A 55,441-nucleotide genomic window follows, 5' to 3' on the forward strand; every position below is an offset into this window, starting at 1 on the left:
GGCAGAAGACGAAGGTCCAGGTGAGGACCATCGAGCGGATCATCCACATCTGGTGCGAGCGCCAGCGCTTCTGGCTGCCGCGCCGCCAGCCCATCGAGGTCGTGACCAGCCAGGCCACCGACAGCGTGGCCGTAGCCCAGCCGCTCGCCGGATTGCGGTGCGGATCGCTGGTCGCGAGGAACAGCGCGACGAATGCCATGGTCATGCCTGCGCCGACATAGGTGCAGCCGGTGTGGCGGTGATATTCGAACGCGGCGCGGGTCCAGCCCATGTACAGCGCGAGAAAGCCAGAGACGAGGGTCAGGAAACCGGTCAGCGCATGCAGCACGATCCACAGGCTGTGATCGGCATGGCCCCGCTGCGCACCGCCGCCGAGCGCGGGCAGCACATTGAGCCACAGCACCGGCAGCGTCGAGAGGATCGCCGCCCAGAACAGCAATGCGGGCAGGGTCAGACCCGGTCTGTGATCGATCGGCGGCCAGGCCTGGCTGGTCACGATGGCTCCCCCCTGTTGGTTTCGCACCATCGTGCCTCACGCCGGGAAGTGTCGCAACCCGGCTCGCTACTGCGCCATTCCCGTCACCCCCGCGAAAGCGGGCGTCCCGCTTTCATGGCAACGGGAAACGCACAAGCGGGATTCCCGCGTTCGCGGGAATGACGGGGCGGGATAGGGGACCGGAAATAGCAAGACCCCGGATCGGCCTCCACCGATCCGGGGTCTTGCTGAACCGTCTAGAACGAAATCGCTTATTCGGCGGCTTCGTAGTACTGCGGCGCGGCGGCGTTCAGGATCTCGAGGATCTTCTTGAGCGCGGCGGGCTCGTCGGTCTTTTCCATCGCGGCTAGCTCACGCGCCAGACGGCTCGAGGCGGCTTCGAAGATCTGCCGTTCCGAATAGCTCTGTTCGGGCTGGTCGTCGGGACGGAACAGGTCGCGGGTCACCTCGGCGATCGAGACGAGGTCGCCCGAATTGATCTTCGCTTCATATTCCTGGGCACGGCGCGACCACATGGTGCGCTTGACCTTGGGCTTGCTCTTGAGCGTTTCCATAGCTTCGCGCAGCGTCTTGTCCGAAGACAGCTTGCGCATGCCGATGCTTTCAACCTTGTTCACAGGAACGCGCAGGGTCATCCGTTCCTTTTCGAAGCGCAGCACGTACAGCTCGAGCTGCATGCCGGCAATTTCTTCCTTCTGAAGTTCCACAACACGGCCGACACCGTGCTTGGGATAAACCACATAATCGCCTACATCAAAAGACAGCGCTTTGGCGGCCATTCAAAAACCTTTCTGTATTCAGGGGAAGCGGGAGCCTTTTCGAACTCGCATGTCAGCCGTTCGAGTGAATCTCCTCAAAATGTGCCGAATGTGGGACACCCATCAGCGCAAACCCGCTGCGCCAATAGGCCGCACTTAACAGATTCGTCACAAAATAGCCACCCCGTAATGGCCATTCCGGTCCTAGATGGGGGCTGCGCACGAAAATACAATCGCGCTGGGGGAATTACGCTACGGAAACCGCCAACGTTTGCAGCGGTGCGATGCGGAATTGCCAAAAAGGGGTCAGCGCTGACGACCCACCCCTTGCCCCTCCCTGTCCAGGGAGGGGAATTGTTTGCTTGTCGCGCTGGAACTCCCCTCCCTGCAAGGGAGGGGTTGGGGGTGGGTCAGCGCATCACGCCAAAACGGATCAGTCGCCCTCGCCGGGTTCGGGCGAGAAATAGGCTTCGTACTTGCCTTCCTTGCCCTTGTACTCATCGGCATCGGGCGGGCTGTCGCGCTTGACCGTGATATTGGGCCATTCGGCGCTGAACTTGGTGTTGAGCTCGAGCCACTTTTCCAGGCCGTCCTCGGTATCGGGCAAGATCGCCTCGGCAGGGCATTCGGGTTCGCACACGCCGCAGTCGATGCACTCGCTGGGGTTGATCACCAGCATGTTCTCGCCCTCGTAGAAGCAGTCCACCGGACAGACTTCGACGCAGTCCATATATTTGCACTTGATGCAGGCGTCGGTGACAACATAGGTCATCGGCTGTGATCGCTCCCCTGAATGCGCACCGGCGCGGGGCACCGGTCGGGCGTGATGATGGCATGGTGATGCCGTGGTGATTCTGGCCGCCTTGCTATTGTGACAAGGCCGATGCGTCAATATGGCGCTGCCTTGGGGTGCCAAAGCCCCGCTTTATCCCGTCGCACGCGCTTCGGTCGGTTCGCTGTAGCAGGCCAGCGCCTCGTCCGCCGGGCCGCGCCGCCAGGGCAGCTGGTCGATCTGCAGCACCAGCACGCGCGAGCCCTGGGGGACGGTAAGAATGTCGCCGCAGCGCACCGCGTGGTGCGCCTTGACGACGCGGTTGCCATTGCTGCGGATCACCCCCTGTTCGGCGAGCAACTTGCCCTGCGATCGGCTACGCACCAGCCGCAGATACCAGAGCAGCAGGTCCATGCGCATGTGCGCGCCCGCGCTGCCGATCGATGAGGATGCTCCGCCGCCCTTTTCAGCCAATCGCCACCTTCCATTCCTTCAGCGCGGCAAAATGTCCCCGATCCTCCGGTCCCGCCGCTGGGCCCTGAGCCTTTTTCCGCGCCAGCCCCCGCCAGCGCCATAACCTTTGCCTGTCCGTCGCTGCGTCGGCCCCGGCACCCGCCGGTGCGGCCTCGCGCCGGAAGCCCGCCGCGCGCATCAGCCGCTCGGCATTGGTGGTGCTGAGCCCCATCGAGATGGCGAGCGCAGGATCGATGGCGAAGCTCTGCGCCTCGCCCTTGCCATCATGCGCGGCGCGGATCAGCTTTTCTGCCATGTCGACACGCAGCCCCTGATCGCCGAGTGCGCGATAGGCCGGGTGCCCGTCGCCCGGCAGCGCCGATGTCGGAACGACCGCGCGCAGGCTCTCGACGGCAGGATCGAGTGCTTGCGGTAGTGCTCCGCCCGATCGTATCGCGCGCATCAACCGCAGCATCGCCTGGCAATCGGGCCGGATCATCGCAGCGCAGAAAATGTCGAGACTGCCCAGACGCACGCCCAGCCGCTGCAGCACCTGCCGCGAAGGCGTATCGAGCGCGGCGATCAGCGGCTCGGCCTCGCTCCGCGCGATGGCCCCGCCCGCCTCGACCAGTTGCACCAGCAGCGCGCGCAGCGGGCCCGAGCAGCGCTTGTCCTCCGCCGCCCGGGTCAGCGCGCGCACCGGGGCGAGCGCCTTCTTGAGATGCGCCTCGAGCCAGTTCGTGACATGCGCCAACAACGCCTCGCGATCGGGGCGCGGAATGGCGTCGAGCGCACGGTCGGGCTGGAAACGCGGATGGCCGAGCGAAGGGCCGCGCACCAGCAGGCCGATGCGCTGACCGCGCCAGAACAGCGCGGGACGCCCCTTGTCGTCCGCGCCGATCCCCAGCGCCTTCGCGCCATCGGCGATCAGATCGCGCGCGCGCCGCGCGAGCAATCCGGGCAGATGGCGGTCGGCAGCGGCGACCAGCAGCTTGCGGTCGGCCAGCCGCGCCTGCGCATCGACGACGAACGAAAAGCCGCTCAGATGCCCGATCGGTTCGCCATCAACGCAGATCGCATCGCCCTCTTCGAGCGTGACCGGCAGCAGCGAGGCATCGCCGCCCAGGCCCCGCAGCAGCACCGCGGTGCGCCGGTCGACGAAGCGCTGCGCCAGCGCGCGGTGCAGCGCGTCGGACAATCGCTCCTCGACCTCGCGCGCGCGCCCCGCCATCTCGGCGGGATCGGCGAGCCAGTCGCGGCGCTGCGCGACATAGGCCCAAGTGCGGATCGCCGCGATGCGCGCGCCCAGCTTCTCGACATCGCCCTGCACCGAATCGAGATCGGCAATCTTGCGCGCGATGAAATCGACCGGGATATGCCCCAGCCCCTGGCCAAGATGCTGCCAGAGCTGGCTGACGAAATTCGCGTGATGCTCCGCGCCGCGATGCTGGAAATCGGGCAGCGAGCACACCGACCAGAAGCGCCGCACCGCCGCCTGTCCGCGCACGCTCGCTGCGACCTGGGAATCGTCGGCCAGGCGGCGCAGCACGGCAAGGTCGATCGCCTCGGGCGCGGGCTTGAGGACCGGGCTCGAGGGCAACCGCTCGAGATCGGCGATCAGCGTGCTCAGGCTGTCGAAGCGCAGCCGGGATTCGCGCCAGAACAGCGACTTGAGCGGCGGAAAGCTGTGCTGCTCGATCCGCTCGATCTCCTCGTCTGTGAACTGCGCATCGTGATGCCCCGCGACCGATCCGAAGGTGCCGTCGCGCTGGTGCCGCCCGGCGCGCCCGGCGATCTGCGCCATTTCCGACAGGGTCAGCCGCCGGCGGCGCGCGCCGTCATATTTGTGCAGCGAGGCGAAGGCGACATGCTCGACATCCATGTTGAGCCCCATGCCGATCGCATCGGTGGCGACGAGATAATCGACCTCGCCCGCCTGGTACATTGCGACCTGCGCATTGCGCGTGGCGGGGCTCAGCGCGCCCATGACCACCGCCGCGCCGCCTCTGAAACGCCGCAGCATCTCGGCCACGGCATAGACCTCTTCGGCCGAGAAGGCGACGATCGCGCTGCGCGGCGGCAGGCGCGAGAGCTTCTTGATCCCGGCATAGCTCAGCGTCGAAAAGCGTGGGCGGCCGATGATCTCGGCATCGGGCACGAGTGCGCGGATCATCGGCGACAAGGCTTCGGAACCCAGGATCATGGTCTCATCGCGCCCGCGCGCGTTGAGCACGCGGTCGGTGAACACATGCCCGCGTTCGGGATGCGCGCCTAGTTGCGCCTCGTCGATCGCGACAAAGGCGAAATCGCGCCCCTGATCGAGCGGCATGCTTTCGGCGGTGGAAAGGAACCAGCGCGCGCCGGGCGGGACGATGCGCTCCTCGCCGGTGACCAGTGCGACCTCGTTCGGCCCCTTGATCTTCACCACACGGTCATAGACCTCGCGCGCCAGCAGACGGAGCGGAAAACCGATCAGGCCGCTGGAATGCGCGCACATCCGCTCGATCGCGAGGTGCGTCTTTCCGGTGTTGGTCGGGCCCAGCACGGCGGTGACAGGGCTCGGCGAAAATCGGGTCATGGGAGCAGCCTCCATTCCCTACATCATGGCAGCACACGGGCATTGCAAGACCCGCATGCAAAGCCCTGTGGATAGGTTGCGCCGCTGATCGGTCTTCTTGCACCGCTCGTCCCGGAGACAGGGTTTTACACCCCGGGTTAATTTGACTTTAACCGGTCATGTCCACACAGATTGCGGCGAGGAAACGCCATCGTGCCGGTCCTTTGGGAGCAGCGCGGGAGGAATGGCGGCAAGGGGTCGGTCTTGTTTCAGCAACGCGAACAGCTTTTGGGGGCCGGTGCCGCCAGTGCCAGACTATCGCTGGCCGATGTGCTCCCGACGCCGACCCGGCCCGCTCAGCCTGCCCCAGCCCTGCCCGCCCCGGCGACGGGTATCAAGGCGCTCAAGGAGCGGCTGCTGCGCACCCGCCAGTTCATCCACGACACCAACTGGACGCCCGATCTCGGCCAGAATATCGGCAGCCTCGAATGGTTTCGCGGGCTCGGCACCCTGTGCCTGCTGTGCACCGGAGCCTATGCCGTGTTCCCCGGGGTCAGCCCCATCGGTGCCGCCGCAACTGCCCCTGCCCCGGTCGCGCGCGAGGAATTGCGCAGCCAGATGATCATGCCGATGGCGTTCGGTAGCGACACCGGGCATGCCATGGGCGCGACCGATGCCGTGGTCGCGCTGCGCCAGGCCCCCGAGCGCCCGACGATCGAACTGGCTGCCACGATCGGACGCGGCGACAGCTTCCTGCGCGTGATGCAGCGCGCGGGCGTGGGCACCGGCGATGCGCAGGCGGTCGCGAACCTCGTCTCTTCGGTGGTACCGCTCGACGACATTCGTGACGGCACCCGCATCGACATCACGCTTGGCCGCCGCTTCGCGCGCAACCAGCCGCGCCCGGTCGAGCTCATTGCCTTCCGCGCGCGCTTCGACCTCAATGTCGAAATCGTCCGCGCAGGCTCGGCGCTCGATCTGGTGCAGAAGCCCATCCTCGTCGACGCGACCCCCTTGCGCATCCGCGGCACGGTCGGCTCGAGCCTCTACCGTTCGGCGCGCGCCGCCGGGGCACCGCCCTCGGCGATCCAGGCCTATCTCCGCACACTGGCGACGCAGCTGTCGATCGGCAGCGACATCCGCTCGACCGACCAGTTCGACATCATCGTCGATTACAAGCGCGCCGCCACCGGCGAGGTCGAACTCGGCGACCTGCTCTATGCAGGCCTCGAACGCGGCGGCAAGCCGCGCGCGCAGATGCTGCGCTGGAAGACCGGCAACAACGTCCAGTGGTTCGAGGCCTCGGGCGTCGGCGAGACGCGCGGCGAGTTCGCCCGCCCCGTCAACGGCGCGGTCACCTCGGGCTTCGGCTATCGCCGCCACCCGATCCTGGGCTTCCGCCGCATGCACAGCGGCATCGATTTCAAGGCCAGTTCGGGCGCGCCGATCTATGCGACGGCGGACGGCGTGGTGAACTATGCCGGGCGCAAGGGCGGATACGGCAATTTCGTCCGCATCGCGCATGGCGGCAATATCGCCACCGGCTATGGCCATATGAGCCGCATCGCGGTGAGCAACGGCATGCGCGTGCGGCGCGGCCAGGTGATCGGCTATGTCGGTTCGACCGGCCTTTCGACCGGCCCGCATTTGCATTACGAGCTCTATCGCGGTGGCCGCGCGGTCGACCCCAATTCGGTCCGCTTCACCACCCGCGCGCAGCTTTCGGGCAGCGAACTCGCCAATTTCCGTGCACGCCTCAAGCAGCTGCTCGGCGTGGCGCCGGGTGCCGCGCTGCAATCGCTGAGCCCACCGCCTGCCGCGAAGAGCGACGAACCCAAGCGCGAGATCGAGCGGATCGACGGGACGACGATTACCTGATCGCAAATACAAGGCTTGCCGCTCTTCCGTCACCCTGAACTTGTTTCAGGGTCCATTTTGCCCAATGCGGCTTCGGTTGCGGATGCAGGATGAATCCTGAAACAAGTTCAGGATGACGGGGCGTGAGCAGTCAATCCCGTAGCTCGACCCAGGTGGGCGCATGGTCGCTGGCCTTTTCGCGGCCGCGGTGATCCTTGTCGACGCCGATCGCGCTCAGCCGGTCGGCGGCGCTGGGGTTGAGCAGCAGGTGATCGATGCGGAAGCCATGGTCGCGTTGCCAGGCTCCTGCCTGATAGTCCCAATAGGTCCACACCCCGCCGCCGGGGCGCAGCGTGCCGATCGCATCGGTCCAGCCATCGGCGAGGATGCGTCGATAGGCGGCGCGGCTTTCGGGCTGCATCAGCGCGTCGCTGGCCATGGCGCGGACCGAGTAAACGTCATTGTCGCGCGGAATGACATTGTAATCGCCTGCCAGCACCGCGGGCACCTCTTCAGCCAGGATCTGTGCCGCGCGCTTGCGCAGCCGCTCCATCCAGCGCAGCTTGTAATCGAACTTGGGGCCCGGCTGCGGATTGCCGTTGGGCAGGTAGATACACGCGACGCGGAGGCCATGCACATCGGCTTCCAGATAGCGCGAATGCTCGTCCTCGGGTTCACCCTCCAGCCCGCGCTGCACCTCGACCGGCTGCGCGTCGCGCGCGAGGATGGCGACGCCGTTAAAGCCCTTCTGCCCGTGCCAGATCGCGCCATAGCCGAGCTTCTCGAACTCGGAGGCTGGAAAGCCCTCATCCTGCGTCTTGATCTCCTGCAGACAGGCGACATGCGGGCGGGTCTCTTCCAGCCATTCGAGCAGGCGCGGCAGGCGGGCCTTGATGCCGTTGATATTGTACGAGGCGATGCGCAGCATTCGGGTGTCTTAGCCGCAGCATCGGCGCTTGCCCAGCCATTTAGCCCCTGTTCATTTGCGCCCGCATAAGCCACGATCCAGCGACATATCTGGGGAGGTCATCATGCGGCGTTCGTCTCGGTTCTCGATCGGAGCGGCTGCGCTCGGCCTGTTCGCCCTCGGCCCGGCGCTGGCGCAGGATGCGAGCCTTCCCGATGGCCCGAGCACGCAGGGCAATGTCTCGGTCACCGTCTATAATGGCGGCACCTCGCTGGTGCAGGACATCCGCAGGCTGAACATCGCCAGCGGCACCAGCCGGATCGAGTTTCCCGATGTCTCCGCGCAGATCCAGCCTGAAACGGTGAGCTTTTCCGCCGAGGGCGCGACGATCGTCGAGCAGAATTTCGACTATGACCTGCTCACCCCCGGCAAGCTGATGGAAAAGGCGGTGGGCGAGACAATCACGCTCATTCGCACCAACCCGGCGACCGGCGCGGAAACGCGCGAGCGCGCCAAGGTGCTGTCGGTCAATGAGGGCGTGGTCGTCCAGATCGGCAATCGCATCGAGGTGCTGCGCGACGATGGCCTGCCGGTGCGCGCGGTGTTCGACAAGGTGCCCGACAATCTGCGCGCGCGCCCGACGCTCTCGATCATCGTGGACAGCCAGCGTGCCGGACAGCGCGACGCCGCGATCCGCTATCTCACCGGCGGGCTGGGCTGGTCAGCGGATTATGTCGCGCTGTTCGACGAGGCCAGGGGCAGCATCGACGTGCAGGGCTGGGTGACGCTGTCCAACAGCTCCGGCACGACGTACAAGAATGCCGATACGCTGCTGGTCGCAGGGAATCCGCAGGGCGCATCGGGCTTCGGCAACCGGCGCGGCAACATCCGCAGCGCCGGGACCGAGACAGCGAACCGCGAGCGGCTGGGCGATTATTATCTCTACCCCGTCGGCCGCACGACGATTGCCGATCGCCAGACCAAGCAGATCAGTTTCCTCGACGTGCAGGGCGTGCCGGCGATGCGCGCCTATGAATATCGCGTTGGCTGGCTGGCGAGCATGAACGAGCCGCAGAGCGCGGACACGGTGGTCAAGTTCAGCTCGAGCAAGTCAGGGGGCCTGGGCGATGCGCTGCCCGCAGGCAGCGTGCGCTTCTACCAGCGCGACCAGCGCGGATCGCCGCAGTTCATCGGCGAGAACGGCATCGGTCACACGCCGATGGGCAGCGCGCTGGCGCTCAAGACCGGCGAGGCGTTCGACGTCAAGGTGAAGTCCACCGTAGTCGAGCGCAAGCGGCTGTCGAGCAGCAAATGGCAGACCAGCATGCGCTATGAACTGACCAACGCGCGCGACGGCGCGGTCACGGTCGATCTGATGCAATCGGGCCTCGATTTCGGCTGGACCGACACGCGCATCGTCACCGAGAGCCAGAAGAGCGAGCGGCGCAACAGCGACGCGGTGGTCTGGGCGGTGACCGTGCCCGCGAACGGCAGCGCGGAGGTCACCGCGACCTTCGAGACGCGGTATTGAGGGCAGGCGGATAAGGCCAGCACGGTGCGCCCATCCCCCTTCCCGTTTGTCCCGAGCGAAGTCGAGGGACGTGGTCGCCACCAGTTGCGCGAGGTCCCTCGACACGCTCGGGACAAACGGAGGTGGGTGCTTGGGGCATTGGTGGCGTTCGTGCTTTCACCCTGCCTTCCCCCCGCCCAAGCCCAGACCCGCCCCGAGATCATCTCGGCCAAACCCGACTCCGTCGCGGTCACCATCTATCGCGATCCGCAGCGCGGTCAGGGCGGGGGGATGAACCTCGGCTATCTGGGCGGCTTTGCGGTGGTGACCGAGAAGCGCATGGTGAGCGTACCCGCAGGCCCCTCGACCATCCGCTTTGCGGGCGTGGCCGAGGGCATGGTCGCGGTCTCCGCCGTGGTGCGCGGGCTGCCCGGCGGGATCGTCGAGCAGAACCGCGACAAGAAGCTGCTCTCGCCCGGCGCGCTGATCGACGGCACGCTCGGCAACCGGGTGACGCTGAAACGCACCGATCCGGCGACCGGCAAGGTGACCGAGCAACCGGCGGTGATCCGCAGCGGCTCACAGGGCGCGCTGGTGGTGCAGACCGAGGCGGGGATCGAGGCGCTGCAATGTTCGGGCCTGCCCGAAAAGGTGATCTACGAAAACCTGCCCGGGGGGCTGTTCGCGACGCCGGTGCTGTCGGTCGATACCGTCTCGCCTCAGGCCGCGACTGTCGAGGTGACCCTGACCTATCTCGCCTCCGGGTTCGACTGGAACGCCGATTATGTCGTGAAACTGGGCGCGGACGGGAAGTCGCTCGACCTGTTTTCCTGGCTGACGCTCGCCAATGGCAATGCCGAGAGCTTTGCCGATGCCGAACTGCTGGTGATCGCGGGCACGCTCAACACCCGCCAGCCGATGCGCAACCTCGCCGACCGGCCGCAGGCGACGCCTCTCTACATCCAGTGCTGGCCGCGCGGCAGCACCGCAGAGGGGATTGACGACATTCCGCCGCCCCCCCCGCCGCCGCCTCCTCCACCTCCCCCAGCCATGGCCCCGATGCGCGCACGCACCGGCGCGGTGCGCGGCGAGGCGGACGCGATCATGGTCACCGCATCGCGCAATGTCGAAGCCGAGCTCGAGGAACTGGGCGATCTCAAGCTTTACCGCGTCCCCTTCCGCTCAACGGTCGCGGCCAAGGGGCAGAAGCAGGTCAAACTGCTGTCCAAAGCGAATGTGCCAGCACGACTCGTTTATCGCGGATATGCGGGACGAAACCGGGTCTTCCCCACCCCATTGCAGATCGAACTGCGCATGGACAACAAGACGGCCACAGGGCTTGGCCTGCCGCTGCCCTCAGGCCGGGTCGCAGTGTTCGATGGGTCGCGCGATAACGGCCTGCTAATCGGCCAGGGCCGGATGCGCGATTATGCGATCGGGCAGGAGGTAAAATTCACCATCGGCCAGAGCGATGCAGTGCTTCTCACCAGCACAACCCAGCCTGGCGCTAGCGACCGTGCTCCCGAAACGCAAAAACTGGTGCTCACCAATGCCAATGCCGAGCCCGTCACCGCCGAGATCGACCTTGCGCAGATCGCCGATACCGATATCCGCAAGGCGACGGGCAAGCTGATTCGCAAGGACGGCAAGCATGTCTGGCAGGTGACCGTGCCCGCCAATGACAGTGTCACGATCAGCTACCAGAGCCGCTCGAAATATCGCTGAAAGCTGGAAACCGGCGCGCGCCCTTATTTGGGTGCCAGCACCATCAGCATCTGGCGGCCTTCCATGCGCGGATAGGCCTCCACCTTGGCGATTTCCTTGACGTCTTCCTGCACGCGCTGGAGCAGGGCCATGCCGAGCTGCTGGTGCGACAGTTCACGCCCGCGGAAGCGCAGCGTCATCTTGACCTTGTCGCCTTCGTCGATGAACGAATGAACCTTCTTCATCTTGACCATATAGTCATGGTCATCGATGTTCGGACGCATCTTGATCTCCTTGATCTCCTGCGTCTTCTGGTTCTTGCGGGCGGCATTGGCCTTTTTCTGGGCCTCGTACTTGTACTTGCCGACATCGAGGAACTTGGCGACGGGCGGCTCGGCATTGGGCGAGACCTCGACCAGGTCGAGGCCCACGGCTGCGGCACGTTCTATCGCATCTGCTGTACGCAATACGCCAAGATTTTCGCCATTCTCATCGATCACCCGAACCTGGGGCGACTGGATGAACTGATTGAAGCGCGGGCCGGATTTGGGTGGCAGAACAAGGCCGCGACGGGGTGCTGGCGGACGTATAGCGAAATCTCCTGATGTTTCTTCGAGCGCGCGATATAAGCCAAGTCAGCTGATAGATAAAGGGTTTCGTGCGGATAACGCGCCATTTGCGCCGCCAGAATCGTGGCAAGCGTTGCAATCGCGCAACGATTGGACGCCTCCAGGCGTCTTCTTGCCGATCCCTTATGCCCTTTCCATATCGGGGCGAGGCGATGATTGCGCAAGGAGCAGCCGCATGGACAGTCCCCAACAGATCACCATCGATCACGAAACCGCAGGCCCGGACGGGCGCTTCGTCTATCGCGCCGAAGGCGCCGAAGCGGAACTGACCTATGCCGAAGCACCGGCCGTCGGCGGCGTGCGACGCGTGAGCGCCGACCACACCTATGTACCCGATTCGATGCGCGGCCAGGGCATTGCCGGCAAGCTGGTCGATGCGCTCATCGATACGGCACGTGCACAGGGGTGGAAGGTGATTCCCCGCTGCAGCTATGTCGTCGCGGCCTTCCGGCGGCACCCGGAATGGAACGACGTGCTGGCAGATTAAGGCTCGACGCGAGCGCGCGCTCTTGGCAACAGCATGGGATCCAATGCGAACCCAAGGCCGAACATGAGCGACGCACTGCACATCCTGACCCTGTCCTGCCCCGACCGCCCCGGTATTGTCAGCCGCGTCACCGGCCTGCTGTTCGCCACCGGCGGCAACATCCGCGAGGCCGCGCAGTTCGAGGATCAGGAGACGGGGCGCTTCTTCATGCGGGTGGTCTTCACGCTGCCCGACACCTTGACCGAAGCGCTCGACGCACGCTTCCAGGACCTCGGGCAGGAATATGCGATGGACTGGTCGCTTCGCCTCGCCGACACGCCGCGCAAGGTGCTGATCCTCGTCTCCAAGTTCGACCATTGCCTGGCCGACCTGCTCTATCGCTGGCGAATCGGCGAATTGCAGATGGACGTTGTCGGCATCGTCTCCAACCATCCGGTCGAGTCGCTGGCCGGGCTGGACCTTGGCGGCATTCCCTTCCACCACCTGCCCGTCACGCGCGAGACCAAGGCCGAGCAGGAGGCGGAGATCAAGCGCGTGGTCGAAGAGACCGGGGCCGAACTGGTCGTGCTCGCGCGCTACATGCAGATCCTTTCGGACGATCTGGCTGCGTTCCTTTCGGGCCGCTGCATCAACATCCATCACAGCTTCCTGCCCGGCTTCAAGGGGGCGAAGCCCTATCACCAGGCGCATGCGCGCGGAGTGAAGATGATCGGTGCCACCGCGCATTATGTCACTGCCGATCTCGATGAAGGTCCGATCATCGCGCAGGATGTCGAGCAGATCACGCATGCCGATTCGCCCGATACGCTGGTGCGCAAGGGCCGCGACATCGAACGGCGCGTGCTCGCGCGCGCGGTGCGGCACCATCTGGCCGACCGCGTCCTGCTCAACGGGACCAAGACGGTGGTGTTTACCGATTGAACCGTGCGGCAGTCCGACCGTATCGTCCGGGACAGGAGATTGCCGATGAAGAAACTGCTGGTGCTCTATGGATCATACCGCTCGGACCGGGCGGGAATACGGCTCGCCGATTATTGCGTACGCCGCTTCGGCGGGCGCGGGGTCGAGGCCGAGCTGATCGACGCCAAGGCGGTCGGGCTGCCGATGCTCGACCGGATGTACAAGGAATACGAGCCCGGCACCGCGCCGGTGGCCATGCAGGACCTTGCGAAAAAGATCGAGGCGGCGGACGCGTTCCTGTTTGTGGCGGGCGAATATAACTGGGGCGTGCAGCCGGGCCTCAAGAACCTGACCGACCATTTTCTGGAACAGTGGTTCTGGCGACCCGCCGCGCTCGCCACCTATTCCGCCGGTCGCTTTGCTGGCGTGCGCGCCGGCCAGGCCTGGCACCCCACGCTATCCGAAATGGGCATGGTGGTGATCCCCAGCATGATCTCGGTCGGGCAGATCACGCAGACGCTCGACGAGCAGGGCCAGCCGATCGGATCGGGCGGCGCGGCGCTGGAGCGGAGCTTCGGGAAGTTCGCCGACGAACTGACCTGGTGGGCAGACGCCGCCGCTGCGCAGAAAGAGCGGGTGAAGCCGCCATACTGAAAAGGGAGGGGCGAAATGGTGCTGCTGGGGAGGATTGAACTCCCGACCTCAGCCTTACCAAGGATGCGCTCTACCACTGAGCTACAGCAGCACACCATTTCGCAGGCTTGCAAGAGCGGGTCGCCGTGGCTGCCCGCTCGCAAGGCCTGCGCCTATGCGCAGGTGCCGATGGTTTGTCAACCCTCGCCAGTCTTGCCAAATGCGCCTGTGCGACGATATGCAGCAAAGCCGATGGAAAAGCCGCCAGCCCCGCCGAAATTGACCCCTGCCGAAGAGCGCAAGGCGAGGCTTGCCGCCAATCTGCGCGAGAATCTTCGCCGCAGAAAGGCGCAGGCCCGCGCGATGAACGCAAACGGCGAATCGTAAGCGGGCGGGTCAGCCGCGCGCGTAGAATTGCAGATGGACCAGGCGGCCGTTCTCGCCGGTGGTGCCGAATCCGTCCGCCGAATTGTGGAACAGCCACGGGCTGAACAGGATCAGCCGGTTGAAGCGCATCGGCACGCGCATCACGCGCTCCCATTTCGCAGCATGAAAGGTGTCGCGGTTGACGACATCCTCGACCAGCGCATTGGCGTCGGCATAGCCGCTTTGCGCCAGCGCCAGCGGATCGGTCGGCACTTTCTCGAGCCCGGTGCGCTTGTGGCGGAAGAAATCGGTGCCGCCGCGCGCGTCCTCGTCGCGGCTCAGGTACAGGATGCCCGAATAGAAGCACGGGTCGATATGCACGCCGCTGACCCCGCGATCGCCCTTCAGCGTCAGGCGGCAATGGCCGTGCGTCGTTCCCGGCTGCGGCACCACGGGAACGCCGATGATCCGCGCCACCGCCGCCTCGAGCCCGGCGATGCCAAGCGGCGCGGACGAGAGCGTGCCGGGATAATTGCCCTTGCGCGTCGCAGGGTCGTAGCCAAGGCCGAGCGCAGCGGCACGCGCGCCGTGCGGATCGGCCAGGAAATCATCGATGATGAGCAGCGAGGGCAGCATGACCGCTGGCATAGCGGCGGATGGGCCCGTGCGAAAGACCGCCGGTTGCATGATGGCGATGGCGCGCTAAACGGGTTTATGCCCTGCCCCCGGTCCAATCCATGCGCATCCTGATCGCCGGTGCTGGCATTGCCGGGCTGGCCGCTGCGCTGGCGCTGGCGCGCAAGGGGCATGACGTGCGCATCATCGAACAGGCCCCCGCGCTCGAAGAGGTGGGCGCAGGCCTGCAACTCGGCCCCAATGCGATGCGCGTGCTGGATGCGCTGGGCATCGGCGAGGCGGTGGCCGCGGCGGGACAGAGCCCGGCGGCGATCACGTTGCGCGATGGCCGCAGCGCGCGCGAGATCCTGAAGGTTCCGCTGGGTGATGCGGCGAGGCGGCGCTGGGGCGCGGCCTATGTGACGCTGCACCGCGCCGATCTGGTGGCGATCCTGGCCGAGGCGCTCGAACAGGCGGGCCCCGGTGCATTGAACCTCGGCACGGAACTGGCCACGATAGATAATCGCGCGGACGGCGTTGCCGTCACCACCGCATCGGGCGAGACGCTGACCGCCAACCTGCTGATCGGCGCAGACGGCGTCCGATCTGCGGTGCGCGCGCATCTGTTCGGGCCGGAAACCCCGCGCTTTACCGGCCATGTCGCCTGGCGCGCGCTGGTGCGGATCAATCCCGCCGACCCCGCCGCACCGCCCCCCGGCGTGGGGGCCTGGCTCGGGCCGCGCCGCCATGCGGTGACCTATCGCATCCGGCCCAATCTGGTGAATCTGGTCGCGGTGACCGAGCAATCCGACTGGCGCGAGGAGGGCTGGAACCTGCCGGGCGATGCCGACCGGCTGTGCGCGGATTTCGCCGGTTGGAGCGCACTCGCGCCGCTGCTCGCGCGGGTCGAGCGCCCGTTGCGCTGGGCACTGTTCGACCGCAAGCCGATGCGCGCCTGGCACCGGAATCGGGCGCTGCTGATCGGCGATGCCTGCCACCCGATGCTGCCCTTTCTTGCCCAGGGTGCGGCCATGGGGATCGAGGACGGATACGCGCTGGCAGAGCTGCTCCCACTAGAAGGCGAAGCGATCGAACCTGCGCTTTCCCGCTTCTTCGCGCTGCGCCAGCCGCGCACCGCGCGCATCCAGGCGATGGCGCGTTCGAACGGGGTGGATTTTCACGAAGGCAATCCGCTGGCCACGCTGGCGATGCGGCTGCCGCTCGGCCGCGCGGCCAGCGCCAGGCCCGATGCGGTGATGGCGCGCTGGGACTGGCTCTATGGCGGCGGCCCGCTGAGCGTCCACAGCGGGATTCTTGCCTAACCCGGCGGTTTCCCGCATAGGGGCATCTCGCGGCATCCGGCCAGCGAACGGAAAGTCCCCATGGCCGATCACCCCACCATCTTCGTTCTCAACGGACCCAATCTCAACCTGCTGGGCCTGCGCGAGCCGGAAATCTACGGATCGGACACGCTCGACGATATTGCAGGTCAGCTCGAAGACCGCGCGCAGGCGCTGGGCCTTTCCATCGACATGCGCCAGTCCAACCATGAGGGCCATCTGGTCGACTGGCTGCACGAGGCGCAGGCGACCGGCGCAAAGGCGGTGCTGCTGAATGCGGGCGCCTATACCCACACATCGGTGGCGCTGCTCGATGCGATCCGCTCGATCACCACGCCGGTGATCGAGGTGCACCTTTCCAACCCGCACACGCGCGAGGATTTTCGCCATGTGTCGTTCGTCGGGCGCGCAGCCAAAGGCACGATCTGCGGCTTTGGCGCAACGTCTTATCTATTGGCGCTGGAGGCCGCAGCGCAGTTATGAGCTTTGACGCCCCCGCGTCTGCTGGCATGATGCGGGTGAGCGATTGAAATTACGCACGGGAGCAGCCAAAGAGCCGCCCCTGATCAAAAGCAGAATAAAGGGCGCAGGACCATGGCATCACCAAGCGGCAAAAGCAGCAATAACAAACAGGGAGGCGGCATGAACATCGACAGCAAACTGGTGCGCGAACTGGCGGAACTGCTGGGCGAGACGGGGCTGAGCGAGATCGAGGTGGAAGACGGCGATCGCAAGATCCGCGTCGCGCGCACGATCAGCGCCGCACCGGTCGCCAGCGTTGCGGTCCCCGCAGCACCCGCACCCGTTGCTGCCCCGGCCGCCGCGCCCGCGGCGCCTGCCGCCCCGGCAGAGCCAGCAGCGCCCTCGATGGCGAACGCGGTCAAGTCGCCGATGGTCGGCACCAGCTATCTCGCCCCCGAACCGGGTGCCGCGCCGTTCGTCAGCGTCGGTGCGACGGTCAAGATCGGCGACCCGCTGCTGATCATCGAGGCGATGAAGGTGATGAACCCGATCACCGCCGAACGCGCGGGCAAGGTTACCGCGATCCTGGTCGAGGATGGCCAGCCGGTCGAGTTCGACCAGCCTCTGGTCGTCATCGAGTAAGCCCATGGCCATCAAGAAGATCCTGATCGCCAATCGCGGCGAAATCGCGCTGCGCATCCACCGCGCAGCGCACGAGATGGGCATCAAGACGGTCGCGGTGCACTCTACCGCCGATGCCGATGCGATGCACGTGCGCCTCGCCGACGAGGCGGTGTGCATCGGGCCGCCGCCCGCCGGCCAGAGCTATCTCAACATCGCCAACATCATTTCGGCGGCCGAGATCAGCCAGGCCGACGCGATCCATCCCGGCTATGGCTTCCTCTCGGAAAATGCCAAGTTCGCCGAGATCGTCGAGGCGCACAAGATCATCTGGATCGGCCCCAAGCCCGAACATATCCGCACCATGGGCGACAAGGTCGAGGCGAAGAAGACCGCCGGCGCGCTCGGCATGCCGCTGGTCCCTGGTTCCGACGGCGCGATCAAGGACATCCACGAGGCCAAGATCATCGCCGCATCGATCGGCTATCCGGTGCTGATCAAGGCGGCATCGGGCGGCGGCGGCCGCGGCATGAAGGTGGTCCCGTCCGAGGACCAGCTCGAAACGCTAATGCAGCAGGCGGGCAGCGAGGCCAAATCGGCTTTCGGCGATGACACCGTGTACATGGAAAAATATCTCGGCAACCCGCGCCATATCGAGTTCCAGATCTTCGGCGACGGCAAGGGCAATGCCATTCACCTAGGCGAGCGCGACTGTTCGTTGCAGCGCCGCCACCAGAAGGTGCTCGAGGAAGCCCCCTCGCCGGTCATCACGCCCGAGGAGCGCGTACGCATGGGCGGCGTGGTCACCAAGGCGATGGCGGACATGGGCTATCGCGGCGCGGGCACGATCGAGTTCCTGTGGGAAAATGGCGAGTTCTACTTCATCGAGATGAACACCCGGCTTCAGGTCGAGCATCCGGTGACCGAGGCGATCACCGGGGTCGATCTGGTGCGCGAACAGATCCGCATTGCCGAAGGCCATCCGCTCTCGGTCCGCCAAGACGAGATCGAGTTTCGCGGCCATGCCATCGAATGCCGCATCAATGCCGAGGACCCGCGCACCTTCGCGCCTTCGCCCGGCCTGGTCAGCTATTATCACCCGCCGGGCGGCATGCATGTGCGCGTCGATAGCGGTCTGTATGCGGGCTACAAGATTCCGCCCTATTACGACAGCATGATCGCCAAGCTGATCGTCTATGGCCGCACCCGCCAGGGCTGCATCATGCGCCTGAAGCGCGCGCTCGAGGAATTCGTAGTGCAGGGCGTCAAGACCACCATCCCGCTGCACCAGGCGCTGCTCGACCAACCCGATTTCCTGTCGGGCGAGTACACGATCAAGTGGCTCGAGCAATGGCTGGCCGAGCTGGAGGCCGAGGAAAAGGCGTGACGCCATCAGGACTTATGCTGCACCGCACAATTTTCCGTTGAAACGCGGTGCAGCATTGGTCATATTGTCGCGATGGATACAAACAAGACCATCCTGGAAGCCATCGCGCTACGCAAATGCCTCGAGGCGACCTATAACCGGCAGCGCATTAGGCTGGCGCCGCACATCCTGTATACAAAGCACGACCAGCTCTATCTCGATGGCGTGACGCTCGAGCGCGACGGCAAGCCCCCGCGCGAGCTGAAAGTCAGCGCGTTCAAGCTCGACGGACTGGGCGACCTCGCACTGACCGCGCACGAGTTCGACCTTCAGCCGGTGTTCAATCCCGACGAGGAGCGCTATCAGGGCAAAACGCTGTTCGCGGTCGAGATGGCGTAGTCTTCCGTCTGCCCAATTTCATCACCCCCGCGCAGGCGGGGGTCCCGCTTCCTTCTCCGGCATGAGCGCAAAAGCGGGATTCCCGCGTTCGCGGGAATGACGAGGGCTGGGTGCCCCAAGAGGCAAGGGTTACTGCTTTTCCAGGCTCAGCGACGCGTCATCGATGGTCAGGCTGAGCCGGCGCGGGTCGCGCTGGTTCTCGATCAGGAAGACATGCGGCCCGCTGCTCGCGAGGATCGCGTCCATCGCCCGTTCGATCGGGATTTCGACCTTGGGGATGCGCGCGCAATCGCAGGCAATCGCCACCCGGTCCTTGGCGACGCGGGTGACGGTGATCGTCACCCCAGATTTCGAGGAGCCGCGCGCATCGGAAATGATGTCGCCGACATAGGTCCCCGCAACCAGATCGGCGAGATCGGGCTTGCGTTCGGGCGCGGCCAGCGAGGCCGTGGACAGCGACACCAGGGCCGCGATCAGCATCGCAAAGGAGCTGGAAATCCGACGCGTCATGGCCTTCTCCCATCCGGTCTTCCCCGGGAGCTTACCGCAATTCCGCGCGCGAGGCACGCAAATAGCCCCGGGCCGGCTATTTGCCCGCGACGCGTTCCACCTCGGCCATCACGCGCAGCACGTTGCCGCTCCAGATCTTCTCGACATCTTCGCGCGACAGGCCGCGCTTCAGCAGCGCCTCGGTGATCTTGGGGATCTGGCTGATCTGGTTGAGGCCGATCACCCCGCCACCGCCATCCCAGTCAGCACCGATGCCGACATGATCGACCCCGACCAGATCGATGCAATAGAAGATCGCCTGCATGTAGCGGTCGAAATCGGTATCGGAGCGCGGCTCGGCGGCATTGGCCTCGGCCCATTGCTTCATCAGCGCGGTGCGTTCCTCTGGCGGCAGGCTATCGGCGGTCTCGATCTGCGGGCGCAGCGCATCGACCGTCGGACGCGGCTTGTCGGGCGACAGGAAGAGGCTGTTGACCTGAATCACCCCGCCCTTGGCCGCGAGCGCCTTGAGCCTCGCGTCATCGAGGTTGCGCGGATGATCGTGCAGCGCCTTGGGCCCCGAATGCGAAAGGATGATGGGCGCTTTCGAAAGCTCGAGCAGTTGGTCGAAGGTGCTGTCGGCGGCATGGCTGGCGTCGATGATGATGCCCAGCCGGTTCGCCTCGCGCACCCAGGCCTTGCCGAGATCGCTGAGGCCCCCGTGCAGCGCCTCGCCATTGGTCGAATCGGCAAGCTGGTTGGTGCCATTGTGCACCGGCCCCGCCATGCGCAGCCCGAGCTGGTAGAAGGCATCGAGATTGGCGATGTCGTTGCCGAGCGGATAGCTGTTTTCCATCGACAGATAGATCACGCGCTGCCCCGCTGCGGCGATGCGCGCCGCATCCGACGATTTGGTCGCGATCGCAAAGCTCTGCGGATTGGCGGCGACGAAATCGTGGATCTGGTGCAATCGCTTGAGCGCATGCGCCAGCGCTACCGCATAGCCGCGCGCGTCATTGGGGCCCTGATCGGTATAGATGACCCAGAAACCGCCATCGAGGCCGCCTTCGATCATCCGCGGCAGATCGACCTGCGTCGTGTCGGCCAGAACATCGTGCCGGTCGGTAATCCGCCAGCCGGGCTGGTCGAGATTGGCCGGGCTGTCGAGATGCGTGTCGAGCGTCAGGATCGACTGGTGGATTGCGGCGGGGTCGCTGGCGTCCTGCGCAGCCACAGGACCTGCCATGCAGGCCGAAGCCAGCATCAGCCCCAGCATCGGCCGGTGCGTCGATTTCATGTGCTTTCCCTTCAATCGGCGAGCGCGGCCGCACGCTTGCGCCAATCGGCGGCGAGCTGGGGCAGATCGGCCAGCTTGCGCACGGCCTCTGGCTCTGCCTTGTATTGCCCGCCGACCAGCAGCCGGAACACGCGGTCCACGGTCCAGGCCGACGGCCCCGGCTCTACCAGCCGCATGACATCGCCTGCCTGGACAAGCCCGGGTTCAAGCACACGATAATAGAAACCGCAACGCGCGGTGCGCACGATTTCTGCCATGACCGATTGCTTGCCCGAGACGCCGAAGCGATGATCCAGCTTCCAGCAGGGCTGGCGTCCCTTGGTCAGTTCGACCAGCGCCTGGCCCAGGCGAAAGCGATCGCCGATGCGCATCTCGCTTTCGACCAGCCCGCGCGTCGAGATGTTCTCGCCGAACGCACCCGGCTTTTGCAGCAATTTGTGCGAATCGAGCTTCTGCTGCCAATAGGCATAATGGTCGAACGGATAATGGTGTATCGCCATGTCCGGGCCGCCATGGTGTACCGGATCAGCCACCTGATCGCCTTCGAAACCCAGCTCGCCCAGCATGACCGGACCGGTCGCCGGCTGGCGCGCAATGGCGCTCATCGTGCCATCCTCACGAAAAGGGCGGGGCTTGCCGGTGAGCAGCGCCAGGACGCGGACCGCTTGCGAACTCATGCAGTTGCAAGCTACGCTTGAATTACTCAGCGTGCAATGCAATTCCTTCATTTCGACGGCATAGCTATACAACCGCCTCTAAAGTATACGATATTGGTTAAGCTGAGGGTCAGGCGCCGCTTTGTAATGGCCTTGCAGTATCAACAGTCCTGTGCCGCGTGGTTGCCGACACGATTGCCCAGGCCATTATCGAAAGGTCGATTTTGGTCATGTCACCAATCCTTGAAGCATCCCCCTCCCCCCTCGCCCATTCCTGCCCGCAAGCGCGCCATGTCCGGCTGCCGGCAGGGCTTGCAGCGCTGGCTTTGGCCAGTCTGCTATGGACGTCGGACAGGGCCGAAGCCGCCGACCTGGCGGCCCAGGCGCCCGCACCCGGTATCGCCATGGCAACGGGGCTCGAGCCTGCGGCACAGCAGCGCGAAGGACGCCGGGGCGGCGGCGAGTTTCGCGGCCCGCGCGGCGGTGGCGGCCGCGAGTTCCGCGGGCAGAGTCGCAACACCATCGGCACCGCGCGGATCGATACGCCGCGCGAGTTCCGTCAGGAACGCCGTGCCGACCGGCAGGATTTCCGTCAGGAACGCCGCGGCGACCGACAGGATCTGCGCCGCGAGCAGCGCGGTGATCTGCGCGACTTCCGCCAGGAGCGCCGCGCAGATCGGCAGGATTTCCGCAACGGCGTCGTGACGCGGCCCGAATTCCGCGCCGACCGGCGCGATGATCGCCAGGATTTCCGCCGCGACCAGCGCGGAGACTTGCGAGATTTCCGCCGCGATCGCCGGGATGATCGCCGCGATTTCCGTGCAGACAGGCGCGACGACCGCCGTGATTATCGCGACAACCGCCGCGACTGGGATCGGCGCGAATGGGATCGGCGCGGTTGGGCCGATCGGGGCTGGAACGGTCGCGATTGGGACCGGCGCGGCTGGGACGGTCGCGGACGAGGCTGGGATCGCGGATGGCGCAACGATCGGCGCTATGACTGGTATGGCTGGCGCAACCAGAACCGCGCCTTCTTCAATGTCGGGCGCTATTACCCGCCGGTGCGCGGCTGGAACTATCGCCGCCTGGGCATCGGCTTCACGCTGGGCGCACCGTTTTTCGCCAGCAGTTTCTGGATCAACGACCCCTGGGCCTATCGCCTTCCCCCGGCTTATGGCCAGTATCGCTGGGTCCGCTATTATGGCGATGTCCTGTTGGTGGACATCTATACCGGGCAGGTTGTTGATGTGATCAACGACTTTTTCTGGTAAGTCTCGCAACGCGCATGCTGCGACCTGTGCAAGACCCGCCGGAGCCATCCGGCGGGTCTTTCCTTTTCACGACTGCCCGGGTTGACAGGCACAGGGCGCGCGCGCCATCCCCCCGGCCATGATCAGCGACTTTCTGCATCGGCGCGAACTGGCCAGGATCGGCCGCGAAGTGGGCGACAAGCTCGATGCCCATCCGCGCGTCCAGCGCATCGCGTTCGACGATGTGAAGGTTCCGATGCAGATCTATTGCTATCAGAATTTCATGGCCCCCGGCGAATGCGCCGACCTCATCCGCATGATCGATGCCGATGCGATCCCCTCGGAGCTGTATCGCGCAGGCGCCGGCGCGGATCAGAACGATTTTCGGACGAGCTACAGCTGCAATCTCGACCGCTGGCACCCCGATGTGCTGCGCATTGACGATCGCATCTGCGGGCTGATGGGCATCGACTCGCGGCGGGGCGAAACGCTGCAGGGCCAGCGTTACGCCGTCGGCCAGCAGTTCAAGGCCCATCACGACTATTTCCATACCGACCAGCCCTATTGGCAGAAAGAGCGCAACAAGGGCGGGCAGCGCAGCTGGACCGCGATGGTCTTCCTCAACGAGCCGCAGGGCGGGGGCGAAACCGAGTTCCCGCAACTGTCATTCAAGATGCTGCCGCGCACGGGCATGTTGCTGATCTGGAACAATATGGGCCTGGACGGTCGGCCCAATCCCTATCTGCTGCACAGCGGCAATCCGGTGACGGCAGGCACGAAATACATCGTCACCAAATGGTTTCGGCGGGGTTTCTGGGTCTAGCCGCACCTGAGGCGGCCCGCCTCCGCTGAGCCTGGAGACGGGCCGAGACCCACAGCTCATGGGGCTGCTCAATCGTTATAGGCGAGCACCGTCACTCGGCCGACCTTGTAGCCGCGCTGGCGCATTTCCTTGACGTAATCCTTGTCGGCATCGGCCAGCTCGACCTCGTATTCCTCCCAGGCATCGGCCCGGTCCTCGCGGTCGGTCGCGCGCTTGAGATCGCTGGTGAGTTCCTTGTCGGCCTCGTTGATGTCGGCGACATAATTGTACCAGGACTGGTTATACACGCCCTGCACCGGTTCGGTCCGGATCGGCGGCGCATGGGCACCATCGCGCGCCGGGAGGGTGCGAGGGGTTCCGGCCTGGGCGGGCAGAGCCAGGATCACCAGCGGCAGCGTCCCTGCCAGGGCATTGCGGATCAGCTTGCTCATCGTTCGTCTCCTTTGAGCGCCCCCATTGCCCTCCAACGCATCGTGTACCGATTCAGGTAGGCGCCTTGGTGCGGCTGGGCGCTGGACAGGGGCGCCCGGGCGCAGTTGTGCCCAAAATGCGTAAATTTTCACGCCGGATGCCATTTTCGATGAACATTTTTCTTCATCTGGCGTTCATCCGCAGCCTTCCCCACTTTTCAACGGGTCCGGCTCGTCTATATTGACCGCTGCTTCAGGGCGAATGTCGCCGAGCAAGAGGAGAGTTCATGTCCAGAATGAATGCACTGCGCTATGCCGGCGTCCTCGCTGGCGTTGCTATGCTGGCCGCCTGCTCGGGCGGCAGCGAAACCCCCAAGGCCGAAGAAGAAGCCGCCGCTCCGGCCGCTGACGCTGGCGCCGAAACCCCTGCCGCGACCCCGGCTGCTGCCGAAGCGCCCGCCGCGGACAATACCGACACCCTCGATGGCAAGAAGCTTGCCGATTTCACCGGCAACGCCGCTGAAGGCGAGAAGGTGTTCGTGCAGTGCAAGACCTGCCACGTGAAGGAAGCCGGCCAGAACCGCGTCGGTCCCTCGCTCGCTGGTATTGTCGGTCGTGCCGCCGGTTCGGTCGAAGGCTTCAACTATTCGCCCGCCAACAAGAACAGCGGCATCACTTGGACCCCGGAAAAGCTGTTCCAGTATCTGGAAAAGCCCGCCCGCGTGGTGCCGGGCACCAAGATGGTGTTCGCAGGCCTGCCCGACGCGCAGAAGCGCGCCGACCTCATCGCCTATCTGCAGCAGCCCTGATCGACCCGATCACGGTTTGCGCCGAAACACGAAAGGCCGCTCCGAAAGGGGCGGCCTTTTTTGTTGGGGGCACCATGCCACTTCATTGTCACCCCCGCGAAGGCGGGGGTCCCGCTTCCTCTTCCGATGTCAGACGAAAAAGCGGGATTCCCGCGTGCGCGGGCATGACGAGGGTGCTTCGGTAGCGCTCAGGCCGCCACGGCCCGCCGCGCCAGTTCGCATTGCGACCAGATGTCGCTCAGCGCGTGGAGCAGCTTGTCGCAATCGCCATCGCTGTGCACCGGCGAGGGCGTGATGCGCAGCCGCTCGGTCCCCTTGGGCACGGTGGGATAGTTGATCGGCTGCACGTAAATGCCGTGATTTTCCAGCAGCCAGTCGCTGATCCGCTTGCACTTGTGCGGATCGCCGACCATCACCGGAATGATGTGGCTGGGATTGTCGAGATGGGGAATGCCCATCAGGTCCAGCCGCTTGCGCACCTTGGCGACGCGCTCCTGGTGGCGCGCGCGCTCCATCTGGCTGGCCTTGAGGTGGCGGATGCTGGCGGTGGCCCCGGCGGCGAGCGCGGGCGGCAGCGCCGTCGTGAAAATGAAGCCGCTGGCGAAGCTGCGCACGAAATCGCACAAGGCTGCGGAAGCGGCGATATAGCCGCCCATCACGCCGAACGCCTTGCCCAGCGTGCCCTCGATCACGGTGATCCGGTCCATCAGGCCTTCGCGCTCGGCAATGCCGCCACCGCGCGGGCCATAGAGCCCGACTGCGTGAACCTCGTCGATATAGCTCATCGCACCGTGCTTCTCGCACACGTCGAGAATCTCGGCGATCGGGGCGATGTCGCCGTCCATCGAATAGACGCTCTCGAACGCGACCAGCTTGGGTCGGCCCGGCGCGACGCCGGCGAGCAGACGGTCGAGATCTTCGGGATCGTTATGCTTGAACTTCAGGCATTCGGCGCGGCTGTGGCGGATGCCCTCGATCATCGAGGCATGGTTGCCCGCGTCGGACAGCACCACGCAATTGGGGAGCTTGGCCGCGAGCGTGCCGAGTGCGGCCCAGTTCGAGACATAGCCCGAGGTGAACAGCAGCGCCGCCTCCTTGCCGTGCAGATCGGCGAGTTCGCGCTCGAGCAGCACATGGTGGTGGTTGGTGCCTGAGATGTTGCGCGTGCCCCCCGCACCCGCGCCGCACTGGTCGAGCGTGTCGTGCATCGCCTTCAGCACATCGGGGTGCTGGCCCATGCCGAGATAGTCGTTCGAGCACCAGACGGTGACCTCGTCGGTCCCCTCATCGGTATAGCGCGTGGCGTGCGGAAAGCGGCCGCGATGGCGTTCCAGCTCGGCGAAGATGCGATAGCGGCCCTCGTCGCGGATCGTATCGATTTCGCTCTGGAAAAACCCCTCATAGTCCATAACCACTCTCCTTCTTTATCCCTTGCGAGCGTCGGGCAAGGCCCAGCGCCAGAGCGCGCCGTCGCGAAACGGCAGCGCCAGAAACAGATGCTCGAGCGCGCCGAGCGCTGCGAGCGTGAACACCAAGGTCGCGCTGACGGCGGCAAAGCTGTCATCGGGCGCGGCGAGCGCACGCGCGCCCAGCCAGAGCGACAGCGCCGCCAGCGCGACCAGGCTAAAGGCCAACGCACCGTGCAGGCGGCGCGGGCCGAAATAGGTCTTCAGATATTCGAGATGCCCCGGCATGATCTCGTCGCTCATGTTCGGCACGCCGACGAACAGGTTGAGCTTGGCCGAAAGGCGCAGCGCGAACAGCAGGCTGAAGATCACCGCGCCGGTGGGATTGGCGCTGTTCCAGGTGAGCGAGACCAGCATCACCATGACCACGGCAATGGCAAGCTCGTGATGGATCAGCGTCGCGGCGGCATCGGCAAAGCGCCGCCAGCCGCGCGCCTGCGGATCGCTGGCGGTGCGGCGGGGCCCGGCGACGATGCCGGTGAGGAAGGTCAGTTCGAGCCAGCCCCAGATGACCAGCGCTGCACCGAAGCTGATATACGCATCGAGCGCCGAAGGACCGCCCACGCCATGGCCATGCGCTGCCCAGACGATGACGCACAGGCAGATGCCCGCGGCAAAGCCCGCCCAGGAGAGGCTGCGCGCGAAGGTCGCCTTGCCGCGATTGGCGAGCCAGGCGACCACGCCCGTGCTGCCGAACCAGGCCAGCAGCACGATGAACGCAGGCAGGATATGGCCGTGCAGGCTCATGGATTACCAGGCCGGCTGCAGGCGGATGGTGGAGGGCAGCGCATTGGGCTTGCCGGGCATGAAGTACATGCGGGCAAAGGCGGTGCCTGCGCCGATCATGCCGCCAGCGCGCTGCACCAGCCCGCCGAGGCCGCCGCGCGCCTTGCCCGCCGCGATCCGGTCCGATGCCAGACGCAGCCTTTCCATCTGCGCGCGCAATGCCGGATTGTCGGTATCGATCTCCACCGGGAAGACCTGGCGGCTGATCGCGGTGCAGATGTCGAACACGCGGTAGTCGTAATCGGTGGGGTCGATGCCCAGTGCCGCGTGGAAGACCGGGCGGCTGTGGTCGCGCACGTACATCGTCGCATAGACCGAGAGGATGAAGAACTTGATCCAGTAGCGGTTGAGGCCGGTGAGCAGCTTGGGGTCCGCGTGGAGGAGCATAGCGAACGCCTCGCCATGGCGGAACTCGTCGTTGCACCACTGCTCGAACCAGTTGAAGATCGGGTGGAAGCGGTTTTCCGGGTTGCGCGCGAGGTGCCGGTAGATCGCGATATAGCGCGCATAACCGATCTTCTCGGACAGATAGACCGCGTAGAAAATGAACTTGGGCTTGAAGAAGGTGTATTTCTTGGTCTTGGTGAGGAACGAAAGGTCTATGCCGATCCCGGCGTCCTTGAGCACCTCGTTGATGAACCCGGCATGGCGGCTCTCGTCGCGCGCGAGCAGCTTGAACAGCTTCTTGACGTCGGGGTTCTTGGTCCGCTTGGCGATCTCGGCATAGAGGATGCAGCCGGAAAATTCCGAGGTCAGCGAGCTGACAAGAAAATCGATGAATTCGCGGCGCAGCGCAGGTTCGAGTGATTCGATGACGCCGTCGAAGCTTTCGGACCGGCGGAAATGCGCCTTGTTGGGGTCGCCCTCCATGTCCGCCATCAGCTGGTCCCATTCAGCGCGCACCAGGCTGACGTCGATCGCGTCCAGCGCATCGAAATCGGTGGTGTAGAAGCGCGGGGACAGCACGGTTTCCTGCGTCGCCAGCGCCATGGTGTCTGGCGCATCGGGCAACCGTGCCGAGCCTGCTGCCTTTACCTTTGTCTGCATGTTCATCGCACCACTCCCGTTGTTTGTCTGAACATCCGCGCTCACCACCGGCTGGTGGTGAAGCTGACCTCGTACAGTTCCTTGAGCTCGCCCATCGCCGTCAGCTTCGTCCATGCGCGCAGCAATGGACCCGCCGGGTGCACCGTCGCCATGCGCTGGATCAAAATGGACTCGCCAAATCCGACGATGATCGGGTCGCCATGCACGCGCACCTTGTCGCCCGGCTGGATCGCGACATCGCCGTCGAGCTCGACATGCGCATGGAAATGCGCCTCGCTCTGCTCCACCTGGATGCGGCAGGGCGTGTCGAAGGAAGGCTGGCGCAACAGGTTCATCATTGCAACAGCGCCTGGAACGTCGCCCGGTTGGTCGGGCCGAACGCGCCCAGTTCGACGACCCGATTGGTCGCGGTGTCGGTGAGCGAGAGCGAGCCGTCGCTCCAGTGGTTGAGCTCGTACGGCGCATCCATCGGGATACCGCGCACATGGCGGCCCCGGCCCATGCCGCGCAGCACGCCGCGGATGAAGCCGCTGCCTTCCTCGCCATAGACATGCACCGTCTCGCCGGTGACGGCGTCGGTCACCATGACCTTGCCATTCTGCGCATCGGCAAAGCGCAGCACGCGCGACTGAAGCGGAGTCGCCGCTTCGGCCGCGCGGACGTCGCTGGCCGAGGGCGAGGGCGCGATCCAGCCGAGCTGGGTTGCCCCGGTCAGCGCCAGCGTGAACAGCACCACCCCGCACGCCATCACCAGCGCGCCCTTGGGCACGGTATTCTCGTGACTATGGCCATGGCCGCCGTGCGACCCATGGTGGCTATGGCTGTGCGATGCGCTGGTCATGCGATGGCTCCCTGAAGATGTGCAGGCACTCCCTCACCCGCTGCGGCCGATACCTGCTGCGCGCGATCAACCGGCGCGATTGCCGCGACGGCGCGCGCCAGGCGCTCGCCGACCACCGCCGCATCGGGCAGCGCGCGCAGCATCGGCTCGGGATGACCGAGCTTCCAAGGACGCGCATGCGGCCACAGCACGAGATAGCCCAGATTGTGCGGGCCGATCAGCTGCAGCGCGAGATCGCCCTCGGTCGGGCCGAGCGGACGCAGGTTCGCGCCGCCGATCTTGGCGAGCGGCAGGTTGATGCACATGTTGAGCGCGACGCCGATGCGCAGCACCACGCGCCGGCTGGTCAGCGTGTACACGGTCGTGCGCGCCACCGCCCAGGCATAGAGCATCAGCAGCCCCACCCCGAGCGCCCCGGCGATCGCGGTCGCGATCACCCCGCCGGTGCTGCCATTGTAGATGGCGAGCGCGACGAGCGCGGCGAAATACAGGCCGACGATGCGCGTGAAGAACGCACTGCGCGCCAGCAGCCGCCAATCGGGCGAGCCCTGCCAGAGCAGGGTCTCCCCTTGCGGGAGCTCGCCGGGCAGACCCCGGACGGGCTCGTCGTCATATTCCGTGATCATATCAGCGGCTCCTGCCGGGCGCGGTTGGCATAGAGATAGCCACCACCGAAATAGCCCGAGATCTTGTCTTCCTCGTAGCGGCTGATCTGACCGGGGGTCTCGACCTGCGGGCAACCGGAAAACTGCGCGGCGTTGATCGCATCGACGACGATCTGACGGGCGGACTTGCGAACCTTGGCCATCATCATCGGCGCGAGCGCATGCACGCCCTCGGCAGTGACGACCTCGAGATAGCGCACCTGATGCTCAGAACGATCGACCCAGATTTCGGCGACGGTGCCCGCGACCGCGCCATCGGCGCCGATCACGGTCATGCCGCGCGGATCGGGATCACCGCGCGCGATCGAGAAGCTGGGCTCGAGCGCCATCGGCACGATGCGGTTGTTGCCGAATGCGTCGATATCGGGAAGGCGGCTGCGCTCGGCATAGGCAGCCGGGCCGATACAGTCGGTCAGCGGGTTGCCGGTGGGCACATAGGGCGCACCGGGGAACGGGCTGACGCGGCGTCCGGCGATGTCGAACTTTTCCTTGCCGATGGTCGGGGTCGAGACCGTGCCGCGGCCGAAGGGCAGCTTGAAGGTCTTGGGTGCCGCGTGCAGCAGCGGACCGCCCATGCCCAGCGAACGCCCGGTCAGGTCGTCTTCGAGCGGAAAGCCCTCGCGCCGATCCTCGCGCCTGAGATAGTAGATCAGGCCGATGAAAAACAGCACGAACGCCCAGAAGGCGATCGATGCGACATCGATATTCCCCACGATATTGCCGTTAAACATGGCGCTTACCTCTCTTCTTCAAGACCCTCATGTCGGAAATTCGGTGAGGCCGAACCGCGGTTGCGGGGCGGATTCATCGATCGGCTGGCCCCCGACAAGCGGGCCAAGCACGACCATCGTGACGAGCAGCAGAACGATTTCGATCAGATAGACGGTGCCGTATCCGGTGGCGCGATAGGCGAGGGTCTCGCCGATGCGGTCGGCGAGCGCGAGCGACGAGACGGCATCGCGGATCAGGCCTCCGGCGGCGACCGCCAAGCCAGAGGCGCTGGCCTGCACCGCGCCCCAGGCACCGAGCGCCAGGCCCGATCCCTTGTGCCTGCCGCTTCCGGCAATGGCCATGATCGCGCTCAAGGTGCCGACCGAGAACAGGCCTGCGCCGAGCCCTATGGTCAGTGCGCCCGAAAAGACGAGAAAGCTCGCTTCGAGCGGCGCTGCGAACAGGATCATCGCAAAGGCGAGCATGCCGATCGCCGCGCCGAAGCCTGCGAGCCGCAGCGGATCGGCGCCTGCACTCAGCCGCCGCGCGGCAAGCGCGAAGGCGGCCAGCATGCCGAATGCCCAGAGCCCTGTCAGCGAGGTGGTCGCCCCCACCGACATGCCCAGAACCTCGCCGCCGAACGGTTCGAGCAGCACGTCCTGCATGCTGAACGCTGCGGTGCCGCAGCCGATGGCGAGCAGCAGCCGGGCATTGCGCGCCTCCGAGGTGAACTCGCGCCAGACGGTCGCGAACCTGGGCGTTTCGCGCTCTGGCCGGGTGGTCGAGGGCGCGCGTGCCTCCTGCTTCCACAGCGCGATGACGTTGAGCGCCATGGTGAACATCGCCGCGCCCTGCACGATCGCGACCAGCCGGGTGGCGCTGAAATCGGCGAGCAGCGAGCCCATCACGAAGGCCGCGCCCATCATGCCGACCAGCAGCATCACGAACATCAGCGCGACGACGCGCGGCCGGGTATCCTCGGGCGCGAGATCGGTCGCCAGCGCCAGGCCTGCGGTCTGCGTCGTGTGCATGCCCAGGCCCGTGAACAGGAAGGCGAGCGCGCCCGCGATCATTCCGATGGTGAAGGTGTCGCCCCGCGACAGCAGCAGCAGCGCGAAGGGCATGATCGCCAGGCCGCCGAACTGCAGCAACGATCCGAACCAGATATAGGGCACCCGCCGCCAGCCGAGCATCGACTTGTGATAATCCGACTTGTGGCCGATCAGCGCGCGGAAGGGCGCAACGAGCAGCGGGATGGCGATCATCAGCGCCACCAGCCAGGCCGGTGTGCCGAGTTCCACGATCATCACGCGGTTCAATGTGCCGTTGAGCAGCACCGTCGCCACGCCCACCGTCACCTGGAACAGCGACAGGCGCAGCAACCGGCCCATCGGCAGCTCCGCGCTCGCCGCATCGGCGAACGGCAGGAACTGCGTTCCAAGTCCGGCGAAGAACCGGGTCGAGGCGCCCGACAGGCTCATCCGCGCGCCACCAGCATCGCGTGGCTGGTATAGAAGCCGCTGACAATGCGTTCGCTCGCGGCGATGCCATGGCTGGGGAGACGCTGGGCAAGCAGTCTCTGCAGCTTCGCTTCGGCCACCGGGACGATCGCGGGTGCGCGATCGGATTTGGGAAAGAGCTTCCCGGTGGCATGCATCGCCGCGAGCAAGGGTGTCCGCGGTGCGAAAGTGAAGGCGATCGACGGCGCACGGTCGGCAAGTGCCGCGAGCACGTCGACGATATCGCCGGTTTCATAGTGGATGAGCGAATCCATCGCGACGACATGGTCGAAAGACCCAAGCGCCGGATCGAGCATGTCGCCGACGCGCCAGTCGATCGAAAGGCCCGAAGGCGCCCGCTCGCGCGCCACATCGACCAGCCCGCGCGAGATATCGATCGCCACCACCTCTGCGCCGAGCTGCGCCGCAGCGACGGCGAGCGCGCCGGTGCCGCATCCGGCATCGAGAATGCGCTTGCCCTTGAGATCATAAGGCAGCCAATCGAGCAGCATCGCGCGCATCCGGTCGCGGCCCGCGCGCACCGTGGCGCGGATGCCGCTGACCTTGGTGTCGCTGGTCAGGTCGACCCAGTTCTGCCGCGCGGTGCGGTCGAAATAATCCTCCAGCCGCCCGCGATAGGCGTCATAGGTCGAGCGGGGCGCGTGGCTGGCCATCATTCAAACCCCAGGAACTCGAATATCTCGCGATCCTTCATCGGCATCGCGTCGAGCGCATCGGTGCCCGCCCAGAGCGTTGCGGCGAGGCGCAGATATTCGTTCTTCACCGCCTCGATCTCGGGGGTCGAATCCATCTCGAAGATCGTGCATTTCTTCAGGCGGCTGCGGCGGATCGCGTCGAGATCGGGGAAATGCGCGAGGCGCTTGAGGCCGGTCGCCTCGTTGAAACGGTCGATCTCGTCGGTCGCGGCAGAGCGGTTGGCGATGACGCCCGCCATGCGGACCTCGTAATTCTTCGACTTGGCCTTGATGGCGGCGACGATGCGGTTCATCGCGAAGATGCTGTCAAAATCATTGGCCGCCACGACCACCGCGCGCTCGGCATGCTGGAGCGGCGCGGCAAAGCCGCCGCACACCACATCGCCCAGCACGTCGAAGATCACGACATCGGTATCCTCGAGCAGATGGTGCTGCTTGAGCAGCTTGACCGTCTGGCCGACGACATAGCCGCCGCAGCCAGTGCCCGCCGGCGGACCGCCCGCCTCGACGCACATCACGCCGTTGAAGCCCTCGAACATGTAATCCTCGGGCCGCAGTTCCTCGTGATGGAAATCGACCGTTTCGAGCACGTCGATCACCGTCGGCATCAGCTTCTTGGTCAGCGTGAAGGTGCTGTCATGCTTGGGATCGCAGCCGATCTGCAGCACGCGCTTGCCGAGCAGCGAGAGCGCGGCGGAGAGGTTCGACGACGTGGTCGACTTGCCGATGCCACCCTTGCCATAGACGGCGAACACCTTGGCGCCGGTAATCTCGTCGCGCGGGTCGAGCGCGACCTGGGTGCTGCCTTCGCCAAAGGCTGGCGGCGCACTGCCATGGTCCAGAAGGCTCATATCAACTCTCTCCCGTCATTCTGCTGCAATCAGGCCTTCGAGCCTGTCTTCGATATCGTCCGCGGCCGCGCGGAGCGCCGCCAGGGTTGCGGCATCCGGTTCCCAAAGCCGGCGGTCGCATGCCTCGAGCAGCCGTTCCGCCACCCGGGCCGAGGCCTTGGGGTTGAGCGTGGCAAGCCGCGCGCGCATTTCTGCATCGAGCACATAGGTCTCGCTGATCTGCTGGAAGACCCAGGGCGCGACCTCGCCGGTCGTCGCCGACCAGCCCATGGTCGTGGTCACATGTCCCTCGATCTGGCGCACGCCCTCGAAGCCGTGGCGCAGCATGCCTTCATACCATTTCGGGTTGAGCATGCGGGTGCGCGTCTCGCGGTCGATCTGTTCGGCGAGCGTGCGGACCTTGGCCGCGCCTTCGGTGGCATCGACGATATAGACCGGCGCTGCCTTGCCGCCGCGCGCCTTGGTCACCGAGCGGCTGACGCCGCCCAGCGCATCGACATATTGATCGATATCGGTGACGCCGAGTTCGACCGAATCGAGATTCTGATAGGTAAAATCGACCGAGGCCAGGGCGGTTTCGAGCAGCTCACGCTGCTTCATCGGCGCGCCCGAGCGACCATAGGCATAGCCCTTGTGGGTCTCGAACGCTTCGGCGAGTTCGTCGGGATCGGCCCAGGCACCGCCATCGATCATCATGTTGACCTGCGCGCCGTACGCGCCTTCGGCATTCGAGAAGACGCGGAGCGCGGCGGTGTCCATGTCGCAGCCCATCTTGGCGGCATGGGCGAGCGAATGCTTGCGGATGAAGTTGAGCGCTTCGGGCTCCTGGGCAGTCGAGGCGAGCCAGGCGGCTTCGGCGATCATCCGCGTCTGCAACGGCAGCAGGTCGCGGAACACGCCCGACAAGGTCGCGACGACATCGATGCGCGGACGGCCCAGCTCTGCCAGGGGGATCAGCTCCGCACCGGCGAGCCGGCCATAGGTGTCGAACCGGGGGCGCGCGCCCATCAGGTGCAGCGCCTGCGCGACCTGCGTTCCCTCGCTCTTCAGATTGTCGGTGCCCCACAGCACCATCGCGATGCTCTCGGGCAGTGGCTCACCTGCCTCGACATGCCGGGCGAGCAGCGCATCGGCCTGGGCCGCGCCGGTGACGCAGGCAAAGGCGCTGGGGATGCGGAAGGGATCGAAGCCGTGCGTGTTGCGTCCGGTGGGCAGCACCTCGGGATTGTGCAATATGTCGCCACCCGGCGCGGGGCGGACATAGCCGCCGTCGAGCGCGTGGATCAGCGCGCCAAGCTCGTCATTGGCGGCGAGCTTGGCATCGAGTTCGGCGCGGCCCGCGCCATTGTCGGCTGCGGTGAGCGCGTCGAGAAACGCCTCGCGCTCCTCGCCTTGCGGTTGGCTGCCGAGCACGTGCAGGCCGAACGGGATCAGCGCGCGTTCGAGCTCGTAGAGATTGCCCGCCAGCGCGGCGATATCGCTGCCGTCGATGTCGAGCGCGGCTGCAGCATCGCGGATCATCAGTTCGAGCGCTGCGCGCTCGACGCCCTCGCCCGCCAGCGCGCGCCAGCGTTCGACCAGCGCCTTGAGATCGGCAAATCCCTTGTACAGCCCGGCTTGTGCGAGCGGCGGGGTGAGATAGGACACGATCGTCGCGCCCGAGCGCCGCTTGGCGATGATCGCCTCGGACGGATTGTTCGCGGCATAGAGATAGAAATTGGGGACGCTGCCCAGCAGCCGGTCGGGCCAGCAATCGCCCGACAGCCCGGCCTGCTTGCCCGGCATGAACTCGAGCGCGCCGTGCGTGCCGTAATGCAGCAGTGCATCGGCGCGGAATTCCTCGCGGATCCAGCGATAGAAGGCGGCAAAGGCGTGCGTCGGGGCGAAATCGCCATCGAACAGCAGCCGCATCGGATCGCCCTCATAGCCGAAGCTGGGCTGGACGCCGACGAACACGTTGCCGAACTGCTTGCCGAGCACATGGATCGACCAGCCGTCGCTCTGGATCTTGCCCGGCGCGGGGCCCCATTGCTTCTCGATCGCGCGCAGATGCGGTTCGTTGCAGACATGGTCGTCGGTCGAGATGCGCACCGCGACATTGGCGTCCGATCCGAACCGGTCGGCATTGCCCTTGAGGATCGCATCGCGCAGGGCATCGACGGTGGCGGGCGGATTGCAGTCATAGCCCTCTGCCGCCAGCCGGTGCAGCGTGGCGTGGAGCGATTCGAACACGGCGAGATGCGCCGCGCTGCCGGTCGCCCCGGCATTGGGCGGGAAGTTGAACAGGACGATCGCGAGCTTGCGCTTCGCGCGCTCGGAGCGGCGCAGCGCGACCAGAGCCTCGACCTTGGCCGCCAGCGACTCGGCGCGCTCGGGGCAGCTCTGCATCGCGCGCATCGCATCGGGCGCGGTGAACAGGCACTTGCGCGCGCAACCCTGGCATGGCTCGCCCGATCCGTCGGACCGTCCGCCGAAAACATGCGGGATGACCGCACCGTCGAGCTCGGGAATGGCGACCATCATCGTCGCTTCGAGCGGCAGCAGCCCCTGGTGGCGCGAACCCCATTGCTCGAGGCTCTGGAACTCGATCGGGTGCGCGGCGATATAGGGCAGGTCGAGCCCGGCGAGCACCTCTTCCGCCGCCGCCGCGTCATTATAGGCCGGGCCACCGACCATCGAGAAACCGGTCAGGTTGATCACCGCATCGACGAGCGGATGGCCATCGCGGACGAAATATTTCGCTACCGCCGGACGGCCATCGAGACCGCTGGCAAAGGCGGGGATGACATTGAGCCCGCGCGCTTCGAGCGCGGCGATCATGCCGTCATAATGGCCGGCATCCTTGCCAAGCAGATAGGAGCGCAGCAGCAGCAGGCCGACGGTGCCCCGGGCCTCGGCGCTGCGCGGCAGGCGGGCGGCATCCTCGGTCATACGCTCGGACAGGCCGGGGTGATACAGGCCGATCTCGGGATAGTCGCGCGGCGCCTGGGCGGGCGTGGTGCCCTTGAGCGCGGCGCGCTCGCCCGCGGCATAGCGGTCGATCAGCCCGCGGATCATCGAGACAACATTGTCGTCACTGCCCGCCAGCCAGTATTGCAGCGTCAGGAAATAATGGCGCACGTCCTGCGCGGTGCCGGGAATGAACTTCAGGATCTTGGGCAGGCGGCGCAGCATCTTCATCTGCCCCGCGCCCGAATTGCCGCCCGGCTTTGGCGAGCCGCGCAGCTTCTTGAGCAGCGCCAGCGGACCGCGTGCGGGCGCGTCCATGCGATAGCCGCCCATGCGGGTGAGCTTGACGATGTCACCTGCGGACATGAGGCCCAGCATCGCATCGCACTGTTCGCGGCGCGCCTCGAGCGCGGGCAGAATCGCGCGGACATGATCCTCGAGGAACAGCATCGTCGCGATGACGATATCGGCGTGGGCGATATCGGCGCGTGCGGCATCGAGCGCGCCGGGATCGCGGCCCCAGTCGGCAGCGGCGTGGAAGCCGATCGACAGGCCCGGCATGTCCTTGACCAGCAGCGACTCGGCCCGGTCGACCGCGCCCGACAGATGGTTGTCGAGCGTGATGAAGACCACGCGGATCGCGGCATTGCGGCCCTTTGCGGGGGTGGTGCTGGCTTTACCGGGCATAATGCGCCTTTGCATCATACAGGGTTTCAAGGGAGATCGTCGTCAGGCCCCGCTCCTCGGCGAAGCGCTCGGTGTTCCGGCGGGCCTTGCCGCGCACGAAGAACGGGATCTTCTTGAGCTCGGCCTCGGCCTCGGCGGTCCAGAGCGAGCGTTCGAGGAGTTCGCCTTCCATGGCTCCCCTTCCTGCCAGGGGAGGGGTTGGGGGTGGGTTGGCAGCAGCAGCGGTTGCAGGCTCGCCTTGCGGCTCGGACCCACCCCTAGTCCCTCCCTGGTCAGGGAGGGGAACAGCTTTCGGCGCGCTGGCGTGCAAATGGCTCGCGCCCGCTCCGTCGTGAAATTCGAAATCGTCGCGGAACATGGTCAGCAGATGCTCTTCGAGCCCCATGACCAGCGGATGCACCCAGCTGTCGAACAGCACGTTTGCGCCCTCGAAGCCCATTTGCGGGCTGTGCCGCGCGGGGAAATCCTGCACGTGTACCGGCGCGGAGATGACTGCGCAGGGGATCGAAAGCCTCTTGGCGATATGCCGTTCCATCTGCGTGCCCAGCACCAGTTCGGGATGCGCGGCGGAAATCGCCTCCTCGACCTCGAGATGATCGTCGGTGATCAGCGGCTCGACGCCATGCTCGGCAGCCGCAGCGCGCAGGTCGCGCGCGAATTCGCGGTTGTAGCAGCCCAGCCCGCAGACCACGAAGCCTAGCTCGTCGCGCGCCACGCGGGCGGCGGCGATGGCGTGCGTGGCATCACCGAAGATGAAGACGCGCTTGCCGGTGAGGTACGTCGAGTCGACCGAGCGGCTCCACCACGGCATCCGGGCCTCGGCCATGTCGAGCGCCGGCGCGGGATCGACACCGGCGAGCCTGGCGACCTCATGGATGAAGTCGATGGTCGCGCCATGGCCGATGGGGATGGTCTTCGTGAACGGCTGGCGGAACTGGCGTTCGAGCCAGCGCGCCGCCGTATCGGCGATTTCCGGATAGAGCACGATGTTGAAATCGGCCTCCCCTATCCGGGCGATGTCCGCCGCGCTCGCCCCCAACGGCGCGGTGACGTTGATCTCTACGCCGAGCGCGCCGAGTATCTTCGACACTTCGACGATATCGTCGCGGTGGCGAAAACCCAGTGCGCTCGGCCCAAGCAGGTTCGCTTTGGGACGCGGAGAACCTGCCTGGCACGGTGCGGGGCGGGAGGAATCCCCGACCGCGAGAGCTCTGACTATCTGGTAGAAAGTCTCCGATGCTCCCCAGTTCTCCTTGCGGGAATAGCTGGGCAGCTCGAGTGGAATGACGGGAATATCAAGGCGCATCGCCTGCGCCATTCCGGCAGGGTCGTCCTGGATGAGTTCGGCGGTGCACGAGGCCCCGACCAGCATGGCAGCGGGCTGGAACCGCGCCACCGCATCGCGCGCAGCGGACTGGAACAGCTCGGCGGTGTCCTTGCCCAGGTCGCGGGCCTGGAAGGTGGTATAGGTGACCGGCGGGCGCTTGCCGCGCCGCTCGATCATCGTGAACAGGAGGTCCGCATAGGTATCGCCCTGCGGCGCGTGCAGCAGATAGTGCACATCGCGCATGCCGGTCGCTACCCGCATCGCCCCGATATGAGGGGGCCCTTCATAGGTCCAGACCGACAGCTGCATGGCGCTAAACCCTCAACACGTCGCGGCGACGGATCGGCCGTGCAAACAATTCGGCAAGATCGCCCGCCTGGTCGAACCCGTGGATGGGCGAGAAGACCAGCTCGATCGCCCATTTGGTGGTGAAGCCTTCCGCCTCGAGCGGATTGGCAAGGCCGAGCCCGCACACCGTGATGTCGGGCCGGGACGCGCGCACCCGGTCGAGCTGGCGGTCGACATCCTGGCCTTCGCTGATCACGGTCGTCTCGGGCAGCTGCGCGAGCTCCGGCGCCATATGCGCGCGGTGCAGATAGGGCGTGCCGACCTCGACCGGTACCATGCCGAGTTCGCGGTGCAGGAAACGCGCGAGCGGCAGTTCGAGCTGCGAATCGGGGAGGAAGAAGATGCTCTTGCCTTCGAGCTGCGCGCGGCTGTGCTCGAGCGCGCGCTTAGCGCGTTCGCGACCCGGCGCGACGACGCTGCGGAAGTGCATCTCGTCGATATCGAACGCGCGCGCCGCAGCGTGCAGCCAGTCGGTCGTGCCCTCCGCGCCGAAGGGGAAGGGGGCCGAAAGATGCACGGCGCCGCGGTCCTCGAGTGCCTGCGCGGTATCGCCAAGGAACGGCTGGGCGAGCAGGAAGCGCGTGTTCGGCCCCACCGCAGGCAGCTCCCGCGATTCTCGCGCGGGCAGGCAGGAGACGCGGGCGATGCCAAGATCGCGCACCAGCCGAAGCAGCTGGTCCTCGACGATATCGGGCAATGCGCCGACGATCAGCAGCTCGGGTTCGGCGCCGACGGCCGGTTCGGGCATGAACGGAACGAGCGCGGCGAGACACGCATCCTCGCCCTGGGTGAAGGTGGTCTCGATACCGCTGCCCGAATAGTTGACGATGCGGACATCGGGCAAGAACGCCCCGGCCAGCCGCTGCGCGGCGCGGGCCAGATCGAGCTTGATGACCTCGGACGGGCAGCTGCCGACGAGGAACAAGGTGCGGATTTCCGGGCGGCGCGCCAGCAAGCGGCGCACGACGCGGTCGAGCTCTTCGTTCGCGTCTGCAAGGCCCGCCAGATCGCGCTCCTCGATGATCGCAGTGGCAAAGCGCGGCTCGGCAAAGATCATCACGCCCGCCGCCGATTGCAGCAGGTGCGCGCAGGTGCGCGATCCGACGACGAGGAAGAACGCATCGGGCATCTTGCGATGAAGCCAGACGATGCCGGTCAGGCCGCAGAACACCTCGCGCTGGCCGCGCTCGCGCAGCACCGGTACCGAGGCGCAGCCCTGGTCGAGCACAGGAGGCGCGGCGGCGATCATTGCGCCACCGCCAGTCGCGGCGACGATTCGGGCGCCGTCGTACCTTGGAGGCGCGCCATGCGGAGCTTCCACAGAAACTGGCCCGCATTGACGATATAGGCGGCATAGCCCGCCAGCGCGACGCCCATGCGCTCGCCCGTTGTGCCAATCCCGGCGAACAGCATCACCAGATAGGCGGTGTGCAGCGCCAGCACGAGCATGGAGAACACGTCTTCCCAGAAGAAGGCCGGCGCGAACAGCCATTTGCCGAACACCACCTTCTCCCAGATCGAGCCGGTGATCATGATGGTGTAGAGCGTGAGCGTCTTGACGATGATCGAGGCATCGGCGGCAAAGGCGCCCTCGCCTGTCCCGAAATAGCGCAAGACCAGCGCCAGGCTGACCAGAAACACCAGGAACTGGACCGGGGCAAGCACGCCCTGAACCAGCGTCCAGACCGTCGAGTCGCGGCGCTGCCGTTCTTCGGGGGTATAAAGCGATACCGGCATGGCCCGGGGCGAACGACCGACCGGATCGCCCTCAAGCTTGCGGTTCTCCGCAGTTCCAGGCTGATTTTCCAGTGGCATGAGCGTTTGAACGCCTCCCGTTTCAAGTCAGGAAACCTACGCCCCGCTCGGCAAAAGTGTCAAGATAAATTGACGTATAGTTTTCTTGACAAAACTTATGTTGTCAGGCCTTCTGGACAGGCGTAGGATCATGGCCTGGCGAGGGTGAGCGCATAGAACGTTTCCAGCCGTGAGGCCGGTGCCCGATGCACCGACAAGACCTTGGAGAGTCTGAATGGCCTCGGTTTTTGGGATCGATTTGATCAGGTCTACGACGGAGCTTTTCCGCAACGCACGGTTGCGCAAGAAGACGTCGCCCTGGGACGGCGAGCAGACCGGGCAATCCCGTGTCGTTCGTCATATGCCGAACGACGACGTTGGCCGCCTGGTGGAGCACGAGATCATCCCCAGACTGCTGATGGTGCATCAGGATGACCCTCGCATGGCGCATTTTCCCGCCGATACCCACGCCGACATGGTCACACCGGCCATGCACGCGCAGGATGGCGGCGATGGTTTTCGCGATACTTCTGGCACCCAATCCAACGACAACCAGCGTCCGGGCGCAGGCAACAGAGGCTTTGCATCCATGGCGCCTCTGTTCGACGAGGCGGCGATCCGCGCATTTGCCGACGAGGTGCTCGCGCACGAGGTCAACACGCTCGCGGACATCATCATCGGCCATCTCGACCGCGAGGTGGCCCCCGAAACCCTTTTCATCCAGCTGATCGCGCCCACCGCGCGCGAGCTGGGCGAGAAATGGAACCGCGACGAATGCGATTTCGTCGACGTGACCATGGGCCTGTGGCGGCTGCAGCTGCTCTTGCGGACGATCGCGGTCTGGGCCCCTCCGCCCGATGGCTGGGCGCTCAAGACGCACCGCGCGCTGTTCACCACCATGCCGCGCGACCAGCACAGCTTGGGCACGCTGATGATCGGCGAGTGCTTCCAGCGCGCAGGCTGGGACGTTGAGACGCTGATCGAGCCCGAACAGTCGGAAATCCTGCTGGCGCTCGGCTCATCATCCTTCGATGTCGTCGGATTGACAGTAACCACTGACTTTTATATCGCGCAGGTTCCCAAACTGCTCACGGCAATGAGAAGCGTGTCCTGCAATCCCAAACTGGCAATCATGATCGGCGGTCCGGCCATTGGCTACGATCCCGAACTTGCGCGCAAGCTGGGGGCGGATGGGACTGCAGCCGATGCAGCCGCCGCGCTCGCATTGGCCGACGAACTGGTTTCTGCCGGGGTAGAGCGCACCGCGCTTTCGCTTTGAAGACCGCACCCGGCGCGGCATGAACAAGGACGAGCCTTCAGCAGCTGCTATGCCTTTCCGCGACCTCAAAGGCGTTGTCGGCACTCTGGAAATCGGCGCAGCACTCGCATTGGTGCTCGCCGCAGGCGATATTGCCCTGGCGCTGGATGAAAATGGCGTCATCAGCGATGTTTCCGTGAGTGCAGACGACATGCCCGACCTCAGCGGCTGGATAGGCCGACGCTGGGAGGACACGGTTGCGCTCGACAGCCGTCCCAAGATCAACGAGATGCTGTCCAGCCCGGCGTCGGAAACGCCCGGCCGCTGGCGCCAGGTCAACCATCCCGGGCCCGACGGCAATCTGCCGATCCATTACCGGCTGGTCGATCTGGGCGAAGGCAAGCCGCGCATGGCGATCGGCCGCGATGTCCGCGCCTGGGCCAGCCTGCAGCAGCGCCTGTTGCAGACCCAGCAGTCGCTCGAACGCGACTATCTCAAGCTGCGCCAGACCGAGGCGCGGTTCCGCCTGCTGTTCGACATGATCGCCGACCCTGTGCTGGTGATCGATGCGGGCACGCGGCGAATCACCGCAGCCAATCCGGCGAGCTATCAGCTGTTCGGCGCCAAGCCGGGCAGCCTCGACAATCGCGATCTCGCCAATGTCATCGGCGGAATCTCGCGCGACGACCTTATCGCTGCGCTGGGCGGAGCGACCGCCACCGGCGAACATTGCCAGATGGAAGTGAGCATGGGCGAAGGCGAACCGCCGATGACGCTCACCGCGATGCCATTCCGCCAGGACAGTGGCCGCCAGTTCATGATCCGCCTGTCGCGCGACAATGCATCGGCGGACGATGCGAGCGGCCGCAGACCGATGGCCGATCTGATCGAGCGCATGCCCGATGCCTTCGTGCTCACCGACGCGAAGATGCAGATCGTCACCGCCAATTCGGCCTTTGTCGATCTGGTGCATGGCAGTTCGAAGGAAGCAATTGCCGGGCAGCCGCTCGGGCGGTTCATCGGGCGGCCCGGCATCGATGTCGACCTGATGCGCAAGCAGCTCGACGATCATGGCCAGGTGCGCAATGCTACCACCATCGTCCATGCCGATGACGCGATCGAGGAAGCGATCGAGGTCTCGGGGGTCAAGACCGACGCGCAGGGCGGGCATTACGGCTTTGCCATCCGCACCGTCAGCCGGCGCGTGCGCGATCTGCCCTCGGCTGACCGCGACGTGCCGCGTTCGGTCGATCAGCTGACCGAGCTGGTCGGGCGCATGCCGCTGCGCGAGATCGTGCGCGAATCGACCGACCTGATCGAGCGGATGTGCATCGAGGCAGCATTGGCCTATACCTCGGACAACCGTGCCTCGGCCGCCGAAATCCTGGGGCTGAGCCGCCAGAGCCTCTATTCGAAGCTCCACCGCCATGGCCTGGGCAATCTGATCGGCCGCAAGGACGAGCTGAGCTGAGCTGAACTGAGCTGAACCGATCCGGGCTGGTCGGCCCGCTATCCCTCAGCGCCCGATCAGGCCCAGGGCGTGGCGAATGAACGCATCCCGGTCCTTCACCCAGAGCATATCGGGCGGCAATACGGGATCGACATAGGTCCAACCCTCGTTGGAATAGGCCCGGCGCAGTGTCCCGCGCGTGTTGAAGGCGAGCGACACCATGCGCTGCTGCGCCCTGGTCGTCTGCTCGTTGCCGACCACCGTCGGCGTCCCAGGCTCCACCCCCAGGCCCTGCATGTTGAGGCGGAAGACATGGGGTTCGCTGCGGAAGCTGTCGACCAATGTGTTCTGGAACACCGAAAGATAGACCTGATCGAGCGCGCCCAGCGGATTGGCCGGCATTCGCCAGCCGGGATCGACCATGATGTTCCACGGATAATGATCGGGCGCGCCGTAGACGATCTCGGTGCGCAGATCGACGAGCGAATCGCGAACGTCCTGCGCCGGGGGAATGCGCTTCAATTGCAGGTTGTTCGACCAGGTGAAGCCGAAGGCAGAGATATCAACCAGCGGCATGGCCGAGGGCACGGTGGCGCCCGGCAGGTTGGCGACCGTGACATTCTCGTAGACGCGCAAATAGGCCTTGTCCTTGAGCTGGTGCCCGCTTGCGACATCGATCCAGCCCTTCTGGCCGTACCATGTGCTGTTGCGGACATGCGTGACCAGCGTGCCGTTGATATAGGTTCCGTGTTCCTGATCGACACTGTCGCCGACATTGCCGCGGATGATGCTGTCCTCGATCAGCACCATCGTCTCACCGCCGGGCACGAAGATCGCGTTCTTGCCGCCGAAGATGCTGGAGCGGCGGATGACGGCGGTGATCAGGCCCGGCCGCGTGACATCCAGCACCTCCAGATGCACCGCTCCCTTGGCCTCGCCTGCACCCGGAAAATCGAGCGCGATGTCGCGCATCTCGAAATGGATGCGCTGCGGCCCCAGTTCGAACAGGCGCGGGTTGATCGTGGCCCAGGCATCATTGGTGCGGAAGGTCACCTGCACGCCGGGAACCGAGGAGCGGAAGATATATTGCGTGCCGTTGGTCTGGCCGACGATCTGCGGCATCGAGGGGGCGAAGGGATAGATGCACGGACGGCCCGCGCCGTCATAGGCCTCGTAGACGAACTCGTACCCGCCCTCGATCCGGCCCTCGAGCGCTGCGGCCGAAGGCCGGTCGAACACTTCGCGACCGGCGGCGCGCGACGCATCGCAGCGCACGCGCATGATGACGGCAGGAGGACGAAGGCCCTGCATCGGCATGTAGAAGGGATAGACGCGGTCGTCGCGCTGAACCGTGGCCTGCGACGCGGCGGCGACCTGCCCCGCGACCGTGACATCCGCGTCCCCCGTCAGCGCCTCCGCCTCGAGCCGCACCGGCGGCGCGGTCGAGGCGCGCTCGACCGAGGAAAAAAGCAGCAGCGGCGCAAACGCCATCAGCATCGCCAGTCGGTGCAGCGCCATCCAGTCTCTCCCGAAACGCGCTGTCTATACTGGAAGGCGTGCAGAAATGGTCAATAGTTCCATTGCGCCTGGATGCGCAGCAGCTCGCCCTCGGCCTGGCCGAAGCGGCGCTCGTCCGCCTCCTTGCGCGATGCGAAGCCATAGGTCACGGTCAGCTCGAGCGCGGGGGTGGGCAGGAACTCGAGACCGAATTCGAGCTCTTCGGTCTCCAGCCGGGGGGCATTGGTCGCGCCCTTGAAGCCGCCGCGATAATATTGCCAGCGCGCGAAGGGGTAGAACGGGCCGAGCGGCGAGCGCCGCACGCGGGCCATGGCCTGAATATAGCCGCCGTTGAGCGGGCGTTCGACGATCTGCCGGGTAACGGGATCGAATTCCGGTCCCCTGCCCCAGTTCCATTCCGCCTGCAGCCCGAACGGCTGCGGATAGAGGATGGCATGCACGCCGATGCGGTTATCCTTGTAATCGATCGGGCTGACCCCGCCGGTGCGGATCTCCGGATTGACGCGGTTGCGATAGAAGGAGCCGCCCAGTTCGAGCACCTGCCCCTCCAGCCCCAGCGCGTCGAGCTCGAACGGCCAGGTAGCAAGGCCGACAATCATGACATTGTCGTTGGTCTCGGTGCGGTTGGTCCCCTGGCCGTTAAATGCCCCAAGACCGAAGGCCCCGTAATTGCCGAACAGCTTCTGCCCGTCCTTGCCCAGCCGGTCCCAGATGTCCTGGACGTGATCGGGGGTATAATAGGCGACGATCCCGATATCGCGCTCGCTCGGCGCGCCGGTGTTGATGCCGTCGCTGCGGTCGAGCGCGAGCCGGTTCGACGAGGACTGCATGTTTTCCCAGCCATAAGGAATTTTCGACTGGCCGAGGCGGATGCGGAAGCTCTTGTCCTTGGTCGGAAATACATCCGCATAGGCATCGCGCAGCTGGGCAAAGCCCTCGCGGCGCTCGCCCGCCGACTGGTTCGAGACCGCCGACGCCATGTCCGCCTGGAGGTAGAGCGAAAGATAATCGCTGACATCGCCCTGCAGCACGAGGCGTACGCGGCGGAAGCTGAAATTATTGTCCGAACGCACATCGCCATCGCCGATGGTACGCAGCCGCGACACGCCCGCCGGCGCCTCGGCATCGCCCGAGACGATATTGTTGAGGCGAAGCTGGGTATAGCCGCGCAGCTGCAGCTTTTCATACCAGGCCTTGCCCTTTTTGGGGCTGGCATCGGCGACCTGCGGGGCGGGCGCGGGTGGAGCAGCTGCAGCGGGTGCCGCAGGCGCGGGCAAGGTACCCTGAGCCAGGACGGGCGGGGCGGAGGCGGCGACCGGCGCGGGGGCGGCTGCGGCCTGCTTTTCCGCCTTGAGCTCATTGACCGTGGCTTTCAGCTCATCGATCTGGCGCTGGAGATCGGCGATGATGCCGAGATAGTCGGGCTGCCCCGCAGACGGCGCTGGCGTAGCCTGGGCCAGCGCGGGCGTTGCGACGCTGGCCAGCGCGATCGCGACCAGAGGCCTTCGGAAAAATGCCGTGCGAGCAAATGTCATGTTTTCAGGCGCCTGTGGCAATGCCGCGCCCTGCCGCGACGGTTCGGCTGCGCCAATATGAAGGTTTTATGTCGTTTTTGTGAATATCGCAAAACGCTTTTGTGACAAGCGGTGGCGTGCCCGCGTCCGCCACCCGATCGCGACGTCCCAACGCGACACCCCTGCATGTCCATTCTGATTGACACTCCGCAGCGTCAGGCATAGCCTTACTCGCATGGATCGCTCCGCCAACATGTCGCCGCCCGCGCCGATTCCGCATCCGCGCGACGTGCTCGAATTGTTGAAGCCGGTGACCTGGTTTCCGCCGATGTGGGCGTTCTTCTGCGGGGTGATGTCGTCGGGTGCAGGGCTCGACGGGCGCTGGTGGTTCCTGTTCGGCGGGGTGCTGCTGGCAGGGCCGATGGTCTGCGGCACCAGCCAGGCGGTGAACGACTGGTTCGACCGGCATGTCGACGCGATCAACCAGCCCGAACGACCGATTCCGTCCGGCCGCATCGCGGGCCGCTGGGGCCTGTATGTCGCGCTGATCGGTTCAGGCCTTTCATTGCTGCTGGGCCTGACGCTCGGCTTCTGGGTGTTCGTCGCGACGATCGTCGGGCTGCTCTGCGCCTGGGGATACAGCGCGCCGCCCTTCCGCTTCAAGATGAGCGGCTGGATCGGGCCTGCTGTGGTGGGATTGAGCTATGAAGGCCTGAGCTGGTTCACCGGCGCGAGCGTGATGACCGGAGGCCTTCCGGACGCACGCGTGCTGGTCGTCATCCTGCTCTACAGCCTCGGCGCGCATGGCATCATGACCTTGAACGATTTCAAGGCGGTCGAGGGCGACAGCGCGATGGGCGTGCGCTCGCTGCCGGTGACGCTCGGCGTCGCCAACGCCGCCAGGCTCGCCTGCGCGGTGATGGCGGTGCCGCAGCTGATCGTGATCGCGCTGCTGTTCCAATGGGGGCTGGCGTTTTCGGCGATCGCGGTGACGCTGCTGCTTGCGATGCAGATCGTGTTCATGCGCCGCCTGCTCACCGATCCCAACAAATACGCGCCCTGGTACAATGCCACCGGCGTCTCGTCCTATGTGTTCGGCATGCTCGCCGCCGCTTTGGGCCTGGGGGGCTGGATATGAGCGCGTCTGCGAAGATCGGGCTCGGTTGGACCGACATCATGCGCATGGGGCTGGTCCAGGCCAGCATCGGCGCGATCGTGATGCTCGCGACCTCGCTGCTCAACCGGGTGATGGTGGTCGAATATGCCCTGCCCGCCGCGCTTCCTGCGGGCCTGGTCGCCTGGCATTATGCGGTGCAGCTGTCGCGGCCGCTCTGGGGGCACGGATCGGACAAGGGGCGCAAGCGCACCCCCTGGATCGTCGGCGGCATGGGTATCCTGGCGCTCGGCGGCATCGTCGCGGTCAATGCGACGATCCTGCTGCCGGTCGCCGCGATCCCCGGCACCTTGCTCGCCATCCTCGCCTTCAGCATGATCGGCGCAGGCGTCGGCGCAGCGGGCACTTCGCTGCTCGCGATGCTCGCCTCGGGCGTGGTGCCCGAAAGGCGCGCGGCAGCCGCCGCGATCACCTGGATCATGATGGTCGCAGGGATCGTGATGGCCGCCGCGACCGCAGGCAGCCTGATCGATCCTTTCAGCGAACAACGGCTCGCCACCGTCTCGGGCGGCGTGGCGCTCTGCGCCTTCCTGCTCGCCTGGGCCGCGATCTCGGGGATCGAGCGCCGCCTGGTCGCGCCCGCGCATCCGCATGACGATGCGCCCTCGGCCTCGTTCGGCGAGGCGCTGCGCGAGATCATGGGCGATGCAACCGCGCGCCGCTTCACCATCTTCGTCTTCGTCTCGATGCTCGCCTATGCGATGCAGGACCTGATCCTCGAACCCTATGCGGGCCTCGTCTTCGGCATGAGCCCCGGAGAATCGACGAAGCTCGCAGGCCTGCAGCATGGCGGGGTGATGGCCGGGATGATCGTCGCCGGGATCGGCGGCAGCGCCTTTGCCGGACGGCGGCCAGCGGACCTGCGCTGGTGGATTCTCGCCGGATGCGGCGGCAGCGCGCTGGCGCTCGCCGGGCTCGCCTTTGCCGCGACCACCTCGATCCTATGGCCGCTCCGGCTGAACGTCGGTCTGCTCGGCTTTGCCAACGGGCTGTTCGCGGTCTCTGCGATCGGCGCGATGATGGGGCTCGCAGGCGCAGGCCAGCAGTCGAAGGAAGGCGTGCGCATGGGCGTCTGGGGCGCGGCGCAGGCCATCGCCTTTGGCCTCGGCGGGCTGACCGGTGCGCTCGGCGTCGATGCGGCGCGCGGCATGCTCGCCAGCGATGGCGCGGCCTTTCAACTGATTTTTGCGGGCGAGGCCGGGCTTTTCGTCCTCGCGGCATTGCTGGGGGTGCGCGTGACCATGCGCAGCTCCGGCCCGTCTATGGTGGCGGCACCGGCCTGAAGGCCTGACGAAGGAGCTTGGACGCAATGGCACAGGCGGATTTTGACGTGGCGGTGATCGGCGGCGGCCCTTCGGGCGCAACGGCGGCGAACGACCTGGCTCGGCGCGGGCTCAAGGTGCTGCTGCTCGACCGCGACGGGCGGATCAAGCCGTGCGGCGGCGCGATCCCGCCCCGGCTGCTCAAGGATTTCGAGATCCCCGAATCGCTGCTCGTCGCCAAGGCGCGCGCGGCGCGGATGATCGCGCCCTCGGGCCGCGAGGTCGACATGCCCGTGGGCGACGGCCCCGAGGGCAAGGGCTTTGTCGGCATGGTCGACCGCGACGTGTTCGACGAATGGCTGCGCGAGCGCGCGCGCCACAACGGCGCGACGCGGATCACTGGCACCTACGAAAAGATCGACCGCGATTCCGACGGCATGGCGGTGCTGGTCTATCGGCAGGAGCGCGGCGGACCCGACCGCCGGTTGCGGGTGCGCAGCGTCATCGGCGCGGATGGCGCGCGCTCTGCGGTAGCGAAGCAGAACATTCCGGGCGCGAAGGACGTGAAATGCGTCTTTGCCTATCACGAGATCGTCAAGGCACCCGAACCGGCGGTGGCAGCGGCGGCGGATTTCGACCCCGACCGCTGCGACGTCTATTATCAGGGCCATCTCTCGCCCGATTTCTATGCCTGGATCTTTCCGCACGGCGAGACCGCGAGCATCGGCCTGGGCAGCGCACACAAGGGCTTTGCCCTGCGTGAAACCACCGCGATGATGCGCAAGCAGGTCGGGCTCGACAGCTGCGAGACCATCCGCACCGAAGGCGCGCCGATCCCCCTGAAACCGCTCAAGCGCTGGGACAATGGCCGCGACATCGTGGTCGCGGGCGATGCGGCGGGCGTGGTCGCCCCGGCGTCGGGCGAGGGCATCTATTATGCCATGGCCTGCGGGCGGCTGGCGGCGGATTCGGTCTACCAGTTTCTCGCCACCGGCAAGCCGGCCGCGCTCAAGCAGGCGCGCAAGGCCTTCATGGCCAAGCATGGCAAGGTGTTCTGGATCCTCGGGATCATGCAATATTTCTGGTATTCGTCGGACAAGCGCCGCGAGCGCTTCGTCAAGATGTGCGCCGACCCGGACGTGCAATATCTCACCTGGCAGAGCTATATGCACAAGGAGCTGGTGCGCCGCAAACCGGTGGCGCACGCGAAGATCTTCGTGAAGGACATGGGGCATCTGCTCGGCCTGTCGCGGGCCTGAACCGACGCTCGGGACGTAAGGGCCGAGAGGCCGCAGCTGGGAGGCTGGAATGCATCGTGAAGGCTTGCTGCCGGTCATCCTGGCGGCGATGGCGGCTCTGGTCGTCGCCGCTGGCGGCGCGACGATCACCGATCTCGGCCCCTGGTATCAGGGGCTGGCCCAGCCCGACTGGGCCCCGCCCGGCTGGCTCTATGGCGTTGCCTGGACGCTGATCTTCGCGCTCGCCGCGATGGCCTCGCTCGCTGCCTGGCGCGCCGCGCCCAGCGTCAAGGCGCGGACCAATGTCATCGGATTGTTCGCGTTCAACGGCTTTCTCAACGTGCTGTGGAGCCTTCTCTTCTTCCGCGTGCAGCGGCCCGACTGGGCGCTGGTCGAGGTGGCGCTGCTCTGGCTCTCGATCGCGGGGCTGATCGTCTATTGCGGGCGCTTCTCGAAGCTCTCGGCCTGGCTGCTGCTGCCCTATATCGCCTGGGTCAGCGTCGCAGCCGCGCTCAACTATGCCATTGTCCAGCTCAACGGGCCGTTCGGCTGATGGAGGTCGTGCGCGCCCTGTTCGCCAGCGGCCATGTCGTCGATCTGGTGCTGGCGGTGCTCGCTGCGGAGTTCGTCTGGCTGGTGCTGCGCGGCAACCGGGCGCTCGACGTCGGCCTGGGGCTGAGCGCGGCGGTGCTGATGATGCTGGCGCTGCGCGCTGCACTCACCGGCGCCGCCTGGCCGTGGATCGCGCTGCCGCTGGTCCTGTCCTTCCCGCTGCATCTCGCCGATCTGCAAAGGCGCGGAATGCTGAGGCGGCACCGGCCCTGACCGGTCCCCGGCGCAGGCAGGGGCCCGCAAGCCGCATGGCCGCTTAGCCACGCCTCTCCCTTGATGGGAGAGGCAGCGAGGCTTGGCGACGAAGGAGCCTAGTCGCAGCGGTGAGGGTGATTGGGCGGCCGCGCGGACTGGCGCGGCATCGCACGGTTCGCACAATCCGGCACGAACACCCCCACCCTACCCTCCCCCATCAAGGGGGAGGGCTTGAGCGACTGTAGCAATTCGCACTTCGACAATGTCCAAATATTGCGACAAACATCTGTCAAACTTTCTGGACAGGTGCTAGCATCGCACAATGACCTGGCTCTTCCCAGACTGGCCCAGCCATGCGGCATGAACCGATCATCGTCGCGGGCGCGGGCATGGGCGGATTGAGCGCGGCTGCCCTGCTTGCGGCAGCGGGCGAGCCGGTGCTGGTGGTCGAGCGGCAGAAGACCCCCGGCGGCAAGCTGCGCGAGGTGATGGCGGCGGGCCGACCAGTCGATGGCGGGCCGACGGTGTTCACGATGCGCTGGGTGTTCGAGCGGCTGTTTGCCGATTGCGGTGGCGATCTCAATGCGGCGATCCCGCTCACCCCCGCCAGCCTGATCGCGCGGCACGCCTGGGGACCCGATGCGCCTTTCGACCTGTTCGCCGATGTGGCGCATAGCGAATCCGCGATCGGCGACTATTTCGGCGCGCGCGATGCCGCCGGTTTCCGCAGTTTCTGCGCCGAGGCCGCGCGCATCTTCAACGTGCTGCGCGAACCCTATTTGGAGGCCCCGGCGCCCACCCCCTTCTCGCTGGTGACGCGCATCGGCCTCAGGCGCTTGCCCGAGACGATGGCGATCCGCCCCTATCAGGCGATGTGGAAGGCGCTGGGCCGCCATTTCCACGACCCCCGGCTGCAGCAGCTGTTCGGCCGCTATGCCACCTATTGCGGCTCCTCGCCGTTCGTCGCGCCCGCTACCTTGATGCTGATCGCGCATGTGGAGCAGGACGGCGTGTGGCTGGCGGACAATGGCATGCACTCGATCGCGACGGCGATCGCGGACCTCGCGCGCAGCAACGGCGCGCAGTTCCGCTATGACGCGCCGATTGCTGAGATCGTCACCGAACATGGCCGCGCCGCCGGCGTGCGGCTCGAATCGGGCGAGGTGATCCGTGGCCGCGCGGTGGTGTTCAACGGCGATCCCGCCGCGCTCAACATCGGCCGGCTCGGCGAGGCGGCGCGCAAGGCGGTGCCGCCGGTGCCGCCGAAGCAGCGCTCGCTCTCCAGCATGACTTGGCTGATGAACGCAAAGACCGCCGGTTTTCCGCTCGTCCGCCACAGCGTGTTCTTCTCGAACGATTATCGCGCCGAGTTCGACGAGATCTTCGCTCGCGGCGCAGTGCCCGAATCCCCCACCATCTATATCTGCGCGCAGGACCGTGACGACCATAGTGCGCGCGCGCCGCCGGGTCCCGAGCGGCTGCAGCTCATCGTCAACGCGCCAGCCAATGGCGACACCAGGCAAAGTTCACAGGCGGAGATCGACCGATGCGAGAGGCAAGTTTTCGGCTTCCTGGAGGCCTGTGGCCTGACGATCGACCGTTCGCCGGACAATTCGCATCTGGTGACCCCGTCGGATTACGAGCGTCTGTTCCCGGCGACGGGCGGCGCCCTTTACGGCCGGGCGACCCATGGCTGGAAGGCGGCTTTCCAGCGGCCCGGGGCAGCGAGCCGCTTGCCGGGGCTTTATCTGGCCGGGGGTGGCATTCACCCCGGCGCAGGGATCCCGATGGCGAGCCTCTCCGGCCGCTTGGCGGCAGAGCGGCTGCTTGCGGACCTGCCTTCGATGCGGTCGTCCCGCCGGGCGGCTATGCCTGGTGGTATATCGACGCGCTGAGCGACGACGGAAAGCACGGCCTCACCATCATCGCGTTCATCGGCAGCGTGTTCTCGCCTTATTATCACTGGTCGGGGCGCGGCGATCCGGACAATCACATCGCGATGAACGTCGCGCTGTACGGCCCGGGCGGCGGCTGGTGCATGACCGAGCGGGGCGCGAAGCATCTGTCGCGCGACCACGACCATCTCGTCATCGGCCCCAGCGCGATGCACTGGGACGGCACCAGCCTGCGCATCGATCTCGAAGAGATCACCGCGCCGATCCCGCGCCGGGTGCGCGGCACGATCCGCGTCTATCCGCACATGATGCCGCAGACCCAATGGCCGCTCGACATCGCGGGCCACCATGCCTGGCGACCGATCGCCCCGCGCGCGGCGATCGAGGTCGATATGAAGAGCCCTTCGCTCAGCTGGCGCGGCGAGGGCTATATCGACAGCAATGCCGGGATCGAGCCGCTCGAGCGCGGCTTTTCCGACTGGCACTGGTCGCGCGCGCATCTGGGGCGCGATTCGGTGGTGCTCTATGAAGGCCAGCGCCGCGACGCCAGCCGCTTCGCCATGGGCCTGCGCTTTGCCGAGGACGGCACGATCAGCGAGGTCGAACTGCCCCCCGAACGCGTGCTGCCCAAGACCCTGTGGCGCATGCCGCGCATCACGCGCGCGGATGCGGGTGCACCGGTCGAGATCCGCCGCACATGGGAGGACACGCCCTTCTATTCGCGCACCGCGCTGAAGACGCGGCTGTTCGGGGAGCAAGCCGAGGCGGTGCATGAAAGCCTGTCATTGGACCGGCTCGAAAAGGGGATCGTGAAGCTGATGCTGCCGTTCCGGATGCCAAGACGGGGATGAGGGTGGCGGCTTTTGGATGACGGGGCTGGTTGCCGGAATGACGGGGAATGGGTGGGCAGCGGACCTAAGGCTGCCGTTCGCGAAGCCTTATGACGCTTCCATAACAGCGGCGCTCCGTTGTAACGGGGTAAGCGAATGGGTCGTGTTCAATCGTCAGCGTTGATCCCTCCCACGCCACGGTAACGCGCGGGTCGGATCCGAACATTAATGCACGACAACCAACGAGCAAATCGAGTGGCCAAATACGAGGAAAGTATCGCGGCAACACCCATACCGCACCCGAGTAGTCCGACATTGCGCCTGGATTCACCAGAATGACCTTCGCTGTCAGGAACCCAGAACTTGCGGAATCACGCTGCTCCTCCATCGCAAGGCTACACGCGTTCATCAGAAGAATGATTGGGAAGAGCACGAAAAAGGTGAGCGCGCGCAGCACTCTCATCCCCAGACTTCTGCTGCCGCCTTCCTCAGTGCTGTCACTGTCGTGCATTGGCCTGTGTATTACAAACGCTGCCAATGTCCGCAATGGGGTCGTTTGCTGAACGGCAGGTTTTGTTCGTATCAAACTTATTGCGGACATCACGGACAAGCTGCCGCTTTCCCCCACCGCTTGCCTGCAAAGGCAGGCATCCATCTCCTGCCCTCGCGCCAGGCGCGGCGTTTGGGAGATGGGCCCCTGCCTTTGCAGGGGAGCGCATGGTTTGGGGGGTCGGGATTGCGCCGGGCCTCTTCGCGGCTTCGCGTCTTCGCGTGACCCTGATTTTTCACGCGAAGACGCGAAGGGAGCGGGCGTGTTCACCGAAAGGCTGCGCGATGGGCTTTCCCCTCCCTGCAAGGGAGGGGTTAGGGGTGGGTGCGCGGTCGCGCGCAGTAGAGCATCGAGGCGGGCTTGGTTGACCCACCCCCTGCACCTCCCTTTCAGGGAGGGGAGTCTGGTGCGCGGGTCGGAGCTGGGAGCCCGCCGCCCTCTCCCGTTGAGCTTCGCTCGCCTTGCGGCTCAGGGGGGAGGGTTGGGAGGGGGGAAATGCGCTGCCCTTGCCCCGCTGAACCGCCCCTCGCTGGCCCCTCTCAACTGCGGCTAGGCAGCGAGCTGCCAAGCCTTCGTTTCTCTCCCCTGAAGGGGAGAGAGCGGGGAGTGGGCCTCAAGCCGTTGCCTTCCGCCGCACGCCCGGCGCAGGGGGATCCACCGGGGCGCCGGCAAAGCATTGCGCGATGGCCATCCAGGCGGTGGCATTCGGCCCCGTCACCTTGAGCGCGGTGTCGGCGATGTTGCGGGTCTGGGTCACCACCTGGCAGAATTCGGCCGCAGCGCCCTCGATCAGCTCGCCATCCGCCGGTTCGCCGAAGAGCCACAGCTCGCCCGACGGCGCGGTGAGGCGCAGTTGCGGCACGGGCTGGGGCGGCTCCATTCGGCGGTTCTTGAACGTCCAGCCATAGGTGTTGAGCCCGAGCACGCAGATATTCTTCAGCGCATCGCCGTTCTCGCGATCCACGCCCAGCACATCGAAGATCGCCTGGGCATGCGCCCAGCTTTCCATCAGCCGCGCGGTGATCGATGAGCGCGCGCTCATGCTCGGACCGGCCCAGGGCACGCGCTGCGCGGGATCGGCCTCGGCGAAATCGGCAGCGACCGTGCGATAGGTTTCGGCCCATTGGGCAATCAGCGCCTGGCCGGTCAGTCCGTCGAGCCAGACGCGCTCGAAGCTGTTCAGGTCCCCGCCCTTGGCGATGATGCCGCCGACCTGACGCATGAAGGCTTTGAACGCGTCCTCGTCCTTGAGCGAGAGCTGCGCGGCCTGGTTCCAGACGTGCAGATGGCCGATGACATCGCTGATCGTCCAGCCCTTGAACGCGGTCGGCGTCGCCAGCACCGCTTCGTCGAGCGGCGCGACCAGCACGTGGATGCGGTCGCACTCGGTGAGGAAATCGGCGGCCTGCTGCATCACAAAAAGCCCTTCAGCTCGGCCATGAACCGGTCGAACTGGTCATGGTGCAGCCAGTGCCCGGCATCGGCGAACTTGGCGAGGCGGGCGTTCTGGAACAGTTCCATCCGGCCATCGGCCTCGGGGTCGGAAGCCCAGCTCTTCTCGCCCCAGCACAGCAGCGTCGGACAGGTGATGCGCTGCCAGAGCTGGTGCATGTGCTCGGGCGGAATGTCGAGGATCGGCCAGATGCGGATATGCGGGTCGAACTTCCAGCTATAGGTGCCGTTCTCGTTGCG

At 65.8% G+C, this 55,441-nt stretch carries 54 protein-coding genes and 1 tRNA gene (2 of these 55 only partly in view); 24 read left to right on the top strand and 31 right to left on the bottom strand.

The window, feature by feature from the left end; all coding sequences use genetic code 11:
- The 5 genes from FG486_RS18305 to FG486_RS17075 form a co-directional block, all read right to left on the bottom strand.
- Positions 1-496 carry the 5' portion of a DUF2306 domain-containing protein gene (locus FG486_RS18305; RefSeq protein ID WP_181268457.1) on the bottom strand. The gene continues 128 nt to the left of window position 1, outside the view, so the window shows 496 of its 624 coding nt (coding positions 1-496); it begins with the start codon at positions 494-496; its stop codon lies off the left edge, out of view.
- Between the two features lie 251 nt (positions 497-747).
- Complete coding sequence (locus FG486_RS17060) at positions 748-1,275, bottom strand: CarD family transcriptional regulator (RefSeq protein WP_023837598.1); 528 nt, start codon at positions 1,273-1,275, stop codon at positions 748-750.
- A gap of 412 nt (positions 1,276-1,687) precedes the next feature.
- Positions 1,688-2,026 carry a ferredoxin FdxA gene (gene fdxA / locus FG486_RS17065; protein WP_023837599.1) on the bottom strand — a complete coding sequence of 113 codons (339 nt, stop codon included), beginning with the start codon at positions 2,024-2,026 and terminating at the stop codon, positions 1,688-1,690.
- Positions 2,027-2,179: 153 nt separating this feature from the next.
- Entirely contained in the window at positions 2,180-2,500 is a 321-nt protein-coding gene (locus FG486_RS17070; protein WP_241695884.1) for an RNA-binding S4 domain-containing protein, read from the bottom strand.
- The gene (locus tag FG486_RS17075; protein ID WP_181268458.1) at positions 2,493-5,057 is read right to left on the bottom strand and encodes a helicase-related protein; all 2,565 of its coding nucleotides are present in this window, start codon (positions 5,055-5,057) and stop codon (positions 2,493-2,495) included. The genes FG486_RS17070 and FG486_RS17075 overlap by 8 nt, the downstream gene beginning before the upstream one ends.
- Positions 5,058-5,300: 243 nt before the next feature.
- On the opposite strand from FG486_RS17075, the gene FG486_RS17080 reads away from it, so the two are divergent.
- On the top strand, positions 5,301-6,914 hold the full coding sequence (locus FG486_RS17080; protein ID WP_241695885.1) for a M23 family metallopeptidase: 1,614 nt from the start codon (positions 5,301-5,303) through the stop codon (positions 6,912-6,914).
- A 130-nt stretch (positions 6,915-7,044) separates the two neighbouring features.
- Here the strand turns inward: FG486_RS17080 and xth are convergent, their stop codons facing one another.
- The gene (gene xth / locus FG486_RS17085; RefSeq protein WP_181268514.1) at positions 7,045-7,818 is read right to left on the bottom strand and encodes an exodeoxyribonuclease III; all 774 of its coding nucleotides are present in this window, start codon (positions 7,816-7,818) and stop codon (positions 7,045-7,047) included.
- A gap of 106 nt (positions 7,819-7,924) precedes the next feature.
- On the opposite strand from xth, the gene FG486_RS17090 reads away from it, so the two are divergent.
- Positions 7,925-9,331, top strand: coding sequence for a DUF4139 domain-containing protein (locus FG486_RS17090; protein ID WP_181268459.1), 1,407 nt, complete (start codon positions 7,925-7,927; stop codon positions 9,329-9,331).
- Between the two features lie 141 nt (positions 9,332-9,472).
- Positions 9,473-11,035: a DUF4139 domain-containing protein gene (locus FG486_RS17095; RefSeq protein WP_181268460.1), complete on the top strand. Its 1,563-nt coding sequence runs from the start codon at positions 9,473-9,475 to the stop codon at positions 11,033-11,035.
- A 23-nt stretch (positions 11,036-11,058) separates the two neighbouring features.
- Here FG486_RS17095 and infC read toward each other — a convergent pair whose 3' ends face one another.
- A complete protein-coding gene (gene infC, locus FG486_RS17100; RefSeq protein ID WP_082751251.1) occupies positions 11,059-11,604 on the bottom strand; it encodes a translation initiation factor IF-3 in 546 nt (181 codons plus the stop codon).
- A gap of 214 nt (positions 11,605-11,818) precedes the next feature.
- Here infC and FG486_RS17105 point away from each other — a divergent pair, with 214 nt between their 5' ends.
- The 3 genes from FG486_RS17105 (at position 11,819) to FG486_RS17115 (ending at position 13,684) form a co-directional block, all read left to right on the top strand.
- Positions 11,819-12,130, top strand: a complete 312-nt coding sequence (locus FG486_RS17105; RefSeq protein ID WP_066284773.1) for a GNAT family N-acetyltransferase — start codon at positions 11,819-11,821, stop codon at positions 12,128-12,130.
- A 63-nt stretch (positions 12,131-12,193) separates the two neighbouring features.
- A complete protein-coding gene (gene purU, locus FG486_RS17110) occupies positions 12,194-13,051 on the top strand; it encodes a formyltetrahydrofolate deformylase (RefSeq protein WP_181268461.1) in 858 nt (285 codons plus the stop codon).
- A gap of 45 nt (positions 13,052-13,096) precedes the next feature.
- Entirely contained in the window at positions 13,097-13,684 is a 588-nt protein-coding gene (locus FG486_RS17115; RefSeq protein WP_181268462.1) for an NADPH-dependent FMN reductase, read from the top strand.
- A gap of 16 nt (positions 13,685-13,700) precedes the next feature.
- On the opposite strand, the gene FG486_RS17120 is transcribed toward FG486_RS17115, so the two are convergent.
- A tRNA-Thr gene (locus FG486_RS17120) sits at positions 13,701-13,775 on the bottom strand.
- Between the two features lie 140 nt (positions 13,776-13,915).
- Here FG486_RS17120 and FG486_RS18310 point away from each other — a divergent pair.
- Positions 13,916-14,050 (top strand): hypothetical protein, encoded by a 135-nt coding sequence (locus tag FG486_RS18310; RefSeq protein WP_277817010.1) that lies wholly within the window; start codon positions 13,916-13,918, stop codon positions 14,048-14,050.
- Positions 14,051-14,059: 9 nt separating this feature from the next.
- On the opposite strand, the gene FG486_RS17125 is transcribed toward FG486_RS18310, so the two are convergent.
- On the bottom strand, positions 14,060-14,665 hold the full coding sequence (locus FG486_RS17125) for a DUF6445 family protein (protein WP_181268463.1): 606 nt from the start codon (positions 14,663-14,665) through the stop codon (positions 14,060-14,062).
- 101 nt (positions 14,666-14,766) lie between these two features.
- On the opposite strand from FG486_RS17125, the gene FG486_RS17130 reads away from it, so the two are divergent.
- The 5 genes from FG486_RS17130 (at position 14,767) to FG486_RS17150 (ending at position 18,832) form a co-directional block, all read left to right on the top strand.
- A complete protein-coding gene (locus FG486_RS17130) occupies positions 14,767-15,966 on the top strand; it encodes an FAD-dependent monooxygenase (protein WP_181268464.1) in 1,200 nt (399 codons plus the stop codon).
- Positions 15,967-16,026: 60 nt separating this feature from the next.
- A complete protein-coding gene (gene aroQ, locus FG486_RS17135) occupies positions 16,027-16,467 on the top strand; it encodes a type II 3-dehydroquinate dehydratase (RefSeq protein ID WP_066284769.1) in 441 nt (146 codons plus the stop codon).
- 159 nt (positions 16,468-16,626) lie between these two features.
- Positions 16,627-17,088, top strand: coding sequence for an acetyl-CoA carboxylase biotin carboxyl carrier protein (gene accB / locus FG486_RS17140; protein WP_171007770.1), 462 nt, complete (start codon positions 16,627-16,629; stop codon positions 17,086-17,088).
- Between the two features lie 4 nt (positions 17,089-17,092).
- Positions 17,093-18,454: an acetyl-CoA carboxylase biotin carboxylase subunit gene (gene accC, locus FG486_RS17145; protein WP_181268465.1), complete on the top strand. Its 1,362-nt coding sequence runs from the start codon at positions 17,093-17,095 to the stop codon at positions 18,452-18,454.
- Positions 18,455-18,526: 72 nt separating this feature from the next.
- Positions 18,527-18,832 (top strand): WYL domain-containing protein, encoded by a 306-nt coding sequence (locus FG486_RS17150; protein WP_066284766.1) that lies wholly within the window; start codon positions 18,527-18,529, stop codon positions 18,830-18,832.
- A gap of 129 nt (positions 18,833-18,961) precedes the next feature.
- Here FG486_RS17150 and FG486_RS17155 read toward each other — a convergent pair whose 3' ends face one another.
- From FG486_RS17155 to FG486_RS17165, 3 genes are all read right to left on the bottom strand, one after another.
- Positions 18,962-19,342: a hypothetical protein gene (locus FG486_RS17155; protein WP_137775658.1), complete on the bottom strand. Its 381-nt coding sequence runs from the start codon at positions 19,340-19,342 to the stop codon at positions 18,962-18,964.
- Between the two features lie 76 nt (positions 19,343-19,418).
- The gene (locus tag FG486_RS17160) at positions 19,419-20,618 is read right to left on the bottom strand and encodes a dipeptidase (RefSeq protein ID WP_241695886.1); all 1,200 of its coding nucleotides are present in this window, start codon (positions 20,616-20,618) and stop codon (positions 19,419-19,421) included.
- A gap of 11 nt (positions 20,619-20,629) precedes the next feature.
- Entirely contained in the window at positions 20,630-21,295 is a 666-nt protein-coding gene (locus FG486_RS17165) for an MOSC domain-containing protein (protein ID WP_181268466.1), read from the bottom strand.
- Positions 21,296-21,600: 305 nt separating this feature from the next.
- Here FG486_RS17165 and FG486_RS17170 point away from each other — a divergent pair, with 305 nt between their 5' ends.
- Positions 21,601-22,545: an RcnB family protein gene (locus FG486_RS17170; RefSeq protein WP_241695887.1), complete on the top strand. Its 945-nt coding sequence runs from the start codon at positions 21,601-21,603 to the stop codon at positions 22,543-22,545.
- 118 nt (positions 22,546-22,663) lie between these two features.
- Entirely contained in the window at positions 22,664-23,347 is a 684-nt protein-coding gene (locus tag FG486_RS17175) for a 2OG-Fe(II) oxygenase (RefSeq protein WP_181268467.1), read from the top strand.
- Between the two features lie 68 nt (positions 23,348-23,415).
- Here the strand turns inward: FG486_RS17175 and FG486_RS17180 are convergent, their stop codons facing one another.
- A complete protein-coding gene (locus FG486_RS17180; RefSeq protein WP_060979766.1) occupies positions 23,416-23,778 on the bottom strand; it encodes a hypothetical protein in 363 nt (120 codons plus the stop codon).
- A 275-nt stretch (positions 23,779-24,053) separates the two neighbouring features.
- Here FG486_RS17180 and FG486_RS17185 point away from each other — a divergent pair, with 275 nt between their 5' ends.
- Positions 24,054-24,566, top strand: a complete 513-nt coding sequence (locus FG486_RS17185; RefSeq protein ID WP_060979767.1) for a c-type cytochrome — start codon at positions 24,054-24,056, stop codon at positions 24,564-24,566.
- 188 nt (positions 24,567-24,754) lie between these two features.
- Here FG486_RS17185 and hemA read toward each other — a convergent pair whose 3' ends face one another.
- Genes hemA through bchF form a run of 14 tightly spaced genes read right to left on the bottom strand, consistent with a single transcriptional unit; the run spans position 24,755 to position 40,274 of the window.
- On the bottom strand, positions 24,755-25,975 hold the full coding sequence (gene hemA / locus FG486_RS17190; protein ID WP_137775660.1) for a 5-aminolevulinate synthase: 1,221 nt from the start codon (positions 25,973-25,975) through the stop codon (positions 24,755-24,757).
- A gap of 15 nt (positions 25,976-25,990) precedes the next feature.
- Positions 25,991-26,779 carry a putative photosynthetic complex assembly protein PuhE gene (puhE, locus tag FG486_RS17195; RefSeq protein WP_066279424.1) on the bottom strand — a complete coding sequence of 263 codons (789 nt, stop codon included), beginning with the start codon at positions 26,777-26,779 and terminating at the stop codon, positions 25,991-25,993.
- A gap of 3 nt (positions 26,780-26,782) precedes the next feature.
- Positions 26,783-27,871: a magnesium-protoporphyrin IX monomethyl ester (oxidative) cyclase gene (gene acsF, locus FG486_RS17200; protein ID WP_241695888.1), complete on the bottom strand. Its 1,089-nt coding sequence runs from the start codon at positions 27,869-27,871 to the stop codon at positions 26,783-26,785.
- 35 nt (positions 27,872-27,906) lie between these two features.
- Positions 27,907-28,203 carry a hypothetical protein gene (locus FG486_RS17205; RefSeq protein WP_208598079.1) on the bottom strand — a complete coding sequence of 99 codons (297 nt, stop codon included), beginning with the start codon at positions 28,201-28,203 and terminating at the stop codon, positions 27,907-27,909.
- On the bottom strand, positions 28,200-28,706 hold the full coding sequence (gene puhC, locus FG486_RS17210; RefSeq protein ID WP_181268468.1) for a photosynthetic complex assembly protein PuhC: 507 nt from the start codon (positions 28,704-28,706) through the stop codon (positions 28,200-28,202). The genes FG486_RS17205 and puhC overlap by 4 nt, the downstream gene beginning before the upstream one ends.
- A complete protein-coding gene (puhB, locus tag FG486_RS17215; protein ID WP_181268469.1) occupies positions 28,703-29,332 on the bottom strand; it encodes a photosynthetic complex putative assembly protein PuhB in 630 nt (209 codons plus the stop codon). The genes puhC and puhB overlap by 4 nt, the downstream gene beginning before the upstream one ends.
- Entirely contained in the window at positions 29,329-30,102 is a 774-nt protein-coding gene (gene puhA / locus FG486_RS17220; RefSeq protein WP_066279419.1) for a photosynthetic reaction center subunit H, read from the bottom strand. Before puhA ends, puhB begins: the two co-directional genes overlap by 4 nt.
- Positions 30,103-30,129: 27 nt before the next feature.
- Positions 30,130-31,563: a BCD family MFS transporter gene (locus tag FG486_RS17225; protein ID WP_181268470.1), complete on the bottom strand. Its 1,434-nt coding sequence runs from the start codon at positions 31,561-31,563 to the stop codon at positions 30,130-30,132.
- Positions 31,560-32,255 (bottom strand): magnesium protoporphyrin IX methyltransferase, encoded by a 696-nt coding sequence (bchM, locus tag FG486_RS17230; RefSeq protein ID WP_066279405.1) that lies wholly within the window; start codon positions 32,253-32,255, stop codon positions 31,560-31,562. Before bchM ends, FG486_RS17225 begins: the two co-directional genes overlap by 4 nt.
- Positions 32,255-33,148: a ferredoxin:protochlorophyllide reductase (ATP-dependent) iron-sulfur ATP-binding protein gene (bchL, locus tag FG486_RS17235; RefSeq protein WP_066279402.1), complete on the bottom strand. Its 894-nt coding sequence runs from the start codon at positions 33,146-33,148 to the stop codon at positions 32,255-32,257. Before bchL ends, bchM begins: the two co-directional genes overlap by 1 nt.
- A 15-nt stretch (positions 33,149-33,163) precedes the next feature.
- Positions 33,164-36,784, bottom strand: a complete 3,621-nt coding sequence (locus FG486_RS17240) for a magnesium chelatase subunit H (protein ID WP_181268471.1) — start codon at positions 36,782-36,784, stop codon at positions 33,164-33,166.
- Positions 36,774-38,420, bottom strand: a complete 1,647-nt coding sequence (bchB, locus tag FG486_RS17245) for a ferredoxin:protochlorophyllide reductase (ATP-dependent) subunit B (RefSeq protein WP_181268472.1) — start codon at positions 38,418-38,420, stop codon at positions 36,774-36,776. Before bchB ends, FG486_RS17240 begins: the two co-directional genes overlap by 11 nt.
- A 4-nt stretch (positions 38,421-38,424) precedes the next feature.
- The gene (locus FG486_RS17250; protein WP_137775665.1) at positions 38,425-39,708 is read right to left on the bottom strand and encodes a ferredoxin:protochlorophyllide reductase (ATP-dependent) subunit N; all 1,284 of its coding nucleotides are present in this window, start codon (positions 39,706-39,708) and stop codon (positions 38,425-38,427) included.
- The gene (bchF, locus tag FG486_RS17255; protein WP_181268473.1) at positions 39,705-40,274 is read right to left on the bottom strand and encodes a 2-vinyl bacteriochlorophyllide hydratase; all 570 of its coding nucleotides are present in this window, start codon (positions 40,272-40,274) and stop codon (positions 39,705-39,707) included. The genes FG486_RS17250 and bchF overlap by 4 nt, the downstream gene beginning before the upstream one ends.
- Before the next feature lie 421 nt (positions 40,275-40,695).
- Between bchF and FG486_RS17260 the strand changes: the two genes are divergently transcribed.
- Both FG486_RS17260 and ppsR read left to right on the top strand, forming a co-directional pair.
- A complete protein-coding gene (locus FG486_RS17260) occupies positions 40,696-41,532 on the top strand; it encodes a cobalamin B12-binding domain-containing protein (RefSeq protein ID WP_181268474.1) in 837 nt (278 codons plus the stop codon).
- Between the two features lie 49 nt (positions 41,533-41,581).
- Positions 41,582-42,982, top strand: coding sequence for a transcriptional regulator PpsR (gene ppsR, locus FG486_RS17265; protein WP_181268475.1), 1,401 nt, complete (start codon positions 41,582-41,584; stop codon positions 42,980-42,982).
- A 45-nt stretch (positions 42,983-43,027) separates the two neighbouring features.
- Here ppsR and FG486_RS17270 read toward each other — a convergent pair whose 3' ends face one another.
- Both FG486_RS17270 and FG486_RS17275 read right to left on the bottom strand, forming a co-directional pair.
- On the bottom strand, positions 43,028-44,479 hold the full coding sequence (locus tag FG486_RS17270) for a hypothetical protein (RefSeq protein WP_181268476.1): 1,452 nt from the start codon (positions 44,477-44,479) through the stop codon (positions 43,028-43,030).
- A 50-nt stretch (positions 44,480-44,529) separates the two neighbouring features.
- Positions 44,530-46,014 carry a porin gene (locus FG486_RS17275; RefSeq protein WP_181268477.1) on the bottom strand — a complete coding sequence of 495 codons (1,485 nt, stop codon included), beginning with the start codon at positions 46,012-46,014 and terminating at the stop codon, positions 44,530-44,532.
- A gap of 214 nt (positions 46,015-46,228) precedes the next feature.
- On the opposite strand from FG486_RS17275, the gene chlG reads away from it, so the two are divergent.
- The 7 genes from chlG (at position 46,229) to FG486_RS17310 (ending at position 53,220) form a co-directional block, all read left to right on the top strand.
- Positions 46,229-47,131: a chlorophyll synthase ChlG gene (gene chlG / locus FG486_RS17280; RefSeq protein WP_181268478.1), complete on the top strand. Its 903-nt coding sequence runs from the start codon at positions 46,229-46,231 to the stop codon at positions 47,129-47,131.
- Positions 47,128-48,450, top strand: coding sequence for a BCD family MFS transporter (locus tag FG486_RS17285; protein WP_181268479.1), 1,323 nt, complete (start codon positions 47,128-47,130; stop codon positions 48,448-48,450). The genes chlG and FG486_RS17285 overlap by 4 nt, the downstream gene beginning before the upstream one ends.
- A 26-nt stretch (positions 48,451-48,476) precedes the next feature.
- The gene (locus FG486_RS17290; RefSeq protein ID WP_181268480.1) at positions 48,477-49,688 is read left to right on the top strand and encodes a geranylgeranyl diphosphate reductase; all 1,212 of its coding nucleotides are present in this window, start codon (positions 48,477-48,479) and stop codon (positions 49,686-49,688) included.
- Positions 49,689-49,737: 49 nt separating this feature from the next.
- Complete coding sequence (locus tag FG486_RS17295) at positions 49,738-50,220, top strand: TspO/MBR family protein (RefSeq protein ID WP_066212878.1); 483 nt, start codon at positions 49,738-49,740, stop codon at positions 50,218-50,220.
- Complete coding sequence (locus FG486_RS17300) at positions 50,220-50,492, top strand: hypothetical protein (protein ID WP_181268481.1); 273 nt, start codon at positions 50,220-50,222, stop codon at positions 50,490-50,492. The genes FG486_RS17295 and FG486_RS17300 overlap by 1 nt, the downstream gene beginning before the upstream one ends.
- 335 nt (positions 50,493-50,827) lie before the next feature.
- Positions 50,828-52,369: a 1-hydroxycarotenoid 3,4-desaturase CrtD gene (crtD, locus tag FG486_RS17305; protein ID WP_181268482.1), complete on the top strand. Its 1,542-nt coding sequence runs from the start codon at positions 50,828-50,830 to the stop codon at positions 52,367-52,369.
- Positions 52,370-52,416: 47 nt separating this feature from the next.
- Positions 52,417-53,220, top strand: coding sequence for a hydratase (locus FG486_RS17310; RefSeq protein WP_181268483.1), 804 nt, complete (start codon positions 52,417-52,419; stop codon positions 53,218-53,220).
- A gap of 1,142 nt (positions 53,221-54,362) precedes the next feature.
- Here FG486_RS17310 and FG486_RS17315 read toward each other — a convergent pair.
- Positions 54,363-55,163: a TIGR03084 family metal-binding protein gene (locus FG486_RS17315; protein ID WP_181268484.1), complete on the bottom strand. Its 801-nt coding sequence runs from the start codon at positions 55,161-55,163 to the stop codon at positions 54,363-54,365.
- Positions 55,163-55,441, bottom strand: partial view of an alpha/beta fold hydrolase gene (locus FG486_RS17320; RefSeq protein ID WP_181268485.1) — the final stretch only. It continues 591 nt past the right edge of the window; only the last 279 of its 870 coding nucleotides appear in the window; its start codon lies off the right edge, out of view; the stop codon is at positions 55,163-55,165. The genes FG486_RS17315 and FG486_RS17320 overlap by 1 nt, the downstream gene beginning before the upstream one ends.

Source organism: Blastomonas ursincola, from assembly GCF_013607875.1.
GTDB classification, from domain to species: Bacteria; Pseudomonadota; Alphaproteobacteria; order Sphingomonadales; family Sphingomonadaceae; genus Blastomonas; species Blastomonas ursincola.

What these genes read in the sequence shown, in the direction of transcription:
- FG486_RS17225 (WP_181268470.1), bottom strand. Translation starts at nt 31,563, where the DNA reads ATGAGCCTGTCGGGCGCCTCGACCCGGTTCTTCGCCGGACTTGGAACG.
- FG486_RS17115 (WP_181268462.1), top strand. Translation starts at nt 13,097, where the DNA reads ATGAAGAAACTGCTGGTGCTCTATGGATCATACCGCTCGGACCGGGCG.
- FG486_RS17285 (WP_181268479.1), top strand. Translation starts at nt 47,128, where the DNA reads ATGAGCGCGTCTGCGAAGATCGGGCTCGGTTGGACCGACATCATGCGC.
- FG486_RS17260 (WP_181268474.1), top strand. Translation starts at nt 40,696, where the DNA reads ATGGCGCATTTTCCCGCCGATACCCACGCCGACATGGTCACACCGGCC.
- FG486_RS17130 (WP_181268464.1), top strand. Translation starts at nt 14,767, where the DNA reads ATGCGCATCCTGATCGCCGGTGCTGGCATTGCCGGGCTGGCCGCTGCG.
- puhB (WP_181268469.1), bottom strand. Translation starts at nt 29,332, where the DNA reads ATGATCACGGAATATGACGACGAGCCCGTCCGGGGTCTGCCCGGCGAG.
- FG486_RS17075 (WP_181268458.1), bottom strand. Translation starts at nt 5,057, where the DNA reads ATGACCCGATTTTCGCCGAGCCCTGTCACCGCCGTGCTGGGCCCGACC.
- hemA (WP_137775660.1), bottom strand. Translation starts at nt 25,975, where the DNA reads ATGGACTATGAGGGGTTTTTCCAGAGCGAAATCGATACGATCCGCGAC.
- FG486_RS17160 (WP_241695886.1), bottom strand. Translation starts at nt 20,618, where the DNA reads ATGAAATCGACGCACCGGCCGATGCTGGGGCTGATGCTGGCTTCGGCC.
- FG486_RS17290 (WP_181268480.1), top strand. Translation starts at nt 48,477, where the DNA reads ATGGCACAGGCGGATTTTGACGTGGCGGTGATCGGCGGCGGCCCTTCG.
- FG486_RS17150 (WP_066284766.1), top strand. Translation starts at nt 18,527, where the DNA reads ATGGATACAAACAAGACCATCCTGGAAGCCATCGCGCTACGCAAATGC.
- acsF (WP_241695888.1), bottom strand. Translation starts at nt 27,871, where the DNA reads ATGAACATGCAGACAAAGGTAAAGGCAGCAGGCTCGGCACGGTTGCCC.
- FG486_RS17295 (WP_066212878.1), top strand. Translation starts at nt 49,738, where the DNA reads ATGCATCGTGAAGGCTTGCTGCCGGTCATCCTGGCGGCGATGGCGGCT.
- FG486_RS17250 (WP_137775665.1), bottom strand. Translation starts at nt 39,708, where the DNA reads ATGATCGCCGCCGCGCCTCCTGTGCTCGACCAGGGCTGCGCCTCGGTA.
- FG486_RS17300 (WP_181268481.1), top strand. Translation starts at nt 50,220, where the DNA reads ATGGAGGTCGTGCGCGCCCTGTTCGCCAGCGGCCATGTCGTCGATCTG.
- FG486_RS18310 (WP_277817010.1), top strand. Translation starts at nt 13,916, where the DNA reads ATGGAAAAGCCGCCAGCCCCGCCGAAATTGACCCCTGCCGAAGAGCGC.
- chlG (WP_181268478.1), top strand. Translation starts at nt 46,229, where the DNA reads ATGGATCGCTCCGCCAACATGTCGCCGCCCGCGCCGATTCCGCATCCG.
- FG486_RS17180 (WP_060979766.1), bottom strand. Translation starts at nt 23,778, where the DNA reads ATGAGCAAGCTGATCCGCAATGCCCTGGCAGGGACGCTGCCGCTGGTG.
- FG486_RS17155 (WP_137775658.1), bottom strand. Translation starts at nt 19,342, where the DNA reads ATGACGCGTCGGATTTCCAGCTCCTTTGCGATGCTGATCGCGGCCCTG.
- bchF (WP_181268473.1), bottom strand. Translation starts at nt 40,274, where the DNA reads ATGCCACTGGAAAATCAGCCTGGAACTGCGGAGAACCGCAAGCTTGAG.
- FG486_RS17125 (WP_181268463.1), bottom strand. Translation starts at nt 14,665, where the DNA reads ATGCTGCCCTCGCTGCTCATCATCGATGATTTCCTGGCCGATCCGCAC.
- puhE (WP_066279424.1), bottom strand. Translation starts at nt 26,779, where the DNA reads ATGAGCCTGCACGGCCATATCCTGCCTGCGTTCATCGTGCTGCTGGCC.
- puhC (WP_181268468.1), bottom strand. Translation starts at nt 28,706, where the DNA reads ATGACCAGCGCATCGCACAGCCATAGCCACCATGGGTCGCACGGCGGC.
- FG486_RS17105 (WP_066284773.1), top strand. Translation starts at nt 11,819, where the DNA reads ATGGACAGTCCCCAACAGATCACCATCGATCACGAAACCGCAGGCCCG.
- FG486_RS17205 (WP_208598079.1), bottom strand. Translation starts at nt 28,203, where the DNA reads ATGATGAACCTGTTGCGCCAGCCTTCCTTCGACACGCCCTGCCGCATC.
- FG486_RS17275 (WP_181268477.1), bottom strand. Translation starts at nt 46,014, where the DNA reads ATGACATTTGCTCGCACGGCATTTTTCCGAAGGCCTCTGGTCGCGATC.
- FG486_RS17060 (WP_023837598.1), bottom strand. Translation starts at nt 1,275, where the DNA reads ATGGCCGCCAAAGCGCTGTCTTTTGATGTAGGCGATTATGTGGTTTAT.
- ppsR (WP_181268475.1), top strand. Translation starts at nt 41,582, where the DNA reads ATGCCTTTCCGCGACCTCAAAGGCGTTGTCGGCACTCTGGAAATCGGC.
- puhA (WP_066279419.1), bottom strand. Translation starts at nt 30,102, where the DNA reads ATGTTTAACGGCAATATCGTGGGGAATATCGATGTCGCATCGATCGCC.
- FG486_RS17090 (WP_181268459.1), top strand. Translation starts at nt 7,925, where the DNA reads ATGCGGCGTTCGTCTCGGTTCTCGATCGGAGCGGCTGCGCTCGGCCTG.
- FG486_RS17185 (WP_060979767.1), top strand. Translation starts at nt 24,054, where the DNA reads ATGAATGCACTGCGCTATGCCGGCGTCCTCGCTGGCGTTGCTATGCTG.
- bchL (WP_066279402.1), bottom strand. Translation starts at nt 33,148, where the DNA reads ATGAGCCTTCTGGACCATGGCAGTGCGCCGCCAGCCTTTGGCGAAGGC.
- purU (WP_181268461.1), top strand. Translation starts at nt 12,194, where the DNA reads ATGAGCGACGCACTGCACATCCTGACCCTGTCCTGCCCCGACCGCCCC.
- accC (WP_181268465.1), top strand. Translation starts at nt 17,093, where the DNA reads ATGGCCATCAAGAAGATCCTGATCGCCAATCGCGGCGAAATCGCGCTG.
- crtD (WP_181268482.1), top strand. Translation starts at nt 50,828, where the DNA reads ATGCGGCATGAACCGATCATCGTCGCGGGCGCGGGCATGGGCGGATTG.
- aroQ (WP_066284769.1), top strand. Translation starts at nt 16,027, where the DNA reads ATGGCCGATCACCCCACCATCTTCGTTCTCAACGGACCCAATCTCAAC.
- bchB (WP_181268472.1), bottom strand. Translation starts at nt 38,420, where the DNA reads ATGCAGCTGTCGGTCTGGACCTATGAAGGGCCCCCTCATATCGGGGCG.
- FG486_RS17270 (WP_181268476.1), bottom strand. Translation starts at nt 44,479, where the DNA reads ATGGCGCTGCACCGACTGGCGATGCTGATGGCGTTTGCGCCGCTGCTG.
- bchM (WP_066279405.1), bottom strand. Translation starts at nt 32,255, where the DNA reads ATGGCCAGCCACGCGCCCCGCTCGACCTATGACGCCTATCGCGGGCGG.
- FG486_RS17240 (WP_181268471.1), bottom strand. Translation starts at nt 36,784, where the DNA reads ATGCCCGGTAAAGCCAGCACCACCCCCGCAAAGGGCCGCAATGCCGCG.
- FG486_RS17315 (WP_181268484.1), bottom strand. Translation starts at nt 55,163, where the DNA reads ATGCAGCAGGCCGCCGATTTCCTCACCGAGTGCGACCGCATCCACGTG.
- FG486_RS17175 (WP_181268467.1), top strand. Translation starts at nt 22,664, where the DNA reads ATGATCAGCGACTTTCTGCATCGGCGCGAACTGGCCAGGATCGGCCGC.
- accB (WP_171007770.1), top strand. Translation starts at nt 16,627, where the DNA reads ATGAACATCGACAGCAAACTGGTGCGCGAACTGGCGGAACTGCTGGGC.
- fdxA (WP_023837599.1), bottom strand. Translation starts at nt 2,026, where the DNA reads ATGACCTATGTTGTCACCGACGCCTGCATCAAGTGCAAATATATGGAC.
- FG486_RS17165 (WP_181268466.1), bottom strand. Translation starts at nt 21,295, where the DNA reads ATGAGTTCGCAAGCGGTCCGCGTCCTGGCGCTGCTCACCGGCAAGCCC.